Origin of the sequence: Pseudomonas sp. SID14000 (assembly GCF_002165135.1) — a bacterium.
Lineage (GTDB): Bacteria > Pseudomonadota > Gammaproteobacteria > Pseudomonadales > Pseudomonadaceae > Aquipseudomonas.
This window is the reverse complement of the sequence record NZ_NFZQ01000013.1, coordinates 1-57,420: the sequence shown is the minus strand read 5'-3', so window position 1 is coordinate 57,420 and position 57,420 is coordinate 1. Positions and strand designations below refer to the sequence as shown.

The 57,420-nt window shown below is 62.5% G+C and carries 51 protein-coding genes and 5 tRNA genes (1 of these 56 only partly in view); 44 read left to right on the top strand and 12 right to left on the bottom strand.

Annotation, left to right across the window (positions count from 1 at the left end; all coding sequences use genetic code 11):
• The 5 genes in view from astA to astE are tightly spaced (at most 23 nt apart) and all read left to right on the top strand, a layout consistent with a single transcriptional unit that may run on beyond the window.
• On the top strand, positions 1–149 hold the final stretch of the coding sequence (astA, locus tag CAY82_RS19780; RefSeq protein WP_087502714.1) for an arginine N-succinyltransferase. The gene continues 880 nt to the left of window position 1, outside the view; the window shows 149 of its 1,029 coding nt (coding positions 881–1,029); the start codon falls outside the window, past its left edge; its stop codon occupies positions 147–149.
• Positions 150–1,613 carry a succinylglutamate-semialdehyde dehydrogenase gene (gene astD, locus CAY82_RS19775; RefSeq protein ID WP_087502713.1) on the top strand — a complete coding sequence of 488 codons (1,464 nt, stop codon included), beginning with the start codon at positions 150–152 and terminating at the stop codon, positions 1,611–1,613.
• A 23-nt stretch (positions 1,614–1,636) separates the two neighbouring features.
• Complete coding sequence (gene astB / locus CAY82_RS19770; RefSeq protein WP_087502712.1) at positions 1,637–2,986, top strand: N-succinylarginine dihydrolase; 1,350 nt, start codon at positions 1,637–1,639, stop codon at positions 2,984–2,986.
• 14 nt (positions 2,987–3,000) lie between these two features.
• On the top strand, positions 3,001–3,291 hold the full coding sequence (locus CAY82_RS19765; protein ID WP_003256592.1) for a topoisomerase II: 291 nt from the start codon (positions 3,001–3,003) through the stop codon (positions 3,289–3,291).
• A gap of 10 nt (positions 3,292–3,301) precedes the next feature.
• Complete coding sequence (gene astE / locus CAY82_RS19760) at positions 3,302–4,309, top strand: succinylglutamate desuccinylase (RefSeq protein ID WP_087502711.1); 1,008 nt, start codon at positions 3,302–3,304, stop codon at positions 4,307–4,309.
• A 47-nt stretch (positions 4,310–4,356) separates the two neighbouring features.
• Here the strand turns inward: astE and CAY82_RS19755 are convergent, their stop codons facing one another.
• Positions 4,357–5,529, bottom strand: a complete 1,173-nt coding sequence (locus CAY82_RS19755; RefSeq protein WP_087502710.1) for a M91 family zinc metallopeptidase — start codon at positions 5,527–5,529, stop codon at positions 4,357–4,359.
• Between the two features lie 322 nt (positions 5,530–5,851).
• Between CAY82_RS19755 and alaS the strand changes: the two genes are divergently transcribed.
• The 8 genes from alaS (at position 5,852) to mgtE (ending at position 12,748) form a co-directional block, all read left to right on the top strand.
• Entirely contained in the window at positions 5,852–8,476 is a 2,625-nt protein-coding gene (gene alaS / locus CAY82_RS19750) for an alanine--tRNA ligase (protein ID WP_087502709.1), read from the top strand.
• 84 nt (positions 8,477–8,560) lie between these two features.
• The gene (locus CAY82_RS19745) at positions 8,561–9,796 is read left to right on the top strand and encodes an aspartate kinase (protein WP_087502708.1); all 1,236 of its coding nucleotides are present in this window, start codon (positions 8,561–8,563) and stop codon (positions 9,794–9,796) included.
• A gap of 162 nt (positions 9,797–9,958) precedes the next feature.
• On the top strand, positions 9,959–10,147 hold the full coding sequence (gene csrA, locus CAY82_RS19740; RefSeq protein ID WP_003254503.1) for a carbon storage regulator CsrA: 189 nt from the start codon (positions 9,959–9,961) through the stop codon (positions 10,145–10,147).
• Positions 10,148–10,219: 72 nt separating this feature from the next.
• Positions 10,220–10,310: transfer RNA gene (locus tag CAY82_RS19735), tRNA-Ser, on the top strand.
• Between the two features lie 106 nt (positions 10,311–10,416).
• Positions 10,417–10,493: transfer RNA gene (locus CAY82_RS19730), tRNA-Arg, on the top strand.
• A 71-nt stretch (positions 10,494–10,564) separates the two neighbouring features.
• A tRNA-Arg gene (locus CAY82_RS19725) sits at positions 10,565–10,641 on the top strand.
• Between the two features lie 72 nt (positions 10,642–10,713).
• Positions 10,714–10,790: transfer RNA gene (locus CAY82_RS19720), tRNA-Arg, on the top strand.
• 515 nt (positions 10,791–11,305) lie between these two features.
• Positions 11,306–12,748 carry a magnesium transporter gene (gene mgtE / locus CAY82_RS19715; protein ID WP_039612614.1) on the top strand — a complete coding sequence of 481 codons (1,443 nt, stop codon included), beginning with the start codon at positions 11,306–11,308 and terminating at the stop codon, positions 12,746–12,748.
• Positions 12,749–12,972: 224 nt separating this feature from the next.
• On the opposite strand, the gene CAY82_RS19710 is transcribed toward mgtE, so the two are convergent.
• Positions 12,973–13,299, bottom strand: coding sequence for an Arc family DNA-binding protein (locus CAY82_RS19710; RefSeq protein ID WP_003254499.1), 327 nt, complete (start codon positions 13,297–13,299; stop codon positions 12,973–12,975).
• 345 nt (positions 13,300–13,644) lie between these two features.
• Between CAY82_RS19710 and phnN the strand changes: the two genes are divergently transcribed.
• From phnN to CAY82_RS19675, 6 genes are all read left to right on the top strand, one after another.
• Positions 13,645–14,238, top strand: coding sequence for a phosphonate metabolism protein/1,5-bisphosphokinase (PRPP-forming) PhnN (gene phnN, locus CAY82_RS19700; RefSeq protein ID WP_087502706.1), 594 nt, complete (start codon positions 13,645–13,647; stop codon positions 14,236–14,238).
• A 111-nt stretch (positions 14,239–14,349) separates the two neighbouring features.
• Positions 14,350–14,426 (top strand) — tRNA-Arg (locus tag CAY82_RS19695).
• Between the two features lie 204 nt (positions 14,427–14,630).
• Entirely contained in the window at positions 14,631–15,629 is a 999-nt protein-coding gene (locus CAY82_RS19690) for a diguanylate cyclase (protein ID WP_087502705.1), read from the top strand.
• Positions 15,630–15,822: 193 nt separating this feature from the next.
• Complete coding sequence (locus tag CAY82_RS19685) at positions 15,823–16,404, top strand: TetR/AcrR family transcriptional regulator (RefSeq protein ID WP_087502704.1); 582 nt, start codon at positions 15,823–15,825, stop codon at positions 16,402–16,404.
• 108 nt (positions 16,405–16,512) lie between these two features.
• On the top strand, positions 16,513–17,406 hold the full coding sequence (locus tag CAY82_RS19680) for an NAD(P)-dependent oxidoreductase (RefSeq protein WP_087502703.1): 894 nt from the start codon (positions 16,513–16,515) through the stop codon (positions 17,404–17,406).
• Positions 17,403–18,614, top strand: a complete 1,212-nt coding sequence (locus tag CAY82_RS19675; RefSeq protein WP_087502702.1) for an MFS transporter — start codon at positions 17,403–17,405, stop codon at positions 18,612–18,614. The genes CAY82_RS19680 and CAY82_RS19675 overlap by 4 nt, the downstream gene beginning before the upstream one ends.
• A 223-nt stretch (positions 18,615–18,837) precedes the next feature.
• On the opposite strand, the gene lpdA is transcribed toward CAY82_RS19675, so the two are convergent.
• The 4 genes from lpdA to CAY82_RS19655 are packed head-to-tail and all read right to left on the bottom strand — an operon-like array spanning position 18,838 to position 23,784.
• A complete protein-coding gene (lpdA, locus tag CAY82_RS19670; RefSeq protein WP_087502701.1) occupies positions 18,838–20,217 on the bottom strand; it encodes a dihydrolipoyl dehydrogenase in 1,380 nt (459 codons plus the stop codon).
• Between the two features lie 2 nt (positions 20,218–20,219).
• Positions 20,220–21,491 carry a dihydrolipoamide acetyltransferase family protein gene (locus CAY82_RS19665; protein WP_087502700.1) on the bottom strand — a complete coding sequence of 424 codons (1,272 nt, stop codon included), beginning with the start codon at positions 21,489–21,491 and terminating at the stop codon, positions 20,220–20,222.
• Positions 21,492–22,550: an alpha-ketoacid dehydrogenase subunit beta gene (locus CAY82_RS19660; protein WP_013973637.1), complete on the bottom strand. Its 1,059-nt coding sequence runs from the start codon at positions 22,548–22,550 to the stop codon at positions 21,492–21,494.
• 1 nt (position 22,551) lies between these two features.
• Positions 22,552–23,784, bottom strand: a complete 1,233-nt coding sequence (locus CAY82_RS19655) for a 3-methyl-2-oxobutanoate dehydrogenase (2-methylpropanoyl-transferring) subunit alpha (protein ID WP_087502699.1) — start codon at positions 23,782–23,784, stop codon at positions 22,552–22,554.
• Positions 23,785–23,982: 198 nt separating this feature from the next.
• On the opposite strand from CAY82_RS19655, the gene bkdR reads away from it, so the two are divergent.
• Positions 23,983–24,468 (top strand): Bkd operon transcriptional regulator BkdR, encoded by a 486-nt coding sequence (bkdR, locus tag CAY82_RS19650; RefSeq protein ID WP_012273540.1) that lies wholly within the window; start codon positions 23,983–23,985, stop codon positions 24,466–24,468.
• Positions 24,469–24,564: 96 nt separating this feature from the next.
• Here the strand turns inward: bkdR and CAY82_RS19645 are convergent, their stop codons facing one another.
• The gene (locus CAY82_RS19645; RefSeq protein ID WP_087502698.1) at positions 24,565–25,146 is read right to left on the bottom strand and encodes a hypothetical protein; all 582 of its coding nucleotides are present in this window, start codon (positions 25,144–25,146) and stop codon (positions 24,565–24,567) included.
• Positions 25,147–25,394: 248 nt separating this feature from the next.
• Here CAY82_RS19645 and CAY82_RS19635 point away from each other — a divergent pair, with 248 nt between their 5' ends.
• A complete protein-coding gene (locus CAY82_RS19635; RefSeq protein WP_087502696.1) occupies positions 25,395–26,735 on the top strand; it encodes an MFS transporter in 1,341 nt (446 codons plus the stop codon).
• A gap of 50 nt (positions 26,736–26,785) precedes the next feature.
• On the opposite strand, the gene CAY82_RS19630 is transcribed toward CAY82_RS19635, so the two are convergent.
• From CAY82_RS19630 to flgA, 5 genes are all read right to left on the bottom strand, one after another.
• On the bottom strand, positions 26,786–27,364 hold the full coding sequence (locus tag CAY82_RS19630; protein WP_087502695.1) for a hypothetical protein: 579 nt from the start codon (positions 27,362–27,364) through the stop codon (positions 26,786–26,788).
• A gap of 124 nt (positions 27,365–27,488) precedes the next feature.
• Entirely contained in the window at positions 27,489–28,232 is a 744-nt protein-coding gene (locus CAY82_RS19625; protein WP_087502694.1) for a flagellar brake protein, read from the bottom strand.
• An 80-nt stretch (positions 28,233–28,312) separates the two neighbouring features.
• Positions 28,313–28,780: a flagella synthesis protein FlgN gene (locus CAY82_RS19620; RefSeq protein ID WP_087502693.1), complete on the bottom strand. Its 468-nt coding sequence runs from the start codon at positions 28,778–28,780 to the stop codon at positions 28,313–28,315.
• Between the two features lie 49 nt (positions 28,781–28,829).
• On the bottom strand, positions 28,830–29,144 hold the full coding sequence (gene flgM, locus CAY82_RS19615) for a flagellar biosynthesis anti-sigma factor FlgM (RefSeq protein WP_063912863.1): 315 nt from the start codon (positions 29,142–29,144) through the stop codon (positions 28,830–28,832).
• A 164-nt stretch (positions 29,145–29,308) separates the two neighbouring features.
• Positions 29,309–30,061: a flagellar basal body P-ring formation chaperone FlgA gene (gene flgA, locus CAY82_RS19610; protein WP_087502692.1), complete on the bottom strand. Its 753-nt coding sequence runs from the start codon at positions 30,059–30,061 to the stop codon at positions 29,309–29,311.
• A 77-nt stretch (positions 30,062–30,138) separates the two neighbouring features.
• On the opposite strand from flgA, the gene CAY82_RS19605 reads away from it, so the two are divergent.
• The 23 genes from CAY82_RS19605 to CAY82_RS19495 all read left to right on the top strand — a co-directional run bounded on the left by CAY82_RS19605 (position 30,139) and on the right by CAY82_RS19495 (position 57,227).
• Positions 30,139–31,068, top strand: coding sequence for a chemotaxis protein CheV (locus CAY82_RS19605; protein WP_087502691.1), 930 nt, complete (start codon positions 30,139–30,141; stop codon positions 31,066–31,068).
• 51 nt (positions 31,069–31,119) lie between these two features.
• Positions 31,120–31,947 carry a protein-glutamate O-methyltransferase CheR gene (gene cheR, locus CAY82_RS19600; RefSeq protein WP_087502690.1) on the top strand — a complete coding sequence of 276 codons (828 nt, stop codon included), beginning with the start codon at positions 31,120–31,122 and terminating at the stop codon, positions 31,945–31,947.
• A 583-nt stretch (positions 31,948–32,530) separates the two neighbouring features.
• Positions 32,531–32,941, top strand: coding sequence for a flagellar basal body rod protein FlgB (gene flgB / locus CAY82_RS19595; protein WP_063912859.1), 411 nt, complete (start codon positions 32,531–32,533; stop codon positions 32,939–32,941).
• 2 nt (positions 32,942–32,943) lie between these two features.
• Positions 32,944–33,387, top strand: a complete 444-nt coding sequence (flgC, locus tag CAY82_RS19590; protein ID WP_087502689.1) for a flagellar basal body rod protein FlgC — start codon at positions 32,944–32,946, stop codon at positions 33,385–33,387.
• A gap of 15 nt (positions 33,388–33,402) precedes the next feature.
• Complete coding sequence (flgD, locus tag CAY82_RS19585) at positions 33,403–34,107, top strand: flagellar hook assembly protein FlgD (protein WP_087502688.1); 705 nt, start codon at positions 33,403–33,405, stop codon at positions 34,105–34,107.
• Positions 34,108–34,138: 31 nt separating this feature from the next.
• Complete coding sequence (gene flgE / locus CAY82_RS19580; RefSeq protein WP_087502687.1) at positions 34,139–35,494, top strand: flagellar hook protein FlgE; 1,356 nt, start codon at positions 34,139–34,141, stop codon at positions 35,492–35,494.
• A gap of 72 nt (positions 35,495–35,566) precedes the next feature.
• On the top strand, positions 35,567–35,752 hold the full coding sequence (locus tag CAY82_RS19575) for a hypothetical protein (protein ID WP_087502686.1): 186 nt from the start codon (positions 35,567–35,569) through the stop codon (positions 35,750–35,752).
• A 210-nt stretch (positions 35,753–35,962) separates the two neighbouring features.
• Positions 35,963–36,703 (top strand): flagellar basal-body rod protein FlgF, encoded by a 741-nt coding sequence (gene flgF, locus CAY82_RS19570; RefSeq protein WP_087502685.1) that lies wholly within the window; start codon positions 35,963–35,965, stop codon positions 36,701–36,703.
• A 47-nt stretch (positions 36,704–36,750) separates the two neighbouring features.
• On the top strand, positions 36,751–37,536 hold the full coding sequence (gene flgG / locus CAY82_RS19565) for a flagellar basal-body rod protein FlgG (protein WP_015271239.1): 786 nt from the start codon (positions 36,751–36,753) through the stop codon (positions 37,534–37,536).
• 51 nt (positions 37,537–37,587) lie between these two features.
• Positions 37,588–38,283, top strand: a complete 696-nt coding sequence (flgH, locus tag CAY82_RS19560; protein ID WP_013973620.1) for a flagellar basal body L-ring protein FlgH — start codon at positions 37,588–37,590, stop codon at positions 38,281–38,283.
• A 12-nt stretch (positions 38,284–38,295) separates the two neighbouring features.
• Positions 38,296–39,405 (top strand): flagellar basal body P-ring protein FlgI, encoded by a 1,110-nt coding sequence (locus CAY82_RS19555; protein ID WP_063913082.1) that lies wholly within the window; start codon positions 38,296–38,298, stop codon positions 39,403–39,405.
• Positions 39,406–39,416: 11 nt separating this feature from the next.
• Positions 39,417–40,571 (top strand): flagellar assembly peptidoglycan hydrolase FlgJ, encoded by a 1,155-nt coding sequence (flgJ, locus tag CAY82_RS19550; protein WP_087502684.1) that lies wholly within the window; start codon positions 39,417–39,419, stop codon positions 40,569–40,571.
• 12 nt (positions 40,572–40,583) lie between these two features.
• The gene (flgK, locus tag CAY82_RS19545; RefSeq protein WP_087502683.1) at positions 40,584–42,614 is read left to right on the top strand and encodes a flagellar hook-associated protein FlgK; all 2,031 of its coding nucleotides are present in this window, start codon (positions 40,584–40,586) and stop codon (positions 42,612–42,614) included.
• A gap of 13 nt (positions 42,615–42,627) precedes the next feature.
• Positions 42,628–44,199 carry a flagellar hook-associated protein 3 gene (locus tag CAY82_RS19540; protein ID WP_087502682.1) on the top strand — a complete coding sequence of 524 codons (1,572 nt, stop codon included), beginning with the start codon at positions 42,628–42,630 and terminating at the stop codon, positions 44,197–44,199.
• Between the two features lie 74 nt (positions 44,200–44,273).
• The gene (locus CAY82_RS19535; protein WP_087502778.1) at positions 44,274–47,846 is read left to right on the top strand and encodes a glycosyltransferase; all 3,573 of its coding nucleotides are present in this window, start codon (positions 44,274–44,276) and stop codon (positions 47,844–47,846) included.
• A 139-nt stretch (positions 47,847–47,985) separates the two neighbouring features.
• On the top strand, positions 47,986–48,759 hold the full coding sequence (rfbF, locus tag CAY82_RS19530) for a glucose-1-phosphate cytidylyltransferase (RefSeq protein ID WP_087502681.1): 774 nt from the start codon (positions 47,986–47,988) through the stop codon (positions 48,757–48,759).
• Entirely contained in the window at positions 48,741–49,823 is a 1,083-nt protein-coding gene (gene rfbG, locus CAY82_RS19525; protein WP_087502680.1) for a CDP-glucose 4,6-dehydratase, read from the top strand. Before rfbF ends, rfbG begins: the two co-directional genes overlap by 19 nt.
• Positions 49,820–50,380 carry a dTDP-4-dehydrorhamnose 3,5-epimerase family protein gene (locus tag CAY82_RS19520; RefSeq protein WP_087502679.1) on the top strand — a complete coding sequence of 187 codons (561 nt, stop codon included), beginning with the start codon at positions 49,820–49,822 and terminating at the stop codon, positions 50,378–50,380. The genes rfbG and CAY82_RS19520 overlap by 4 nt, the downstream gene beginning before the upstream one ends.
• Positions 50,377–51,603: a class I SAM-dependent methyltransferase gene (locus tag CAY82_RS19515; protein ID WP_087502678.1), complete on the top strand. Its 1,227-nt coding sequence runs from the start codon at positions 50,377–50,379 to the stop codon at positions 51,601–51,603. The genes CAY82_RS19520 and CAY82_RS19515 overlap by 4 nt, the downstream gene beginning before the upstream one ends.
• Positions 51,600–52,478, top strand: a complete 879-nt coding sequence (locus CAY82_RS19510) for an NAD(P)-dependent oxidoreductase (RefSeq protein WP_087502677.1) — start codon at positions 51,600–51,602, stop codon at positions 52,476–52,478. The genes CAY82_RS19515 and CAY82_RS19510 overlap by 4 nt, the downstream gene beginning before the upstream one ends.
• On the top strand, positions 52,468–53,535 hold the full coding sequence (locus tag CAY82_RS19505) for a class I SAM-dependent methyltransferase (protein WP_087502676.1): 1,068 nt from the start codon (positions 52,468–52,470) through the stop codon (positions 53,533–53,535). The genes CAY82_RS19510 and CAY82_RS19505 overlap by 11 nt, the downstream gene beginning before the upstream one ends.
• Positions 53,536–53,555: 20 nt before the next feature.
• Complete coding sequence (locus tag CAY82_RS19500; RefSeq protein ID WP_087502777.1) at positions 53,556–54,296, top strand: cephalosporin hydroxylase family protein; 741 nt, start codon at positions 53,556–53,558, stop codon at positions 54,294–54,296.
• Positions 54,297–54,329: 33 nt separating this feature from the next.
• Positions 54,330–57,227, top strand: coding sequence for a TIGR00180 family glycosyltransferase (locus tag CAY82_RS19495; protein WP_087502675.1), 2,898 nt, complete (start codon positions 54,330–54,332; stop codon positions 57,225–57,227).
• The last annotated feature ends 193 nt before the right edge of the window (positions 57,228–57,420 follow it).

The following is a 57,420-nucleotide window of genomic DNA, read 5'->3' as shown; positions in this document are numbered from 1 at the left end:
AGCGTGACGACTGCCGCATCACCGCCGCTCCTGCGCGGTTGGCGGCCGGTACCCTGGTGGTCGACCCCTTGACCGCCAAGCGCCTGCGCATGGGCGCTGGCGACAATGTGCGCGCCGTGCCGCTGTCGGCAAGCCGGGAGGCCCAATAAATGACCACGCATTACATCGCAGGCAATTGGCAGGTCGGCCAGGGCGAACCCCTGCAGTCGCTCAACCCGGTATCGCAAGCTGTCGTCTGGGAGGGGCAGGGCGCTGACGCCAGCCAGGTGGCGGCCGCGGTGCAGGCAGCTCGGCAAGCCTTCCCGGCCTGGGCGCAGCTGAGCCTGGAAGCGCGTATCGACGTGCTGGAGAAGTTCGCCGAACAACTGAAAACCCATGCCGAAGCGCTGGCCCAGTGCATCGGCGAGGAAACCGGCAAGCCCCTGTGGGAGTCGGCGACCGAAGTCACCAGCATGATCAACAAGGTAGCGATCTCGGTACAGAGCTACCGCGAGCGCACCGGTGAAAAGAGCGGCCCGCTGGCCGATGCCACGGCCGTGTTGCGACACAAGCCTCACGGCGTGGTGGCGGTGTTCGGTCCGTACAACTTCCCTGGCCACCTGCCCAACGGCCATATCGTGCCGGCGCTGCTGGCGGGCAACTGCGTAGTGTTCAAGCCCAGTGAGCTAACGCCCAAGGTCGCCGAACTGACCGTCAATTGCTGGATTGCCGCCGGGCTGCCGGCGGGTGTGCTCAACCTGGTGCAGGGCGCGCGCGAAACCGGTGTGGCGCTGGCCGCCAACCCGGGTATCGATGGCCTGTTCTTCACCGGCTCCAGCCGCACTGGCAACCTGCTGCACCAGCAGTTCGCCGGCCGCCCGGACAAGATCCTGGCCCTGGAAATGGGCGGTAACAACCCGCTGGTGGTGGATGAGGTCAAGGACCTGGATGCGGCGGTGTATACCATTATCCAGTCGGCATTCATTTCCGCCGGCCAGCGCTGCACCTGCGCCCGTCGTCTGCTGGTGCCGCAAGGCGCCTGGGGCGATGCGCTGATCGCGCGGCTGGTCGAGGTGAGCCGATCCATCACGGTCGGCGCGTTCGACCAGCAGCCGGCGCCGTTCATGGGTTCGGTGATTTCGCTGCAGGCGGCGCGGGCGCTGATTGCGGCCCAGGCCGAACTGGTCGCCAAGGGTGCCGTGAAACTGCTGGAAATGACCCAGCCGCAGGCCGATGCCGCATTGCTGACCCCGGGTATTGTCGATGTCACCGCTGTGGCCGAGCGCCCGGACGAAGAGTTCTTCGGCCCGCTGCTGCAGGTGATTCGCTACGCCGACTTCGATGCCGCCATCGATGAGGCCAACAACACGCAGTACGGCCTTGCCGCCGGCTTGCTGTCCGACTCCCGCGCCCGTTACCAGTATTTCTGGCTGCGCAGCCGTGCCGGCATAGTCAACTGGAACAAGCAACTGACCGGTGCCGCCAGCAGTGCGCCGTTCGGCGGCGTGGGCGCCAGTGGCAACCATCGCGCCAGCGCCTATTACGCGGCGGACTACTGCGCTTACCCCGTGGCTTCGCTGGAGACCGCCAGCCTTGCCTTGCCGGCGACCCTGACGCCGGGCGTCACCCTATAACAACAGGTCACGGAGCCTAGCCGATGAAATCCTACGAAGTGAATTTTGATGGCCTGGTGGGGCCTACCCACAACTATGGCGGCCTGTCCTACGGCAACGTGGCTTCGCAGAGCAACAGCCAGCAAGCTTCCAACCCGCGCGAAGCCGCGCGCCAGGGCCTGGCGAAGATGAAAGCGCTGGCTGACATGGGCTTCAAGCAGGGCGTGCTGGCACCGCAGGAGCGCCCGGATGTGGCCGCACTGCGTCGCCTGGGCTTCAGCGGCAGCGATGCCGAAGTGATCCAGCGTGCCGCCAAGGAGGCCATGCCATTGCTGGTGGCCAGCTGCTCGGCCTCGAGCATGTGGGTGGCCAACGCCGCCACGGTCAGCCCCAGTGCCGACACCGCCGATGGCCGCGTGCACTTCACTGCTGCCAACCTCAACTGCAAGTACCACCGTAGCATCGAACACCCGACTACCAGCCGTGTGCTGGGTGCCATGTTCAGCAACGACAAACACTTTGCCCACCACGCGGCGCTGCCTGCCGTGGCACAGTTCGGTGACGAGGGTGCGGCCAACCACACGCGCTTCTGCCGTGCGTATGGCGAGGCTGGTGTGGAGTTCTTCGTCTACGGTCGCAGCGCCTTCGACAGCCGCTATCCGGCGCCGCAGAAGTACCCGGCCCGGCAAACCCTGGAAGCCTCCCAGGCCGTGGCCCGGCTGCATGGCCTGAGCGATGAGGGCGTGGTCTACGCTCAACAGAACCCGGCCGTGATCGACCAAGGCGTGTTCCACAACGATGTGATTTCGGTGGGCAACGGTGAGGTGCTGTTCTACCACGAGGACGCTTTCCTCGAGACCAACGCGGTACTTGGCCAACTGCGAGCTAAACTGGCCAGCAAGGGTGGCAACTTCAAGGCCATCTGCGTGCCGCGGGCAGCGGTGACGGTAGAGGACGCGGTGCGTTCCTACCTGTTCAACAGCCAGCTGCTCAGCCGCGACGACGGCTCCATGCTGCTGGTGGTGCCGGAAGAGTGCCGCAACAACGAGCGGGTCTGGGCCTACCTGGGCCAGTTGACCAGCCAGGGCGGCCCGGTACAGGAGGTCAAGGTATTCGACCTCAAGCAGAGCATGCAGAACGGTGGTGGGCCGGCTTGCCTGCGTTTGCGCGTGGCGTTGAATGAAACGGAACTGGCGGCGGTCAACCAAGGCGTTATCATGACCGCCTCGCTGTACGACACCCTGCTGCAGTGGGTTGACAGGCATTACCGCGATCGCCTCGGTGAGGCGGACCTGGCCGACCCGCAGCTGCTGGTGGAATGCCGTACGGCACTGGACGAATTGACCCAGATCCTGAAGTTGGGCTCGGTGTATCCGTTCCAACGCCAACCTTGAAGAGAGACTTTGCAATGACCGACGCCCTGCGCCTGATCCTTGAAGATGAAGACGGCACCCAGCTGGAAACCTCCTGCACCCGCTTTGCCGTGGTCTGGCAAGGCAAGGAAGTGTGGATTCAGCAGGATGGCCGTGGCCAGCTGCTGATCGGCGTGGATGTCGAAGAAGACGACACCGAGTATGCCAACCTGCTGCTGCGCCCGATGGCCACCAATCTGGTCAGTCTGCAGCTGGAAATGGAACCGGCGGAGGTCGGCGAAGACGACGATCACGTCCATGGCCCAGACTGCGGCCACCATCACTAAGGAAGTACCTATGCTCGCCCTTGGCAAATTGCTTGAGCTGACCCTCACCGATCACGAACCGGCCGAGAAGACCCAAGTGACACCCAAGGGCGCGCGTTTGCGCTGGCTAGGGGAGGGCGCGCTCGAGGTGCGCCCGGCCGAAAGCGAGGATTGCGGGCTGGACTTGCTGTTGTCCGCCGGCATCCACGGCAACGAAACGGCGCCGATCGAGTTGCTCGAGCGGCTGCTGCATGGCGTGGCCAACGGCAAGATCAAACCCAAGGCACGGGTACTGTTCCTGTTCGGCAACCCTGCAGCGATCCGTAAGGGCGAGCGCTTCATCGAGCAGGACATCAACCGCCTGTTCAATGGCCGCCACGAGCTGTCCAGTGGCTTGGAGGCATTGCGTGCCGCTGAGCTGGAACAGTTCGCCCGGGTGTTCTTCAGCAAGCCAGGGCGCAGCCGCCTGCATTACGACCTGCATACTGCCATCCGCGGCTCGAAGATCGAGCAGTTCGCCTTGTACCCCTATAAAGAGGGGCGCAGGCATTCCCGTCGCGAGCTGGCACGCCTGGCGGCGGCGGGCATGGAGGCGGTGTTGTTGCAAAGCAAGTCGTCCATCACCTTCAGTGCCTTCACCTATGAGCAGCTGGAGGCCGAAGCCTTTACCCTGGAGCTGGGCAAGGCCCGACCGTTCGGCCAGAACGAGGAGGTCAACCTCGACAAGCTGGAAGAGCGGCTGATCCGCATCGTCGAAAATACCGAGCCCGAAGACGAAGGCTCGCTGGATGGCCTGCAGCTGTTCAGCGTTTCCCGCGAGATCATCAAGCACAGCGACAGCTTCCACCTGCACTTGCCGGCGGACATCGAGAATTTCTCCGAGCTGAGCAAGGGTTACCTGCTGGCCGAAGACCTGGCCGAGACGCGCTGGGTGGTCGAGGAGGAGGGCGCACGCATCATCTTCCCCAACCCCAAGGTCAAGAACGGCTTGCGCGCCGGAATCCTGATCGTGCCGGATTCCGGGCAGCGTCTGGGTTGAATGGCGGCTTGGGCATCTAGCGCGGGCAGGCCTGCCAGGTGCGTCGTTCAATAATGCGTGCGCGCTGGAAGCCCTAGCTCCAGTCGTAGTGCGTTCTCGTTGAAGGGCGATGGGTTGGTGTCGGTAGGCGGTGTTTCCGGGTCGTCGTCAAAATCGTATGCGAGACCGCTTGGCAGGCCAATGGCTTGCAGGTGCGCCTTTTTTACCTGGATCTGCCGGCGATCAATGCTTCTGATCGAGGTACTGCCAGGTATTGTCGTGCCATTGAATGCGTTATATGCCTCGCACAGGCAACGGTAAAGGTCGAACAGTGGCAGATTGTCGCTGTCCGAGCGCGCCAGGTTGAATGCCAGAACACCGCCCTCTGCAGGCCAGCCTGCTACCCATTCCAGTCGGCTGTTTTGCCGAAGGTGATGATCACTTTCGGTGGGGTCTGCAATGTACACCTCAAAATCAGTGGCCCCTTGTGTTTCGGTAATCCTTATCCACGCGTTCCTTGCCAGCTCGGCCAGGAGTCGCTGGCCGCAGAGCGTGTGGCGGAGGAAGGCCAGGTGATTGCCCACTGACCGTTTGAAGGTATCGCTGCCCTGTATGTCAAAGGTGTTGCTGGCGAGTTGGTCGAGCGGCGCGGCGAGTGGCGACTCGAAACGGGCGTCGCCCGGTTGGTTGCGGGCATAGATGACCGAATCATGTGGGTCTGCGACCAGGGTGTAGCCGCTGATGCGGCTGCTTGCCGCAGCGCTTTTGATGAACGTCAGTCCCTCGCCCACGTTGATTTGCGCATCCCCGGTGCCCGTGAACACTTCGGTGATGCCGCCACCGGTAGTAATGCGCGCGTTGCCATTTGCCGCCTGGATGATGATGGGTGTCCTCACATCGCTCGCCACGCGAATGTTGGCGTCGCCGTCTGCCGTCTTGATGATCAGGGTATGCCTGCGCGTCGGTGCGAGGATGAATCTCTTGTCGCCGACCTCGGCCATCAGGTGGCAATCGTAAGTGGAGATGTCGATATTCACCTCGGCAGCGTGGCTCTGGATCACCATGTGATGCTTGCCGGGTATCTGGCCTTGCTCGAACCACACTTGTTCCAGAAGGACATCCAGCGTGTCGTCTCGGTATTCGAATAATCGATGAACGGCTATGCCATCCGTGGATGTGTCGATCCATTGCTGAAAACCGCTGGTTCTTCCAGAAATGAAGTAGATCGGGTTGGGGTGCATGAGGGCCTCGCTTGCAGTGGATTGGCTTTTGCGACAGGCGTCGCAGTGGCCAAGGCTAAAAGGCCGGGCGGGCGGGGGTGTGGTACATATCTGGCGCAAGGCGCGCATGAAGGATGGGGTGCAGGCAGGGCGTTGTGACGAGGCGGTGAACCGTATAGCCTCCACTTTGATGTTCGAAATGACGATTTCATGCCGATTGGCCATTTCGGGCGTATAAACACACTGCATCCGCCGTTCAGGCTGGATATAATGGCGCCCTTTGCCGTCGTTTCGTCGATTCGACGTATTAGCCCAAACGGCCGCCGTTTCCGTGGAAGAACCTATGAAAAGCGCAGAAATCCGTGAAGCCTTCCTTCGCTTCTTCGAAGAGCAGGGACATACCCGAGTCGCCTCCAGTTCGCTGATCCCGAACAACGACCCGACCCTGTTGTTCACCAATGCCGGCATGAACCAGTTCAAGGACTGCTTCCTCGGTGCGGAGAAGCGTGCCTACACCCGTGCCGTCAGCAGCCAGAAGTGCGTGCGCGCCGGTGGCAAGCACAACGACCTGGAAAACGTCGGTTACACCGCGCGTCACCACACCTTCTTCGAAATGCTGGGCAACTTCAGTTTCGGCGACTATTTCAAGCGCGACGCCATTACCTTCGCCTGGACCTTCCTGACTTCGGAAAAATGGCTGAACCTGCCCAAGGAAAAGCTCTGGGTCACCGTCTACGCCACTGACGACGAAGCCTACGATATCTGGACCAAGGAAGTCGGCGTGCCGGTCGAGCGCATGGTGCGCATCGGCGACAACAAGGGCGCCCCGTACGCCTCCGACAACTTCTGGACCATGGGCGACACCGGCCCGTGCGGCCCATGCACCGAGATCTTCTACGACCACGGCCCGGACATCTGGGGCGGCCCACCCGGCTCGCCGGAAGAAGACGGCGATCGCTATATCGAGATCTGGAACAACGTCTTCATGCAGTTCAACCGCACCGCCGACGGCGTGCTGCACCCGCTGCCAGCGCCGTCGGTGGACACCGGCATGGGCCTGGAGCGCGTCAGCGCCGTGCTGCAGCACGTGCACTCGAACTACGAGATCGACCTGTTCCAGAACCTGCTGTCGGCTGCTGCCAAGGCCATCGGTTGCAGCAATGACGGCCAGGCTTCGCTGAAAGTGGTCGCCGACCACATCCGTTCGTGCGGCTTCCTGATCGCCGACGGCGTACTGCCGTCCAACGAAGGCCGTGGCTACGTGCTGCGCCGCATCATTCGCCGCGCTTGCCGCCACGGTAACAAGCTGGGCGCCAAAGGCAGCTTCTTCTACCAGATCGTTGCCGCGCTGGTCGCCGAAATGGGCGAGGCCTTCCCGGAGCTGAACAGCCAGCAGGCGCATATCGAGCGCGTGCTCAAGGCTGAAGAAGAACAGTTCGCCAAGACCCTGGAGCAGGGCCTGCGCATCCTCGAGCAGGACCTGGCCCAGCTCAAGGGCGAGGTAGTGCCGGGCGACGTGGTGTTCAAACTGTACGACACCTATGGCTTCCCGATGGACCTGACCGCCGATATCGCCCGCGAGCGCGAGCTGACCATCGACGAAGCCGGCTTCGAGCGCGAGATGGACGCCCAGCGTGAGCGTGCCCGTTCCGCCAGCGCCTTCGGCATGGACTACAACAGCCTGGTCAAGGTCGACAGCGCCACCGAGTTTCTCGGCTACGATGCCACCGAAGGCCAGGGCAAGATCATCGCCCTTTACAAGGACGGCCAGGCCGTCGATCAGCTGGGTGAAGGCGAGCAGGGCGTGGTCGTACTCGACCGCACGCCGTTCTACGCCGAATCCGGTGGCCAGGTCGGTGACACCGGCTACCTGCAGGCTGGCGCTGCACGCTTCGACGTGCGTGACACTACCAAGACCGGCGGTGCCTTCCTGCACCACGGCGTGGTTGCCAGCGGTGCGCTGGTGATCGGTTCGCCTGTCGAGGCCAAGGTCGATGCCGAGGTGCAACACGCCACCTCGCTGAACCACTCGGCCACCCACCTGCTGCACGAAGCGCTGCGTCAGGTGCTGGGCGAGCACGTACAGCAGAAAGGCTCGCTGGTCGACAGCCAGCGCCTGCGTTTCGACTTCAGCCACTTCGAGGCGTTGAAACCGGAGCAGATCAAGGCCCTGGAAGACATCGTCAACCGCGAAGTGCGCAAGAACACTGCGGTGGAAACCGAACTGACCGACATCGAAACTGCCAAGGCCAAGGGTGCCATGGCGCTGTTCGGCGAGAAGTACGGCGACACCGTGCGTGTGCTGAGCATGGGCGGCGATTTCTCGGTGGAGCTGTGCGGCGGTATCCACGCCAAGCGCACCGGTGACATCAGCCTGTTCAAGATCATCAGCGAAGGCGGCGTTGCTTCTGGCGTGCGCCGTATCGAAGCGGTCACCGGCGCGGCTGCGCTGGCCTACTTGAACGCTGCCGAAGAGCAGGTCAAGGAAGCCGCGCAACTGGTTAAGGGTAACCGCGACAACCTGATCGACAAGCTGTCGGCTGTGCTCGAGCGCAACCGCCAGCTGGAGAAGCAGCTGGAACAGCTGCAGGCCAAGGCCGCCAGCGCCGCCGGGGACGATCTCTCCAACGCGGCCGTTGAGGTCAAGGGCGCCAAGGTACTCGCCGCCCGCCTGGATGGGCAGGACGGCAAGGCCCTGCTGGCGCTGGTCGATCAGCTGAAGAACAAGCTCGGCCACGCAGTGATCCTGCTGGGCAGCGAGCATGAGGGCAAGGTCGTGCTGGTGGCCGGTGTGACCAAGGACCTCTCCAGCCAACTCAAGGCTGGCGATCTGATGAAACAAGCCGCTGCGGCGGTGGGTGGCAAGGGCGGTGGCCGTCAGGACATGGCCCAGGGTGGCGGCGTCGACGTCGCTGCACTGGATCAGGCCCTGGCGCTGGCCGTGCCATTCGCAGAGCAGGGACTTTGAGATGAAGGGGCGGGTGGTCTAGTCACCCGCCTCTTCATGTTGGATTGTTTTTTGGGGCCCTGTATGGGCTGAGGCACCATTGAAATGGCGTTGATCGTACAGAAATTTGGCGGCACCTCTGTCGGTTCCATCGAGCGGATCGAGCAGGTAGCCGATAAGGTCAAGAAGCACCGTGAGGCAGGCGACGACCTGGTGGTTGTGTTGTCGGCCATGAGCGGTGAAACCAATCGCCTGATCGACCTGGCCAAGCAGATCAACGATCAGCCGGTTCCGCGTGAACTGGACGTGATCGTGTCGACCGGTGAGCAGGTCACCATTGCCTTGCTGGCCATGGCCTTGATCAAGCGTGGAGTGCCAGCGGTGTCCTACACCGGCAACCAGGTGCGCATTCTCACCGACAGCGCGCACAACAAGGCGCGCATCCTGCAGATCGACGACCAGAAGATTCGTGCCGACCTCAAGGAAGGCCGCGTGGTCGTGGTGGCGGGCTTCCAGGGCGTCGACGAGCACGGCAGCATCACCACCCTGGGCCGTGGGGGCTCCGATACCACTGGCGTGGCCCTGGCGGCTGCGCTGAAGGCTGACGAGTGCCAGATCTATACCGACGTCGATGGCGTCTACACCACCGATCCACGCGTTGTGCCACAGGCTCGGCGCCTGGAGAAGATCACCTTCGAAGAGATGCTGGAAATGGCCAGCCTCGGTTCCAAGGTGCTGCAGATCCGTTCGGTGGAATTCGCCGGCAAGTACAACGTTCCGCTGCGCGTGCTGCACAGCTTCAAGGAGGGTCCGGGTACCCTCATTACCATTGATGAAGAGGAATCCATGGAACAGCCGATCATTTCCGGTATCGCCTTCAACCGTGATGAAGCCAAGCTGACCATTCGCGGCGTGCCGGATACCCCGGGCGTGGCCTTCAAGATCCTCGGCCCGATCAGCGCCTCGAACATCGAGGTCGACATGATCGTGCAGAACGTTGCTCACGATAACACCACAGACTTCACCTTCACCGTACACCGCAACGAGTACGAGAAGGCACAGAGCGTGCTGGAAAACACAGCCCGTGAAATCGGTGCCCGTGAAGTGATCGGCGACACCAAGATCGCCAAGGTCTCGATCGTTGGCGTCGGCATGCGTTCGCACGCCGGTGTTGCCAGCCGCATGTTCGAAGCCCTGGCCAAGGAGAGCATCAACATCCAGATGATCTCCACCTCCGAGATCAAAGTTTCGGTCGTGATCGAAGAGAAGTACCTGGAGCTGGCCGTGCGCGCGCTGCACACCGCGTTCGAGCTCGACGCTCCTGCACGACAGAGCGAGTAATACCCTGCCTGGAAGGGCGCGGCTTGCCGCGCCCTTCGCGTTTCTGCTCGCCACGCAGGCTTTGCCCTTTGTGGTGAGCAACCGAGGCCCGAGTCGTCGTCCACGACCAGGCCGCGACATCCAAGACTGTTACCCCTGAATGTTTTGCGTAAGGAGAAAGCTATGTTGATTCTGACTCGTCGGTGCGCCGAGAGCCTGATCATTGGAGACGGCGAGATCACCGTGACGGTGCTCGGCGTCAAAGGCAACCAGGTGCGTATTGGCGTCAGCGCCCCGAAAGAAGTGGCTGTGCACCGCGAGGAAATCTACCTGCGGATCAAGAAAGAGAAGGACGAGGAGCCAAGCCTTTAATTTTTTTGAAGTTTTTTTCAAAAAAAGGGTTGCAAACGAGGAAGAGCCTGTTTAATATTCGCCTCGTGTTGCGGTGAGGTGGCCGAGTGGCCGAAGGCGCTCCCCTGCTAAGGGAGTATACCTCATAAGGGTATCGGGGGTTCGAATCCCCCCTTCACCGCCATTATTCGCTTAGGGCGCTGTAAACGGTAAGAACGCTAAGTAGTTGATTTTAAACGAAAAAGTTCTTGCAAAAATGTTTCAGCGACCTATAATGCGCGGCAAGACACGGACTCATAGCTCAGCTGGATAGAGTACTCGGCTACGAACCGAGCGGTCGGAGGTTCGAATCCTCCTGAGTCCGCCACTTTTGAAGTGGCTTTGCTTGCAAGGCTGCTTCAAACAACCAGTGGTAATCTGGTCTAAAACTACCATCGCGGACTCATAGCTCAGCTGGATAGAGTACTCGGCTACGAACCGAGCGGTCGCAGGTTCGAATCCTGCTGAGTCCGCCACTTTTTGAAGTGGCTCTGCTTGCAAAGGCGCTTCAACCAACCAGTGGTAACCTGGTCTAAAACTACCACCACGGACTCATAGCTCAGCTGGATAGAGTACTCGGCTACGAACCGAGCGGTCGGAGGTTCGAATCCTCCTGAGTCCGCCACACCCAATCAAGAAGCCCGCTCAATTGAGCGGGCTTTTTGTTTTTCTGCGCCAATGAATTGTTGCTGATGTCGATCTACGCTCTTCTGTAGATTGAGCGTGTGCCTTTGGGGGCCGCTGCGCGACCCTTTCGCGACACGAGGCCGCTCCTACAGAAGTACGCGATCCCTGTAGGAGCGGCCTTGTGTCGCGATGGGCTGCAAAGCAGCCCCAAGATCGATCAGGCACCGCATACACATCCAGGCACACAACAAATGTAACTTGACCGCCAGACCCACCGTCGCACTGATAGCTTCGAGCGTTGTCCCAGCTTTATCGCGCAAACGATTGTTCTGGCCAAAATTTTAAGCGATCTGACAGCTTTAGCAGTGTATGATTGCGCCCGTCAGCCCCGCCGGGGCTTGTGGAAAACCACCATGGACTTACCCAGTAGTTACTCGCTAACAAGATTCATACAGAAAGATCTGACCGATTGATTCTCCCGGCGTGCTCCGCTGCTGGGAGTGGAGTTCGCCTATGACTGAAGTAGAAGTAAAAAAAGCGCAAGAAAGCCTGCAGGATCGCCTGGCCCAGGTGGTCGAGCTGCTGCAACGCCAGCGTGTGGTCGAAGACCTGACCCACCGTCAGGAAGGCGCCCACCACGACCTGGTGGAAAACCTGGTCCACCGTCAGAACCTCGTCGAGTTGCAGCGCAAGCTCGATGACCTGCACCCTGCAGACATCGCCTACATCCTCGAAGCCTTGCCTCTGGAAGACCGCCTGACGGTCTGGCAGCTGGTACGCTCGGATCGCGATGGCGATATCCTGCTGGAAGTTTCCGACGCCGTGCGGCAATCGCTGATCGCCGACATGGACGATCACGAGCTGCTCGCCGCCGCCAAGGAAATGGACGCCGACGAGCTGGCCGACCTAGCCCCTGAGCTGCCGCGTGATGTTGTTCACGAGCTGATGGAAACCCTCGATGCCCAGCAACGCGAGCGCGTGCGTTCGGCACTGAGTTACGACGAGGAACAGGTCGGTGCGCTGATGGACTTCGAGATGGTCACCATCCGCGAAGACGTCAGCCTGGAAGTGGTGTTGCGCTACCTGCGCCGCCTGAAAGAGCTGCCGAACCACACCGACAAATTGTTCGTGGTCGACTATGACGGCATTCTCAAGGGTGTATTGCCGATCAAGCGCCTGCTGGTCAACGACCCGGAGAAGAAGGTGGCGGAGGTCATGGCGACCGACCCGGTCTCCTTCCATCCCGAGGAAGATGCCTATGATGCGGCACAGGCCTTCGAGCGTTATGACCTGGTGTCTGCGCCGGTCGTGGACAAGAACGAACGCCTGATCGGCCGCTTGACCATCGACGAAATGGTCGACCTGATTCGTGAGGAAAGCGAAAGCGAAGTGCTTAACATGGCCGGTTTGCGCGAGGAAGAAGACATCTTCGCCTCGGTCTGGCGTTCGCTACGCAACCGCTGGGCCTGGCTGGCCATCAACCTGATTACCGCGTTCGTTGCGTCACGGGTGATCGGCCTGTTCGAAGGTTCGATCGAGAAGCTGGTGGCCCTGGCTGCGCTGATGCCGATCGTGGCTGGTATTGGTGGCAACTCCGGTAACCAGACCATCACCATGATCGTGCGTGCCATGGCGCTGGACCAGGTGTCGCCGGGCAATACCAGCCGCCTGATGCGCAAGGAGCTGGCGGTATCGTTGCTCAACGGCCTGATCTGGGGCGGGGTGATTGGTGCGGTGGCGTTCTGGCTGTATGGCAGTTGGTCGTTGGGCCTGGTGATGACCGCGGCGATGACCTTGAACCTGCTGTTGGCGGCCTTGATGGGGGTGTTGATTCCGATGACCCTGACTCGCCTGGGGCGCGACCCGGCAATGGGCTCCAGCGTGATGATTACCGCAGTGACCGACAGCGGCGGGTTCTTCATCTTCCTTGGGCTGGCCACACTGTTCCTGCTGTAACCGATTAACTTCTAAATGCTGATGAGGTCCCTGTGGGAGCGGCCTTGTGTCGCGAAAGGGCTGCGAAGCAGCCCCAGAAATTTGTGCAGCGCCGCTGAAATTGTGGGGCCGCTCTGCGGCCCTTTCGCGACACAAGGCCGCTCCCACAGAAATAGTGATTCCACAGCGGCGGTGAGCCCACAAAAAAGCCAGCTTACGCTGGCTTTTTTGTGTTCGCTGCAGCCTCAGGAGGCGTCGGCGGCCATTTCCACATCGTGAGCGATGAGGGCGACCAGCGCGTTCTGCTGGCGGTGGGACAGTTGGCGGAAGCGTTGTAGCAGCTCGCGTTCATGCAAGGACAGTTCGGGGCTGTCCAGGCGCATGCTCAGCTCGTCACCCAGCGCACCTTCCTGGATAAGGCTCTGTTCCAGGCGCGCGATGATCTCGGAGTTCATGCTGCGGTGATGGTTGCGCGCTACCTCGGCAATGCGCTCACGCATTCCGTCTGGCAGGCGGACGACGAACTTGTCAGCGGTGCGGCTCGAATAAATAGCCTGTTTCATTGGGCGCATATAAATTGACCGGATTTTGGTTCAGGGGAAGCGGTTCTCAAATTGGCCGCACGGGGTGGTAGTACGACCGTGGCGACGACAGAATGTTCAACCGTCAGTGAAAAATGAATGCTCACCTTGCCTCTTGGTCGCCGTTTCCTTGGCGTCAATTCTGTGACAAATAGTGAGCCGAATAAAGGCTTTGTGCCAGTACCAATTATCAGAAATGAGTACTGGTTTGAAAAGTTTTACATGCTCCGGTTTGCTCTACTGTCAGAATTTTGCCGTCAAAAACTGGTAAAACACAGCAAAAGGTCTGGAAAACCCCTAGAATCTGCCAGTTTCCTTCCATAGAGCATAGTGGCTATGCAGCATGACGCAAGCGACCGCCAATCAGGGACAGGCCGGTTGATATTTCTGATAGGACCGTCGGGGTCCGGGAAAGATTCCCTGATCGACGCTGCACGGGAGCGGTTGGCAGCTGCCGGGGTAAAAATCGCCCGTCGCGTCATTACCCGTTCGGCCGAAGCCAAGGGTGAAGCCGCCCATGGGGTTACGGCCGAGCAGTTCGAAACGCTGCGCGCACAGGGCGCGTTCGCCATGCATTGGCGAGCCAATGGCCTGGATTACGGCATCCCGCAACAGGTAGACCATTGGCTGGCGGCGGGTAGGGCGGTACTGGTGAATGGTTCGCGGGCTTATCTGGCCGAGGCGCGCCAGCGCTACCCGAACCTGTTGGCGGTGCTGGTCGAGGTCAGGCCTGAGGTATTGCGTGAGCGCTTGCTGGCCCGCGGTCGGGAAAACGCAGAGGAGGTCGAGCAGCGCCTGGCACGCAATGTCCGTTTGCAGGCGTTGGCCGATCCGTCGGTGCATGTGCTGGACAACTCCACCACCCTGGAAGCAGCGGTCGCGGCATTGTTCGCGCTGCTGCGTGATGAAGGTTTGCTGCCGCAGGTGTAGCATTGGCAGAAAAGGATTACGCGAAAAAGCCTGGTTGAGGCATGACAAACGCCAGCATGCTGGTTAACATGCTGGCCGTCCCGCTGTGCAGCGCTCGCTGCCGGCACTTGCGTCTCAGTAGCTCAATTGGATAGAGCATCCCCCTCCTAAGGGGAAGGTTGCAGGTTCAATTCCTGCCTGGGACGCCATTTCTCTTTCCCTGTCCCCCTGCGTCGCTGCGTCGGTCACTGGTCGTCAATATCGCAGAATTCAGCTTGGGCGCTATTCCGATGGCGGCATGCTGGGCATATGCTTGCCCGTCAGCGCCATGGGCTTGCCGCCTGCGGCAACTACCAACACTATCGGCAGCCCCTTGATTGGAGCGCAGTTGCTGGGCATCAGGAAGAGCGTTCATGAGTCAGGAAACCCGGCCGGTACCTGCCGGCTTCAGCGAGCAGCAGTTGCATACGTTGTTCGATTTGATCAGCGATGGGATCTGGGACTGGAATGCCAACACCGGCTACGTCTATCGCAACCCGGGCTGGTACGCCATGCTCGGCTACCCCAGCCATTCCATGGCCAACTCGGTACTCACCTGGGAAAGCGTGATCCACCCGGAGGACTACCCGCGGGTGATGGCGCATTTCGAGGCGTACATCAACCAGCGCAACGAGCGCTACCTGGTCGAATACCGCTGCCGCTGCCACGATGGCAGCTACCTGTGGATCGAAGACAGCGGCTACATCATCGCCCGTAACGAGGACGGCTCGGTGGCGCGCATGCTCGGTGCCCACCGCAACATCGACGCCAGCAAGCGCCTGGTAGCGCAGCTGGAGCAGAAGAACCACTCGCTGGAAAGCCAGGTGGCTGAACGCACCCGCGAGCTGTCCTGGGTGAACCAGCAGTTGCAGCGGCAACTGGACGAAAACCGCGAGCTGGCCGAGCGCGATGCGTTGACCCGTATTGCCAATCGCTATCGGCTGGAGAAGGCGCTGCAGATGGAGTGTGGGCGCGCCCAGCGCTTCCGTCAGCCGTTGTCGCTGATTGCCATGGATGTGGACGACTTCAAACCGATCAATGATCGCTATGGCCATGCCCGTGGCGATGCGGCGCTGGTGCGGGTGGTCGACAACCTGCGTACCTGCCTGCGCGAACTGGATCTGCTGGCGCGTTGGGGCGGGGACGAGTTCGTCATCGTGCTGCCGCAGACCTCGCTGGGCGAAGCGTTGGAGGTGGCAGCGCGTTTGCGCCAGGTGATGGCACAGGTGGAGCCGGTGGGCGACTGCCGGCTGACCATGAGCTATGGGGTGGTGCAATGGCAGGAAGGGGAGGACCAGCATGCGCTGCTGGCGCGTGCGGACCAGGCACTGTACCGGGCCAAGGATGCTGGCAAGAACGGCATTGCCCAGTAGATGGTGATCATTGCAATTTAATGGACCCGCCCCTGCCGAGGCGTCACAGTGCCACGGTGGCGTTCAAAGAAGCCAATGTGTGCGTTGGCGTGATGTGGGGCTTCGCTCTACGGGGAATGTCCCGGTTGTTCTTGACGCTCTACAGCTCGCGCCTTACATTGTCGGGAATGATCGTTCCAGATGAGTAAGTGCCATGCGTACCAAGGCGTTCGAGCCTGACGAAATCGCTGATGCCGCGATGCGTGTGTTCTGGCAGCGCGGGTATGCCGCGACCTCTATTCAGGATTTGGTGGAAGGCACCGGGCTGTCGCGCAGTAGCCTCTACAGCACCTTCGAGAACAAACAGGGGCTGTATCAACAGGCCCTGCGCCGCTACGAGGCCGTGACCATGGCCAACGTGAAATTGCTGTCCGGTTCTGGTTCGGCCAAAGAACTGATTCGGCAGTTCCTGACGCGTGTTGCCGAAGATGAGCTGGGCGACCCACAGAAACGCGGTTGCCTCGTCGCTAATGCCACGCTGGAACTGGCCGGCCATGACGAAGCCGTGGCCGAGCTGGTGGCGCACAATTTCCAGCGTCTGCAAAAGGCGCTGGAGAAACTGATTCAGCGCGGGCAGCAATCCGGCGATGTTGCTGCCGCCAAGAACCCTCGCGCCTTGGCGCGTTTCCTCGTCAATACCGTACAAGGGATGCGGGTGCTTGGCAAAGGCAGTCCGGCGCCGCAGCGCCGGCAATGCCTGATGGACGTGATCGACGTGGCGCTCGATACCGTGTAGTCGCAACCCGATGCCGCCGTGCATTGATACGGCGCTTCGGGTTTTTCTTTGGTCATAACTGGAATGATTGTTCCCGTTTGATTTTATCGTTCATAGCAAGGAGTTTCCATGAGCACCGACACATCACCCACCATCGCTGTGCTTGGCACCGGCCTGATCGGTGCCCCGGTTGCACGCAATCTGCGCAAACGCGGATTCACGGTACGCGCCTGGAATCGCACGGCGGCCAAAGCGCACGCACTGACCGCCGACGGCGTCGAAGCCTTCGATAGCCCTGCCGAAGCGGTACAGGGAGCCAGCATCATCGTGACTGTCCTCAAGGACGGCCCCAGCGTGCAGGAGGCAATGCAAGCTGCCGCGCCCGCTTTGCGTCAGGGGGGGATCTGGCTGCAACTGAGCACGGTCGGGATCGAGGGAGCCAATACCCTGACCGCACTGGCCGAGCAGTTTGGCCTGGTGTTCTACGATGCTCCGGTGCAAGGCACTCGGCAGCCGGCGGAAATGGCCCAACTGGTCATCCTTGCATCCGGCCCTGTCGCGCAGCGTGACGCTGTGCAACCCGTCTTCGATGCCATTGGCAAGCGTACCCTATGGGTATCGGAGCAGACGGGCATGAGCAGCCGCTTGAAGCTCGCACTCAACAATTGGGCGTTCGCGCTGACGCACGGGCTGGCCGAAAGCTTGGCACTGGCCAAGGGGCTAGGCGTCGATCCCGCGCTGGTGGTGGATGTGGTCACGGGCGGCCCGATGGACAGCGGCTACTTCCAGGCCAAGGCGGCCGCCATTCTCGCGGACAACTACGCCACCAGCTTTTCCATTGCGAATGCAACCAAGGATGCTCGCCTGGTCGTGGATGCCGCAGGAGTGGCCGGCGTGGAGCTAGATGTGGCGCAGGCCGGGCTATGGCGCTTTGAGCGTGCCTTGGCCGCAGGACACGGCGAGAAGGATATGGCCGCGTCTTATCTCGCTGGCGTGACCCCTGCCGGAACAATAGCCGAATGAGTACTTCTGACAAATATACCGCCGCGTCTGCGTCGCATACCGATGGTTTGCCTGTCGGGAAGCTGCTGGCCTTCACGATGGCGGGTTTTCTCGCCATCATGACCGAAACCATGCCTGCCGGTCTGCTGCCGCAGATCGGGCATGGCCTGGGTGTCTCCGAAGCCTTGGCCGGGCAACTGGTGACGCTGTATGCGCTGGGTTCGGTGCTGGCGGCCATCCCGGTCATCGCCGTGACACGCGGATGGAATCGCCGCCCGCTTTTCCTGCTGGCGATTGGCGGCTTGCTGGTGTTCAACACCATCACTGCCCTGTCCACCCATTACGGGCTGACACTGGCCGCGCGCTTCGTCGCGGGCATGGCCGCTGGCGTGGTGTGGGGACTGCTGGCCGGTTATGCCCGGCGGCTGGTGCCGTCCCGCTTGCAGGGGCGGGCGCTAGCGGTTGCGGGCGTCGGGCAACCCGTCGCGCTGGCGATTGGTGTTCCGCTTGGAACGTGGCTTGGCGCGCTGTTCGACTGGCGCGGCGTGTTCTGGATCATGTCGGCCCTGTCATTGCTGCTGTTCGTATGGGTGCGGTTGTTGGTGCCTGATTTCGCGGGTCAGTCTGCCGGGCAACGGTTGCCCATCCGGCGTGTTTTCACGATGCCGGGCATTCGCCCGGTGCTGTTGGCGCTGTTTGCCTGGATACTGGCGCACAACACCCTCTACACCTACATCGCGCCTTATCTGGCTTCCGTGGGGCTGGGGTCGCGTGTCGATGCGGTGCTGCTGTTGTTCGGTGTGGCGTCCATTGCGGGTATCTGGTTCACCGGCCTGCTGGTGGATCGCTGCCTGCGTATGCTCACCCTGTTGAGCCTTGCCGTGTTCACCGTCGCTGCTTTGGCGCTTGGTTTTGCGGGTGGTTCCATTGTCGCTGTTCTCATCGGTGTAGCCGCCTGGGGCTTGACCTTTGGCGGTGCGCCGACGCTGCTGCAAACCGCACTGGCGGATGTGGCGGGTGACGCGGCGGACGTGGCGCAGTCCATGCTGGTGACGGTCTTCAATCTGGCTGTCGCCGGTGGCGGCGTGGTCGGCGGCGTATTGCTGGAGCGCCAAGGGGCGGCCTCGTTACCGTGGGCTTTGGTAGTGCTGGCGTTGCTGGCGCTAGCCGTAGCGTGGTCGGCCAGGACGCATGGGTTCCGGCCCGGCCATCGGGTCGCGGTGGCCTGACGGGATGCATCCATGAGTAAGGCGGCGATGCACTCGCCCGGTGTGTCACGCAGCAAGCCGTCGGCCGGCAACGATGACGCCTCGGCGCGGCCCGATTCCGGGAAGCCTCATGGGAGCCTTCGGCGGGGACGACGCGTCAGGTTCCGAGGCGTCATCGTGAAATGAAAAAAGACCCGCGGCGCCTGGGGCGCAGCGGGCCAAATCGGCCTCGGCCGCTTCAGTGTCAGATATGCAGGGCGTGCCCCAGGGCGCGCAGTGCCGCTTCCTGTACCGCCTCACCCAGTGTCGGGTGGGCATGGATGGTACCGGCCACATCCTCCAGGCACGCGCCCATCTCCAGCGACTGGGCAAACGCCGTCGACAACTCGGAAACCGCTACGCCAACCGCCTGCCAACCCAGGATCAGATGGTTGTCACGGCGCGCCACCACGCGCACGAAACCGCTTTTCGATTCCAGGCTCATGGCTCGCCCGTTGGCGGCGAACGGGAACTGCGCGACGATGCAGTCCAGCCCTTGCTGGCTGGCCTGCTCCGGGGTCTTGCCGACCACCACCACTTCCGGGTCGGTGAAACACACCGCGGCAATCGCACTGGGTTCGAAACGGCGTGCTTTGCCGGCGATGATCTCGGCGACCATCTCGCCCTGGGCCATGGCCCGGTGCGCCAGCATCGGTTCGCCGGCCACGTCGCCGATGGCCCAGACGTTGCGCATGCTGGTCTGGCAGCGCTCGTCGATGGCGACGGCAGCGCCGTTCATCTTCAGGTCCAGGCACTCCAGGTTGAAACCTTGCGTGCGCGGCCGACGGCCCACGGCCACCAGCACCTGGTCGGCTTCCAGGCGCAGTTGCACGCCTTGACCATCACGTGCCAGCAGGCAGCCGTCTTCGTAACCTTCGACGCTATGGCCCAGGTGCAGGGCAATGCCCAGCTTTTTCAGCGATTCGGCCACCGGGGCAGTCAGCTCGCTGTCGTAGGTTGGCAGGATGCGCTCGCGCGCTTCCACCACGCTGACCCGTGCGCCCAGCTTGCGATAGGCAATGCCCAGCTCCAGGCCGATATAGCCGCCGCCCACCACCACCAGGTGCTGCGGCAGGGTTTTCGGCGCCAGGGCTTCGGTCGAGGAAATGATCGGCCCGCCCAGCGGCAGCATCGGCAGTTCGACACTGCTGGAGCCAGTGGCCAGCAACAGGTGCTCGCACTGGATACGCTGGCCATCGACCTCGACCTGCTTGCCGTCGAGGACCTTCGCCCAACCATGGATCACCTTGACCCCGTGCTTCTTAAGCAGGGCGGCAACGCCGCTGGTCAGGCGGTCGACGATGCCATCCTTCCAGGCCACGCTCTGGCCGATGTCCAGGCGCGGCGAGGCGACGCTGATGCCCAGCTCCGACGGCCCGGCAAAGCGCGAGGTCTGGTGGAATTGCTCGGCCACGTGGATCAGTGCCTTGGACGGGATGCAGCCGATGTTCAGGCAGGTACCGCCCAGTGCCTGGCCTTCCACCAGCACTGTGGGGATGCCCAGTTGCCCGGCGCGGATGGCTGCCACGTAGCCGCCAGGGCCGCCGCCGATGATCAACAGGGTAGTCTGTATGGTCTGTTGCATGCTTACTCCACGAACAGGCAGGCGGGTTGTTCGAGCAGGCCGCGCACGGCCTGGATGAACAGCGCGGCGTCCATGCCATCGACCACGCGGTGGTCGAACGAGCTGGACAGGTTCATCATCTTGCGTACGACGATCTGGCCGTCGATCACCACCGGCCGCTCGACCATGCGGTTGACGCCGACGATCGCCACTTCCGGGGTGTTGACCACCGGCGTGCTGACGATGCCGCCCAGGGCGCCCAGGCTGGTCAAGGTGATGGTCGAACCGGACAGCTCATCGCGGCTGGCTTTGTTGTTGCGGGCAGCGTTGGCCAGGCGGGCGATTTCGCCGGCATTGCTCCACAAGCTGCCTGCCTCGGCATGGCGCAGCACTGGCACCATCAGACCGTTGTCACCCTGGGTGGCGATGCCCACATGCACCGCGCCATGGCGGGTGATGACCTGGGCTTCGTCGTCATAGGTGGCGTTGATCTGCGGGAAGTCGCGCAGTGCCACGACCAGGGCGCGCACCAGGAACGGCAGCAGGGTCAGCTTACCGCGGCTGTCGCCGTGCTTGCTGTTGAGTTGCTGACGCAGGGCTTCCAGGGCGGTGACGTCGATTTCTTCCACATAGCTGAAGTGCGCGACCCGGCGCTTGGCGTCCTGCATGCGTTGGGCGATCTTGCGGCGCAGGCCGATCACCGGCACCTGTTCGCTGTCGGTGCGCTTGGCATAGCCGTTCGGCGCTTGCCCGGCAGCGCTCTGCGGCTTGCTCATGAAGGCGTCTAGGTCTTCGTGCAGGATGCGCCCAGCCGGGCCGCTACCATGCACGTAACGCAGTTCGATACCGGCATCCAGGGCGCGCTTGCGCACTGCCGGCGAGGCCAGCGGCTTGTCGCCTGGCTGGCGCGGCACGATGGGCGCTGCCTGGTGGTTGGCAGGGGCCTGGCATGCAGCCGGTTTTACTTCTGTCTGCACCGGCGGCTTGTCGGCCACGGGGGCAGCCGGGGCTTCGGCCGGCTTGGGCTGCGGCACATCCACGTGGTTGCCGCTGCCTTCCACTTCGATGCGGATCAGCTCGCTGCCGACCGCCATCACTTCACCGGGCTGGCCGCCCAGGGCCAGCACCTTGCCGCTCACCGGCGAAGGGATTTCCACGGTGGCCTTGTCGGTCATGACATCGGCTACCACCTGGTCTTCGGCGATCATGTCGCCGACTTTGACGAACCACTCGACCAACTCGACCTGCGCGATGCCTTCGCCAATGTCCGGCATCTTGATGACGTGCGTGCCCATTCAGACCTCCATGACCTTTTTCAATGCCGCACCTACCCGCGAAGGCCCTGGGAAGTAAGCCCATTCCTGTGCGTGAGGGTAGGGGGTATCCCAGCCGGTGACGCGCTCGATCGGCGCCTCCAGGTGGTGGAAGCAGTGTTCCTGCACCAACGACACCAGTTCGGCGCCGAAGCCGCAGGTACGGGTGGCCTCGTGTACCACCACGCAGCGGCCGGTCTTTTTCACCGACTCGACGATAGTGTCCAGGTCCAGCGGCCACAGGCTGCGCAGGTCGATCACCTCGGCGTCGACGCCGGTTTCTTCGGCGGCCACCTGGGCCACGTACACCGTGGTGCCGTAGGTCAGCACGGTCACGTCATTGCCGGGGCGGGTAATGGCCGCCTTGTCCAGCGGCACGCTGTAGTAACCATCGGGCACGGCGCTTTGCGGGTGCTTCGACCACGGGGTGACAGGGCGGTCGTGGTGGCCGTCGAACGGGCCGTTGTACAGGCGCTTGGGTTCGAGGAAGATCACCGGGTCGTCGCATTCGATCGAGGCGATCAGCAGGCCCTTGGCGTCATACGGGTTGGACGGCATGACAGTGCGCAGGCCGCACACCTGGGTGAACATCGCCTCCGGACTCTGGCTGTGGGTCTGGCCGCCATAGATCCCGCCACCGCAGGGCATGCGCAGGGTCAGGGGGGCGATGAACTCGCCGGCCGAACGGTAACGCAGGCGCGCCATCTCGGAAACGATCTGGTCGGAGGCCGGGTAGAAGTAGTCGGCGAACTGGATTTCCACCACCGGGCGCAGGCCGTAGGCACCCATGCCCACGGCGGTGCCGACGATGCCGCTCTCGGAGATCGGCGCGTCGAACACGCGAGACTTGCCGTACTTGTTCTGCAGGCCTTCGGTGCAGCGGAACACGCCGCCAAAGTAACCGACGTCCTGGCCGTAGATCACCACATTGTCGTCGCGCTCGAGCATGACATCCATGGCCGAGCGCAGGGCCTGGATCATGGTCATGGTAGTGGTGGCCATGGCGGTTTCCGGGTTGATGCTGTTGTTGTGGTCGTTCATCTCAAACCCCCAGTTCCTGGCGTTGACGGCGCAGGTGGTCGGGCATTTCCTTGTACACGTCCTCGAACATCGAGGCGGCACTCGGGATGTGACCATTGGCCAGGGTGCCGTACTGCTCGGCTTCTTTCTGTGCGGCGATTACCGCGGCTTCGAACTCGGCAGTGGTGGCCTGGTGCTCTTCCTCGGACCAGTGGCCGATCTTGATCAGGTGCTGCTTCAGGCGGGCGATCGGGTCGCCGAGCGGGAAGTGGCTCCAGTCATCGGCCGGGCGGTACTTGGACGGGTCGTCCGAGGTCGAGTGCGGGCCGGCACGGTAGGTGACCCACTCGATCAGGCAGGGGCCCAGGCCACGACGGGCTCGTTCGGCGGCCCAGCGCGAGGCAGCGTACACAGCGACGAAGTCGTTGCCGTCTACCCGCAGCGAGGCGATGCCGCAACCCACGCCACGGCCGGCGAAGGTGGTCGACTCACCACCAGCGATGGCCTGGAAGGTGGAGATCGCCCACTGGTTGTTGACCACGTTGAGGATCACCGGGGCGCGGTAGACGTGGGCGAAGGTGAGGGCGGTGTGGAAGTCCGATTCGGCGGTGGCGCCGTCGCCGATCCACGCCGAGGCGATCTTGGTATCGCCCTTGATCGCCGAGGCCATGGCCCAGCCGACCGCCTGTACGAACTGGGTCGCCAGGTTGCCGCTGATGGTGAAGAAACCGGCCTCGCGTACCGAATACATGATTGGCAGTTGGCGGCCCTTGAGCGGGTCACGCTCGTTGGATAGCAACTGGCATATCATATCGACCAGCGACACGTCGCGGGCCATCAGGATGCTTTGCTGGCGGTAGGTGGGGAAGCACATGTCGGTGCGGTTCAGCGCCAGGGCCTGGCCGCTGCCGATGGCTTCTTCACCCAGGCTCTGCATGTAGAAGGACATCTTCTTCTGGCGCTGGGCGACCACCATGCGGCTGTCGAAAATCCGCGTCTTGAGCATGGCTCGCATGCCCTGGCGGAGGATTTGCGGATCGATGTCCTCGGCCCATGGGCCTTGCGCGTTGCCTTGCTCGTCGAGCACGCGGACCAGGCTGTAGGCCAGGTCGGCGGTGTCGGCAGCATCGACATCGACAGGAGGTTTACGGACTTGTCCTGCATCGTTCAGGCGCAGGTAGGAGAAATCTGTCTGGCAGCCTGGCCGGCCGGTGGGCTCGGGCACATGCAAACGCAGGGGGGCGTACTCGTTCATGCTTTTTACGCTCGCTCGGGTATTTGTTTTTGTGAGCTTTGAAGCGGCCGCCGCTGAGTACCGGCTTGTGACTGGTAAGTCAGCGTCCTCTACATCTTAGTGGTCCGGCAGGAGAATTTTTCTCTCAAGTTGATTGCCTTTGGCGAGCGGGGCAGATAAACATTCCGCATAAACACAAAAAACCGGTGATTTTGTCTCATGCGCAAACTCGATCGTACCGATATCGGCATTCTCAACAGCCTGCAGGAAAATGCCCGCATCACCAACGCCGAGCTGGCACGCTCGGTGAACCTGTCGCCCACGCCCTGTTTCAACCGGGTGCGGGCCATGGAGGAGCTGGGGGTGATCCGCCAGCAAGTGACCTTGTTGTCACCTGAAGCGCTGGGGCTGGATGTGAACGTGTTCATCCACGTGAGCCTGGAGAAGCAGGTGGAGCAGTCGCTGCACCGCTTCGAGGAAGAGATCGCCGAGCGGCCCGAGGTGATGGAGTGCTACCTGATGACCGGTGATCCGGACTACCTGTTGCGGGTGCTGCTGCCCAGCATCCAGGCGCTGGAACGGTTTCTCGATTACCTGACGCGGCTGCCAGGGGTGGCCAACATTCGGTCGAGCTTTGCCTTGAAGCAGGTGCGCTACAAGACGGCTTTGCCGTTGCCGGCCAATGGCATGACCTTGCGGGAATAGGTGTAGCCTGGCTGATGATTGGCGGTAGCAATGCCTCTTTGGTTCTGAGAGGCAGGGCACCTTCTGGCAGGGCCTTCGCAGGTGTGATGCTGGGTGTCAGGCTAGCCGGATGTTCTTCAGGTAGAACGTGAGTATTTGTCCCGGCGTTGCGCTTGCATTCAAAAAACTGTCAAAGGTAAGGGACAGGTCTGTGGATGCATCTTCAGGCCTTGTCGATGCAACACGATGGCCGTGTTTGTCACGCAGGTAGAACGGAATTTCTTCAGCGCTCCGCAGGTCGCCGTCCCAGTCATCGAATGCATCGATCTTCCAGTAGTCGCCAAGGCCTGCCAGTTGCGGCTTGAAGTTCGCCACGGCATCCGTGACTCTGCCTATGACGCCTGTCCCATACAGGCCGAGCCAGCCTCTCGGATTTTGCTCAAGCCTCGCGCCCGCGAATTTCCAGTGGTTGTTGCATGAGATGTAGTAGAGGTCTCGTCCCTTCTCCGATTTGATGTAGGTGAAATCAAACGCGATACGTACGATCTCGTCCCGCGCATGCTTATTTCGGTGATTATCGACGCACAACCAGCCATCCTCATCCAGCCATGTGAATGGGTGTTGCCCGATGGATGATTCTGCGACTACCACTCGGCCTGCATGGGTATGCAGTTCGGCGGTGAAATCAGCTTTGATCATGTAAACCTCCTGTCTCAATTGATCCCGGGATGGGTAGAGGCAAGCTAACCCTTCGGTTGTTGAACAATGAGATGGAAACGCTTGGAGCGCAGCTTGGGCCCATGAGGCAAGTGCATGATCACGACATGACCGACACTGGACGCGCCCTTGATTCACGATTTGTCAGGCAGGGGACTGCGCCGCAGCAATTTTGCTTTTATGCTTGGCTGCAACCCATCGCCACCTGACCCGGGAGCCGCAAGGGACCTATGCGAAATATATGGAAGCCGTTTCAGTCGTTGTATTTCGCCGCGCTGATGATGTTGATCGGCTCGGGCCTTCTCAGTACTTACCTGGCCCTGCGCCTGGCAGCTGATCATGTCGACAGCCTGTGGGTGGGTGCCTTGATGGCAGCCAACTACTTTGGCCTGGCGGTAGGCGGCAAGGTGGGCCACCGGCTGATTGGCCGGGTAGGCCACATTCGTGCCTATGCCACTTGCGCCGGCATCGTCGGCGCGGCTGTGCTCGGCCATGGCCTGACCAGCTGGTTGCCGGCCTGGGTCGGGCTGCGGATGATCGTCGGCCTGGGGATGATGTGCCAGTACATGGTCATCGAGAGCTGGCTGAACGAGCAGGCCGACGTGAAGCACCGCGGCGCGGTGTTCAGCGGCTACATGATCGCCTCGTACCTTGGGCTGGTGCTCGGTCAACTGATCCTGGTGGTGCACCCACAGCTTGGCCTGGAGCTGCTGATGCTGGTGGCCATGTGTTTCACCTTGTGCCTGGTACCGGTCGCCATGACCCGGCGCATTCACCCGGCGCCGTTGCGCCCGGCCCCGATGGAGCCGAAGTTCTTCATCAGGCGAGTGCCGCAGTCGCTCAGCACGGTGCTGGGTTCGGGGCTGATCGTCGGCTCGTTCTATGGCCTGGCGCCTTTGTATGCCTCCAGTCAGGGCATGACTACCGAGCAGGTCGGTCTGTTCATGGGTAGCTGCATTTTTGCCGGCCTGCTGGTGCAATGGCCACTGGGCTGGTTGTCTGACCGCTACGATCGCGCAGTGCTGATCCGCAGCGTGGCCGTGGGGTTGGCGCTGGCCTCGGCGCCGCTGGCGATGCTGCCCAGCGTGCCGCTGGAGTTGCTGTTCGGCATAGGCTTCGTGATTTCGTTGCTGCAGTTCTGCCTGTACCCGCTGGCGGTGGCGTTTTCCAACGACCATGTTGAAAGCGAACGGCGGGTTTCGCTGACCGCGATGCTGCTGGTGACCTACGGCGTGGGCGCGTGTATCGGGCCGCTAGCCGCAGGCGTGCTGATGAAGGTGCTGGGCCCGCAGATGCTGTATGCCTTCTTCGTGTTCTTTGCCCTGGTGCTGGTGTGGCGCATTCGTCCGAAGGCGGTCACCGGGCTGCACCAGGTGCAGGATGCACCTTTGGGGCACGTAGCCATGCCGGCTGCCGGCTCACCACTGTCGGCAGCGCTGGATCCACGGGTGGATGAGCAGACGGTACAGGACGTGATGCAAGCCCCGGTGGCGGCGGAGGATACCGAGGACGAGCCAGCGCAGAAGGATGAGCAGGCCAGGCCCCATGCCGAGGCCAACCCTTCGGTCTGAACGCAGGTTGCCCGCGCGCGAGGGCGGTTCTCGCGGCGGGCGCGCGTCGGTCAGGCTGGCTGGATGTTCTTCAGTTTGAACACCAGGATTTCACCCTCTTTGCTACTGGCATTCAGAAACCAATAGTGGCGCTTGACCTTGTCGCGGGTATAGACGGATTTGGCCAGCGCCACCCGGTAGCCGTCGATGTCCCGCAGGTAGAATGGTACGTCTTCGGCAGTCTCCAGTTGGCCGTCCCAGGGTTCCAGGGTTTCGATCTTCCATTGCCCTTTGCCCTGGTAGGCCTCCTCTATGACATCCGATGGCAGGGCGCTGGCGAAGACCCTGCCAAGGATATGCGTTGCATAGAGGCCTATCCAGCCGTTCCTGTTGCGCTGCAAGCTCGAGCCAAAGTACTCCCAGGTTTGGGCTCCATTGATTGCATAGTGAATGCGATCACCTTTGTGTTTCAGAAAGCGGAACATGAAGGTGATCGGCTTGAAGCTTGGGGTGTCACCCCGTTGGTGCTCGGTGCACAACCAGCCGTCCTGGTCGAGGGAGAACAGGGGGTGGACATAGAGAGGTGTTTCTACTACTCCTACCCGGCCATGCTGGCAGTGGAGTTCGGCAGTGAAATTGGCGTGAATCATGATGGGCTCCTGTGGGCGGTTGCGTCAGGTGCAAGACACTAAGCAGCCAAGGAGCCATCGGTAAGCCGGAAACCCGCCACGCTCAGGCAGCGGTTCGCTTCGCGAGCGCGGGTTGGGCCTGCGCTCAATAGTCGTCTTTGTCGAACCGGCGCGCCTCGCGCTGCAGCTGGTAGACAAAACTCTCGACCTTGCGCTGCGCCTGCCCGCTGAGGTTGTGGAAGCGCACCCCGGCAAAGGTGGTGTTGATTCGCTCTTCATAGTGCAGGTGGCGTAGCTCGACCATGGTATCGACCAGGCCTAGCGGGTTGCCCGCCTTGAAGCGTTCGTACACTTGGCCCAGTTGCAGGCGATCCTCGACATTGCCTTCGAAGCGCAGTTTGCAGCCGGTGGCGGAGATGTCCAGCAGCTTGCCACGCAGGGCGCCGTTGCCCTTGAGGTGGGTACCATCGAGGATGATATCGACCAGTTGCGACAGCTTCAGCGCGGCGCGAAAGGCGTTGCGGCGCTGGTGGTAGGTCATCTCCTGGGGCATGGCGCCGCGGTAGCAGCGGTGGCCGTCGACTTCGCTGATCTTCAACTCGTGGTTGCAGTCCCAGGCGATGCGCACGCCATCGTGGAAGCCTTCGACGCGGAAGTGTTCGCCATTCTCGATGAATTTCTCACCGTCGCGGGGGATCATCTCGTCCAGTGCCAGCGTGTTGCTTTCTCGGTCTACGTGCACCACGTAGCTCTGGAAGCGCTGGCTGCGGTCATGGAAGGTGATGATCAGGGGGTCGTGGCTTTCCTGCAGCTGCCGCAAGTTGGCCGCAATCTCCAAAGGGGTGTTCAGCACCTTTGGTGGCTGCGGGGCATCGGATTCATTGAACACGGCTTATCGTTCTCCAGGCAAAAGCGACACACACAAGTAACGGCATTTTGCCAGTATGTTCCGTGCCTTGATAGAAAAAATCACACTTGGCTGAGGGCCCGTGGCTTGGCCAGCGGCGAGGTGCTGCCGCGGCTGTCGTAGAGCGACGGAGAATCACCGCCCATGAGGATCCGGATCTGGTTGTTGGTGACGTGTTGCTGTACCTGGATGATCCGGCCATTGGTCTCGTTGAGTTGCTGGCAGGCCTGCATCAACTGGCTGATCACATCGAGTTGCTGCAGCAGCAGCTCACCGTTCGGCGATTGTGCCGCCACGGCCTCTACTCCGGCGCGATCAGGGCTCAGGCCAAGGCTGGTAAGCAGGTTGTTGCGTCGCAGACCTTGCTGCTCCAGCAGCACGATCAAAGATTGCTTGCGGGCCAGGATCTGCTCCAGCAGCGGCATGTCGCGGCCATGCAGGGCGATCGCTTCCTTTTGCAGAAGGTCCAGCAGTTCCTGCATCGGGGCAATGTCATCTTCGATCAGTTGCAGCAAGGTGGTGTCGTGCATGGCTAACTCTTGGCTTTTTTGGCGTCCGTGAAGTCAGCGCGCCGAACGGTCAGCGCTGGGCTTCGAAATCAAGCAGTTTGCTGGCGACCCGGCCGGCATCGACCTGGTAGCTGCCGTCGGCGATCGCCTGTTTCAACTGGGCCACACGGGCACTGTTGACCACCGGCTCGTCGCGCAGCTTGTCGCTGATCTTCTGCAACTGCTGGGCCTCTTGGCTGAGGTGTACCGCTTCTCCGCTGGCGCTGGTGGCGGTTGCCGCTTCCTGGCTGGCTGCCGGTTTTTCGGCGCTGCCGGGCGCGGTATTGCCGCGTACGCCGCCCGTGACGGACGGAGAGTTATTCAAACGACTGAAGTCGATGACCATGATCAGAAACCTCTGGGTATTTGGACGCTTGCCTTGTTTTCGGCCAACCCGAAAGAAACTTTAGGCACAAATGCATAGCCGCCTGTCAGCAAGCTCGCGAACCCGTTTTCTGACACAGTTTAGGAAAAGCGGTTCCTTACCGCCAGCGCAAATCCATGGGCTGGCTACATACTTACCTCGACTTGGCCGGGGCCGGTAACCCTGGCCTTGACCACCCGTTTGGAATTGAGGTTGCGGACCCGGATCTGCTCGCTCAGGCCGCCCTTGCTCAGGGCTTCGCCGGGCATGCGCACGCTCAGGCTGCCACTGCGGGCGATGATCACCACGTGGTCGCCCTTGCGTACCACCTCGGCCTGTTCCAGGTGTTGCGGGGTGAGGACCTGGTCGATCACCGTGGGGCGCAGCATCTTCATGCCCACCGCTTGTTCCAGTTCGGTCAGGAAACCTTGGCCCAGGGTGCCGACATCGCGCTCGCGCAGGGCCACGTCGCCTTCGCCCACCACGTTGTCGCGCTTGAGCGGGCGAGTCACCACCACCACGTCGCGGAACAGCCGCACGGTGGCCGGCACGAACACGGTCCACGGTGCCGTGCCTTCGCAGCGCACCTTTACCGTGACGCGCCCCAGCGGCTGGGCCGGGCTTTCCAGTGAGGCGTCCAGTTGCTGGCTGCACAACGGCATGCGCAGGCGTGGGTCGAGCGGGTTGACCTGGATTTCGTAGCGGCCGGCTGTCTGGGTGGTGGCCAGGTAATCTTCAACGCTGAATTCAAGAAACCCTTGGGTGACACCGATAAGCTGTTCAGGCAAGGTAAACGCGTCCGCTGCCGTGCGAACGCCGGGCACCAGCAGGCACAGCATGGCCAGTGAGCCAGTCAGCAGGCGCGTCAATCGTCGGAAAAATGTCGTTTTCGTGTACATGGCGCTCAAAAAAGCAAAGCCCGTGCCGACTCTCTACCTGAGTTGCAACGAAAGGCTGAAACATAAAGGAGTCTGGCATGGCAGGTGTGATGGATTCGGTCAACCAGCGCACGCAACTGGTGGGGCAGAATCGCCTGGAATTGCTGCTGTTCCGCCTCAATGGTGAACAGCTCTACGGCATCAACGTATTCAAGGTCAGGGAAGTGCTGCAATGCCCTGCGCTGACCCTGCTGCCCAAGGCGCACCCGGTGGTGCGCGGTGTTGCCAATATTCGCGGGGCGACCATCCCGATCCTCGACTTGTCGATGGCCACCGGGTTGCGGCCACTGCAGGAAGATACGCGCAACAGCTTCGTGATCATCACCGAGTACAACACCAAGACCCAGGGCTTCCTGGTGCACTCGGTGGAGCGCATCGTCAACATGAACTGGGAAGAGATCCATCCGCCACCCAAGGGCACCGGCCGCGACCACTACCTGACCGCGGTTACCCGGGTGGACAACCGCATGGTCGAGATCATCGATGTGGAGAAGGTGCTGGCCGAAGTGGCGCCGTCGTCCGAGTCGGTGTCGGACGGGGTGATCGATGCCGAGGTGCAGGACAAGGCCGTGCTGCTGCGGGTGCTCACTGTTGACGATTCGTCGGTGGCGCGCAAGCAGGTCAGCCGCTGCCTGCAGACCGTGGGGGTCGAGGTGGTGGCGCTCAATGACGGTCGTCAGGCCCTGAACTACCTGCGCCAGCTGGTGGACGAGGGCAAGAAGCCGGAAGAAGAGTTCCTGATGATGATCTCGGACATTGAAATGCCGGAAATGGATGGCTATACGCTAACGGCTGAGATCCGCAGCGATCCTCGTATGCAAAAATTGCACATCTGCCTGCATACTTCGCTTTCCGGGGTGTTCAACCAGGCGATGGTCAAGAAGGTCGGTGCCGATGACTTCCTGGCCAAGTTCAAGCCGGACGACCTGGCCCAGCGGGTGGTCGACCGGATCAAGGCAACGCATTGAAGCCGCCGGGGGCAGGTCCCCGGCACCAGTGATTGAAAAGAGGCGGCAGTAGTGTCTACGGGTAATTTGGATTTCGAACAGTTCCGGGTATTCCTGGAGAAAGCCTGTGGCATCCTGCTGGGCGAGAATAAGCAGTACCTGGTTTCCAGCCGTCTCAACAAGCTGATGGAGCAACAGGGCATCAAGAGCCTGGGCGAGTTGGTGCAGCGCATCCAGGTCCAGCCGCGTGGCGGCTTGCGCGAGCAGGTGGTCGATGCCATGACCACCAACGAGACCCTGTGGTTTCGCGATACCTACCCGTTCGAGGTGCTGAAGAACAAGGTCATCCCCGAGTTCATTCGCAACAATCCCGGCCAGCGCCTGCGCATGTGGTCGGCGGCCTGTTCGTCGGGGCAGGAGCCGTATTCCATCTCGATGGCTGTCGACGAGTTCGAGCGCAGCAACCTCGGCCAGTTGAAGATGGGGGCGCAGATCGTTGCCACCGACCTGTCCGGCACCATGCTGACCAACTGCAAGACCGGCGAATACGACAGCCTGGCGATTGCCCGTGGCCTATCCCAGGAGCGCCTGCAGCGCTACTTCGACACCAAGGGGCCGGGGCGCTGGGCGGTAAAACCGGCGATTCGCAGCCGCGTCGAGTTCCGCGCCTTCAACCTGCTCGACAGCTACGCCAGCCTGGGCAAGTTCGATGTGGTGTTCTGCCGCAACGTGCTGATCTACTTCTCGGCGCAGGTGAAGAAGGACATCCTGTTGCGTATCCACAGCACCTTGAAGCCGGGTGGGTATCTGTTCCTCGGGGCTTCCGAGGCGCTGAATGGGCTGCCGGACCATTACCAGATGGTGCAGTGCAGCCCGGGGATCATCTACCAGGCGAAGTAGGGGCGGGGTCAAGGTTTGTTGCGTCTGTGAGATCGAGCGCCGCCCGCGCGGCGCTTCGCGAGTGTTCGCCTTGACGCTTTCTGCGCCTGTGAAATCGAGCGCCGCCCGCGCGGCGCTTCGCGGGACAAGCCCGCTCCCACATCTGTTGCAACGTGCCGAACCTGTCAGGCCATGGTTGCCAGCCTTGGTGGGTTGACTAGATTTCTGAGTTGGCATTGCTGCTGCATCATCTGTCTCAAGCCATGCATTCAGGCTGACAACGCCTATCTCACAGGCATGGCCACGTTGCAACAAATGTGGGAGCGGGCTTGTCCCGCGAAGCGCCGCGCGGGCGGCGCTCGATCTCATAGGCGCAACACCTCTATCGCAAAACACTGACGTCAATTTTTTGTTTTGCCGCTTTTGCCGCCCGGCAATTGCCGCTTTCGCCACCCAAGGCGGAAGGCCTTTGCCGCTTTTCTGGCATCACTCTGACAGCATCTCGCCCTGCAAGCCCGTATTTCCGGGCTTTTCGTTGGTTGGCACAGCCCTTGCTATACCTTGCTCAACGATATTCCGGTCAACCTCCGAAGGTTTCCCCGACATGAGCATCAGCTTCGACAAGGCGCTTGGTATTCACGAAAAGGCCCTGGGCTTCCGCGCCCAGCGCGCCGAAGTGCTGGCCAACAACATCGCCAACGCCGACACGCCCAACTACAAGGCGCGCGACATGGACTTCGCCTCGGTGCTCGCTGCCGAAAGCGACAAGCAGCAGAGCGGTGGCCGCTTCAGTCTCGAGCGTACCAATAGCCGCCATATCGAGGCCGAGGGCCTGGCCATGGCTGACGATACCCTCAAGTACCGCACGCCAACGCAGCCGTCGATCGACCAGAACACCGTGGATGCGCAGATCGAGCAGTCGAACTATACCGAAAACGCCGTCGGCTTCCAGGCCAGCTTCACCTTGCTCAACAGTAAATTCAAAGGGCTGGTTTCGGCCCTGCGGGGAGAATGACCATGTCCCTTTCCAGTGTCTTCAACATTGCCGGTAGCGGCATGAGTGCGCAGAACACGCGCCTGAACACCGTTGCTTCCAACATTGCCAACGCCGAGACCGTGTCCTCGAGCATCGACCAGACCTATCGCGCTCGCCACCCGGTGTTCGCCACTACCTTTCAGGACGCGCAGGCCGGCAGCAGCCAGTCGCTGTTCGAAGACCAGGGCGAAGCAGGGCAGGGCGTGCAGGTAAAAGGCATCGTCGAGGACCAGAGCAACCTGGAGGCCCGTTACGAGCCCAATCACCCGGCGGCGAACAAGGACGGCTACGTCTACTACCCGAACGTTAACGTGGTCGAGGAGATGGCTGACATGATCTCTGCCAGTCGCGCGTTTCAGACTAACGCCGAGCTGATGAATACGGCCAAGGCCATGATGCAGAAAGTCCTGACCCTCGGTCAGTGATAAGGAAACCAGACCATGGCAATCGATACCAACGGTGTGAACCTCAACGACGTGCTCGCGGCGTCGGGTGTAGGTACCAGTACGAAGAAGACCACGGACACCGCATCCAAGACCGGTAGCGACTCGCTCGGCAAGGACGCTTTCCTGCAGTTGCTGGTCACCCAGATGCAGCACCAGAACCCGCTGGACCCGCAGGACAATGGTGAGTTCGTTGCCCAGTTGGCGCAGTTCAGTAGCCTGGAAGGCATTACCTCGCTGAACGAATCGGTCAACTCCATCACCAGCGCCATGGCCTCGTCCCAGGCTCTGCAGGCGTCGTCGCTGGTCGGGCGTTCAGTGGTGGTGCAGAACGACAAGGCAGTGGTCGATACCGCCGAAAGCTTCAATGCGCAGTTCGTCGTGCCGCAAGCCATCGGCGAAGCGAAGATCACCATCAAGGACAAGGACGGCAATACCGTCAAGACCATCGAGCTGGGCGAACAGAAAGCCGGCTACGCCGATTTCATCTGGGACGGTACCAACAATAGTGGCGAGAAAGTCGACCCTGGTACCTATACCTTCACTGCCAGCACCACGGTGGATGGCAAGTCGGTGCAGATGAACACGCTGTTGCCAGCCAAGGTGACCAGCGTCAGTTTCAGTGCTGCCGGCGAAATGGTGCTCAACCTCGCCGGCGTTGGCAAAGTGTCCCTCTCCGACGTGCAAACCATTGGTATCTAAGGCCCGCTAGAGCGGCAAAAGGAGCGAGTTCATGTCTTTCAATATCGGCCTTAGCGGTCTGTACGCAGCAAACAAGCAACTGGATGTCACCGGCAATAACATCGCCAACGTCAACACCAACGGCTTCAAGTCGTCGCGTGCCGAGTTCGCCGATGTCTATGCAGGCTCCAACCGCCTGGGCGTGGGCAAGAACCAGGTGGGTAACGGTGTGCGCCTGGCGGCCATTTCCCAGCAGTTCACCCAGGGTGACGTCAACACCACCGGCAACGTGCTGGACATGGGGATTCAGGGGCAGGGCTTCTTCGTGCTGTCCGATAACGGCTCGCGTGTCTACACCCGTGCGGGTGCTTTCCAGGCCAGCAAGGACAACTTCGTGGTTACCGCGGACGGGCTGCGCCTGCAGGGCTATGCCGCTGACTCGACTGGCAAGATCCAGAGGGGTGTGCTGACCGATCTGCAGATCGATACGTCGGCCCTGCAGCCAAAGGCAACTTCCCTGATCGACCAGGGCATCAACCTGAACTCTTCGGCTGCCGACATCCCGCTGGAAGTGGACGATGGTACGGGTACGTTGGTGCCGAACCTGCCGTTCGATCCTTCCGATCAGACGACTTACACCAAGTCTTTCCCGACCAAGGTGTATGACAGCCAGGGTAACGAGCACACCATGGAGCAGTTCTATCGCAAGACTGGCACCAATGAGTGGACCATGTACACCCTGGTGGACGGGCGCAACCCGTTCGACCCGGCCTCCACTGTGCCGCTGACCGGCACCATCAGCTTCAACAGCGATGGTTCGGTCAGCAGCATGACTGCCGATAACACCGGGCACCCGGCAGGCGCTTCGTTCACGGTGAACAACAACACCTTCACCATGACCGGCTGGGTTCCGGCGGTGGAGGACTCTGCAGGTAACTGGGCGTCGAATGGTGCGGCGGGCAATGCCGATGGCATGCGCCTGGCGATGAACAGCACCACCTCCTACAACACCGAGACCGCGCGCATGTCGCAGTCCCAGGACGGCTACGCGACCGGTATTCTGTCGAGCCTGAGCATCGACTCGACGGGTGTGCTGTTCGCCAGCTTCAGCAACCAGCAATCCCGCGCCATTGGCCAGGTGGCCCTGGCCAGCTTTGCCAATGAGCAGGGCCTGCAGCAGATCGGTGGTACCCGCTGGACTGAAACCTACACGTCCGGCATTCCGGGCATCGATTCGCCGAAGACCGGGACCTTGGGGGCCATCGAGTCCAATGCACTGGAGGGTTCGAACGTGAACCTGACGCAGGAGCTGGTAGAGCTGATCAAGGCGCAGAGCAACTACCAGGCGAATGCCAAGACCATTTCGACCGAAAGTACCATCATGCAGACCATCATTCAGATGACCTGATGGTCGCTGGCTGAGCGTATGCAGGCGAACCCCTTTGTCGTGAAGGGGTTCGTCGTCGTTGCCGGAGGGATCATGAAAAGGCTGTTTGTTGCATCGATTGCTGCTTTCTGCCTGTACCAGGCCCAGGCCGGTACCGCGCCCTGGTGGCGCTGGGAAAGCCAGGTGGATGGGCGCCTGGTCTGCTCGCAATGGCCGCCGGGAGATGGCTGGAAGAAGTTTGCCGGCCCCTACAGCAATGGTGGTTGCCGCGAGCCTTGATGAAGGCTGTACCGGCCCTTTCGCGGGTACAAGTTTGCCGCCATCGGCAACCCGGCGCCGGATAACCGGCGTTCGCGACTTGAGCAAAGCCTCTGAAAGCCCGTATCCACGGGCTTTTTCATGATTTTGGAAAGTTGGTTCGGAACTTGCTTTGTAGCTCGCATAGCAACGGCGAGCGGCAAGCGACCGCCAGTGCAATGGAGGATGACTGTGGACAAGATGCTTTACGTGGCCATGACCGGCGCCAGCCAGAATGCGCTGGCGCAGAAGGCGCACGCCAACAACCTGGCGAACATTTCCACTAACGGTTTTCAGCGAGACCTGGAGCAGGCCCGCTCGATGCCGGTGTTCGGCGACAGCTTTCCGTCGCGCGCCTTTGCCATGACTGAACGCCCGGCCACTGACTACAGTGAAGGCCCGATGGTCGAGACCGGCCGCGACCTGGATGTGGCGGTGACCGGCAAGGGCTTCATTGCCGTGCAGGCGCCAGATGGCAGCGAAGCCTACGTACGCACCGGTAGCCTGAACATCGATGCCCTCGGTGTACTGCGTGCTGGCAACGGTATGCCGGTGATCGGTAACGGCGGCCCCATTGCGATTCCGCCTGAGCAAAAAGTCGAAGTTGGCGCCGATGGCACCATCAGCATCCGCTCCATGGGGGAAGATCCGCGAGTGATGGCTGAAGTTGACCGCATCAAGCTGGTCAACCCCGATACCAAGGGCCTGACCAAGGGCCTGGATGGCCTGATCCATACCCGCGACGGCCAGCCGGCAGCTGCCGACGTCAATGTGCGGGTGGTGTCGGGCTTCCTGGAAGGCAGCAATGTCAACGCCGTGGAAGAAATGACCTCGGTGCTGGCGCTGTCCCGTCAATTCGAACTGCACGTCAAGATGATGAACGCGGCCAAGGAAGGCGACGAAGCCATGGCGCGTGTTTTGCAAATCGGCTAATCACTTTTGAACGGGTGCCGTAAAACAGGCGCACGAGGAGAACTTACATGCTTCCGGCTCTTTGGGTCGCTAAAACCGGTCTGTCCGCCCAGGACACCAACCTGACGGTCATCTCCAACAACCTGGCCAACGTCTCGACCACCGGCTTCAAGCGTGATCGCGCCGAGTTCCAGGACCTGCTGTACCAGATCAAACGCCAGCCAGGCGCGCAGTCCACCCAGGACAGCGAGCTGCCTTCGGGCCTGCAGGTCGGTACTGGTGTGCGCATTGTCGGCACCCAGAAGAACTTCCAGACTGGCAGCCTGCAAACCACGGAAAACCCGCTGGACATGGCGGTGAACGGTCGTGGTTTTTTCCAGGTGCTGCAGCCGGATGGCACCGTTTCTTACACCCGTGACGGTACCTTCCACCTGAACTCCGACGGCCAGATCGTCACCGCCAACGGCTTCGCCCTGGAGCCTGCCATCGTCGTGCCGAACGACGCGCAGACTTTCACTGTCGGTCAGGACGGCACCGTGTCGATTACCACCGCCGGCAACCCGGCAGCGCAGGTGATCGGCAACATCCAGACCGCCGACTTCATCAACCCGGCCGGCCTGCAGGCGATTGGCGACAACCTGTTCCTCGAAACCGCCGCCAGTGGCGCGCCACAAGTCGGCACCCCGGGCCTGAACGGTTTCGGCACCACCCTGCAACAGACCCTGGAAAACTCCAACGTCAGCACCGTGGAAGAGCTGGTGAACATGATCACCACCCAGCGAGCCTACGAGATGAACTCCAAGGTCATTTCCACCGCCGACCAGATGCTGTCGTTCGTTACTCAACAGCTCTAAAGCAGGCAGCTCCAAGCCCAGTCACTCTGGTGTATCCGTGAGGTAAGCGTCATGAATCGTCTGTTGTCCGTTTTCGCCCTGGGGGGGGCGGTGTTGCTGGCAGGTTGCGTCGCGCCGACGCCCAAGCCCAACGACCCGTACTACGCGCCGGTACTGCCGCGCACCCCGTTGCCGGCAGCGGCCAACAACGGTTCGATCTACCAGGCCGGTTTCGAGCAGAACCTGTACAGCGACCGTAAGGCGTTCCGGGTGGGTGACATCATCACCATCACCCTCAACGAGCGTACGTCGGCCAGCAAGAACGCCGGCTCGCAGATCCAGAAAAACAGCAACGCGAACATCGGCCTGACCTCGTTGTTCGGCAGCACGCCGAGCACCAACAATCCGTTCGGCAGCGGTGACCTGTCGCTGGAAGCCGGCTACAGCGGCGAGCGCGCGACCAAGGGCGACAGCAAGGCTACCCAGGGCAACACCCTGACCGGTTCCATCACCGTGACCGTGGCCGAAGTGCTGCCCAACGGCATCATCGCCGTGCGCGGCGAGAAGTGGCTGACCCTGAACACCGGTGAAGAACTGGTACGCATTGCCGGCATGATCCGCGCCGACGACATCGCCACGGACAACACCGTGCCGTCCACCCGTGTGGCCGACGCACGTATCACCTATTCCGGTACCGGCTCGTTCGCCGATGCCAGCCAGCCCGGGTGGCTGGACCGCTTCTTCATCAGCCCGCTTTGGCCTTTCTGAGTACGGATGACCATGTTCAACCTGAGGCAGCTGATTGCCGCAACCCTGCTCCTGTCCTGTGCCTTCGGCGCCCAGGCCGAGCGCCTGAAGGACATTGCCAGCATTTCTGGCGTGCGCTCCAACCAGCTGATCGGTTACGGCCTGGTGGTGGGGCTCAATGGTACGGGTGACCAGACCACCCAGACGCCGTTTACCCTGCAGACCTTCAACAACATGCTGTCGCAGTTCGGCATCAAGGTGCCGGCCGGCTCCGGCAACGTGCAGTTGAAGAACGTCGCGGCAGTGTCGGTGCATGCCGACCTGCCGGCGTTCGCCAAGCCAGGCCAGGTGGTCGACATTACGGTGTCCTCGATCGGTAACTCCAAGAGCCTGCGCGGTGGCAGCCTGCTGATGACCCCGCTCAAAGGTATCGACGGCAACGTCTATGCCGTGGCCCAGGGTAACCTGGTGGTGGGCGGCTTCGATGCCGAGGGCCGTGATGGTTCGAAGATCACTGTCAACGTTCCGTCGGCCGGTCGTATCCCTGGCGGTGCTACCGTCGAACGTGCAGTACCGAGCGGTTTCAACCAGGGCAACAGCCTGACCCTGAACCTCAACCGCCCCGACTTCACCACCGCCAAGCGCATCGTCGACAAGGTCAATGACCTGCTCGGCCCAGGCGTGGCCCAGGCCGTGGACGGCGGTTCGGTGCGAGTCACTGCGCCGATGGACCCGAGCCAGCGCGTGGATTACCTGTCGATCCTCGAGAACCTCGAAATCGACCCGGGCCAGGCGGTGGCGAAGGTCATCATCAACTCGCGTACCGGCACCATTGTCATCGGCCAGAACGTCAAGGTGTCGCCGGCCGCGGTGACCCACGGCAGCCTGACCGTGACCATTACCGAAGACCCGATCGTCAGCCAGCCGGGGCCGTTCTCCAATGGTCAGACCGCCGTGGTGCCGCGCTCGCGGGTCAATGCCGAGCAGGAAGCCAAGCCGATGTTCAAGTTCGGCCCGGGCACCACGCTGGATGAAATCGTCCGCGCGGTGAACCAGGTGGGCGCAGCGCCCAGCGACCTGATGGCCATCCTCGAAGCCCTGAAACAGGCCGGCGCCTTGCAGGCCGACCTGATCGTGATCTGAGGACGGCGCGGATGAGCAGCAAAAGCCTGGTTTCCGGCAGTGCCGACAGCGGTGCCTATACCGACCTCAATCGCCTGAGCGCGCTCAAGCATGGCGACCGTGACAGCGATGCCAACGTGCGCAAGGTGGCCCAGGAGTTCGAGTCGCTTTTCATCAGCGAAATGCTCAAGGCCTCGCGCAAGGCCAGCGACGTGCTGGCCGACGACAACCCGATGAACACCGAGACGGTGAAGCAGTACCGTGACATGTATGACCAGCAGTTGGCCGTAAGCATGTCCCGCGAGGGCGGCGGTATCGGGCTGCAGGACGTGCTGGTGCGCCAGCTGTCGAAGAACAAGAGCGCGCCGGTCAACACCAGCCCGTTCCCCCGTATCGAGGGCAATGCGCCGACACTGTGGGGCAACAAGGTGGCCGAGCCCGTGCACGCCGTCCAGGCGGTCGCCACCCGCAACGATGTCGCCGCACTGAATTCGCGGCGTTTGGCGCTGCCGAGCAAGCTCACCGACCGCCTGCTGGCTGGCATCGTGCCGTCGGCGGCCAGCGCCAATACCGCAGCCGTGCCTGCCCGGGACGGCCAGCAAGTGGCCAAGGCCTTCGCCGTGCCGGACAACGGCCTGCGCATCCTCGGGCGCGCCGTGGCCCAGCCACCGCTGGCACCGAAAAAGGCATTTGCCGACAGCGACGAATTCGTCGCCACCATGCTGCCGATGGCCGAGCAGGCCGCCAAGCGCATCGGAATCGACCCACGCTACCTGGTGGCGCAGGCCGCCCTGGAAACTGGCTGGGGCAAGTCGGTCATGCGTAACACCGATGGCAGCAGCAGCCACAACCTGTTCGGTATCAAGGCAACCGGCAACTGGGAGGGCGGTGAGGCGCGGGCAATCACCAGCGAATTCCGCGATGGTCAGTTCGTCAAGGAGACGGCGGCGTTCCGCTCCTACGACTCTTATCAGGACAGCTTCCACGACCTGGTCAGCCTGTTACAGAACAATTCGCGCTATCAAGATGCGGTGAAGGCCGCCGATAAACCAGAGCAGTTCGTGCAAGAGTTGCAAAAGGCCGGGTACGCCACCGACCCGAATTACGCCAGCAAGATCTCGCAGATCGCAAGACAGATGAAGTCGTACGAGCACTACGCAATGCTCGGTACCGCAACGAAACTTTAAGGGCATGGAACCATGGCGAGTCTGATCAACATTGGTATGTCGGGGCTTGGCGCCGCGCAATCGGGGATGTACACCCTCGGTAACAACATCGCCAACGCCGACGTCGAAAGCTACTCGCGCCAGCAGAACGTGCAGAAGACCAAGGGCGGGCAGCAGGTCGGCCAGGTCTTCATCGGCAGCGGTACCACACTGGCCGATGTGCGCCGGGTGTACAACGCGTTCCTCGAGAACCAGCTGCGCAGCACCACCTCGCTGAGCAGCGATGCCAGCTCGTACCTGAATCAGATCACGCCACTGGACACCGCCCTGTCGAGCAGCGACACCGGTATCACTGCAGCCCTGAAAAGCTTCTTCAGCGCCATGCAGGATGCTGCGGCCAAGCCGACCGAGGACGCCTCGCGCCAACTGCTGCTGACCAGCGCGCAGTCCCTGGCCAAGCGCTTCAACACCCTGTCGTCGCAGCTCAATCAGCAGAACAGCAACATCAACGCCAACATGGTGTCGATCGCCGATCAGGTGAACAGCCTGACCAAGACCATCGCTGATCTCAACGACCAGATTTCCCGCGTCAGTTCCATCTCCGGCCAGCCCAACGACCTGCTCGACCAGCGCGATGGCGCTGTGCGTGAGCTGAGCAAGCTGATCGGCACCGATGTGGTGGAGCGTGAAGGCAACTACGACATCTACCTGAAAAATGGCCAGGCCCTGGTGTTGGGCAAGACCACCCAGACCCTGGGTGTGGAGCCAAGTGCTACCGACCCGACCCGCATGAGCCTGATCCTCAACCGTGGCTCGACCAAGATGGATATCACCAGCAGCGCCAGCGGTGGCGAGCTCGGTGGCCTGATCCGCTACCGCAAGGAAACCCTCGACCCCGCGCTCAACGAGTTGGGGCGCGTCTCCCTGGTGGTAGCCGATGCGATCAACAGCCAATTGGCCCAAGGCATCGACAAGAACGGTGACTTCGGTGCCACCCTGTTCGGTGACATCAACAGCGCCGCGGCCATCAGCCAGCGCAGTATTGCCAAGACCGGCAACAGCGCCGGTTCCGGCAACCTCGATGTGACCATCAAGGACACCGGCAAGCTGAGCACCAGCGACTACCAGGTGACGTTCACCAGCGCCACTGGCTACAGCGTGCGCAAGTTGCCTGAAGGCACCGACATGGGCAGTTTCGACCTCACCGATACGCCGCCTCCGGTGATCGATGGTTTCACCCTGTCGCTCAATGGTGGTGGCCTGAGTGCTGGCGACAGCTTCAAGATCACCCCGACCCGCAATGCGGCCGCAGGCATCGAGACTGTCCTTACCGACCCCAAGCGCCTGGCCCTGGCTTCGCCGCTGACCGCTACCAGTGGTTCGGGCAACAAAGGTACCGGCGTGATCACCCAGCCGACGCTGACCTCGGAGATGGACATCTACGATGCCGCCCAGCGTTCGCAACTGCAGACCGGCCTGAAATATTCAACCCCGGTCAAGCTGGTGTTCGGCGACGACACCAGCTCGCCCCAGGCCTACAAGATGTACGACGCCAAGGGCACCGAGATCGGCAGCGGCACCATCGTGCCGGGCCAGGAGAACAAGCTGCAGCTGTCGGTGCCGATGGTCGATGGCAGCGGTAACCCGCTGGGCGGCAATTTCACCTTCGAGATGAGCGTTTCCGGCGCACCGAAGAATGGCGACAGCTATACCGTGGCGTTGTCCGGCGCAGGCTCGGCGGACAACCGCAACGCCCTGTCGGTGATCGACCTGCAGACCAAATCCACGGTCGAGGTTGGCGCCAACGGCAAGGGCATCAGCTTCACCGATGCCTACGCCAAGCTGGTCTCCAACGTCGGCGGCAAAGCTGGTCAGGCGCAGATGGACAGCGACGCGACCAGTGCACTGCACACGTCTGCACTGGACAGCCGCAACGGCCTGTCGGGTGTGTCGGTCGATGAAGAAACCGGCAACCTGATCAAGTTCCAGCAGTACTACACCGCGTCGTCGCAGATCATCAAGGCGGCCCAGGAAACCTTCGCCACCCTGATCAACAGTCTTTAAGGAGCCGTAGATCGTGAGCGTACGTATCTCCACTTCGCAGTTCTACAACACCAACCAGGCCAACTATCAGCGCAACTTCGCCAACGCGGTGAAGACCCAGCAGGAGGCCACCGACAACATTCGCGTGCGCTCCGCCAAGGACGATCCGGTGGGTGCCGCGCGTCTGCTGCAACTCGAGCAGCAACAAAGCATGCTCGAACAGTACGGCGACAACATCGTCAATGTGCGCAATGCCCTGGGTACTGCCGAAAGCACACTGAAGTCCATCGGGACCATCCTGCAGCGGGTCAACGAACTGGCTGTGAGCTCCGGAAACGCCGGCTTCACCGACGACGACCGCAAGGCCAATGCCGCCGAACTGGACTCGTTGGAGCAACAACTGTTCACTCTGATGAACAGCAGGGATGAGGACGGCAAGTACCTCTTTTCCGGCTCCAAGGGTGATACCCAGCCATACGTGCGCAATTCCGATGGCACCTACTCCTACCAGGGGGACCAGGCGCAGCTCAAGTTGCAGGTCGGCGACATGCTCAGCCTGGCCTCTAACGAAACCGGCTACGATGCGTTCGAGCAGGCCCTGAACACCAGTCGCAGCGAGACCAGGCTGACTGCGCCGGCCGCCGATGATGGCCGCGTCAGCCTGTCCAACGGCCAGGTCTCCGGCAGTTCCACCTACAACGACCGCTTCCGCAGTGGCGAGCCTTACAGCATCGAGTTCGTCAGCAGTACACAGTTCAAGATCACCGATGCCGGCGGCAATGACGTCACCCTCGAGGCGACCCAGGGCGGCAAGTTCGACCCGAACGGCAACAACACCGAAATCAGCTTCCGTGGCGTCGACCTGCGCCTGGACATCAGCTTCAAGGCCGGTGATGAAGCCGATCCGGATGCTGCCATCGCCGGCCACACCTTCAGCCTGGCCTCCAAGGCGGACCAGATCGGCAGCACCCGCAGCCCGGGTAATGCCTCGTCGGTCCAGGTCACCGGTGCCTCGGTGGTCGACCAGGCTGCCTACAAGACTGCCTTCCCCGAAGGCGCGGTGCTCAAGTTCACCAGCGCCACGGATTTCGAGCTGTATACCGCGCCGGTCAGCGACGGCAGCCGGCCGATCTCCACGGGTACCCTGAGCGGCACCACCGCCACGGTGCTGGGCGTGCAGTTCGACCTGTCGGGAGCGCCAAGTGCCGGTGACTCGTTTGCCATCAAGGTCAATACCCACCAGACCCAGAATGTGCTCGACACCATCAGCCAGCTACGCGCTGCGCTGAGCACCCCGATCGACGGTGACCCGGCGGCCGCGCAGGCTTTCAAGGCCGCGCTGGATTCGGCCATCGGCAATATCGGCAGCGCCACCAACCAGGTGACCTCGTCGATCGCCTCGATCGGCGGCCGTGGTCAGGCGCTGGATGTTCAGGCCGAGACCAACTCGGCGCTGGGCGCCGAGAACACCAAGACCCAGAGCTCGATCCGCGAAAGCGATCCGGCCGAAGTGATGATCCGCCTGACCATGCAGACCAACATGCTGCAGGCCTCGTTGCAGGCCTATGCCAAGGTCGCCGGTCTTTCGCTGGTCAACTACATCTGATAGCGCTGCATGCGTAGCCAATCGTGCGCCGCCACCGTCAGGTGCGGCGCACTTTTTTTTGCAAGGTCGCCAACGTGAACGAAAAGCCTCTCGTCAGTATTGTCATCCCCGCCTACAGCCCACGGTTCTTTAGCATGGCCTTGCACAGCGCCCTTGGCCAGACCTATGAGGCGCTGGAGGTGCTGGTCTGCGACGACAGCGAAGGCGAGGAGATCGAGGCCATCGTCAACGCTGTCGAGGGCGAATTGCGCGCTTGCGTGCGCTACGTGCGCAACAGCCGGCGCCTGGGTTTTGTCGCCAACCTGGTGCAGGCGGTGGGCTTGGCCCGGGGCGCACTGGTCAAGGTGCTGTGCGACGACGATCGCCTGTTCCCGCAGTGCGTGACGCACCAGGCCAAGGCCTTGCTGGAGCACGACGAGGTCGGCCTGGTGTTGTCCCAGCGTGTGCTATGCGACGAGAACAACTTCATCCTGCCGATGCGCATCGCCAATGCGCGCTTCGCCAATGTCGACAGCCTGTTCAAGGGCGAAGACATGCTGGCCATGCTCGACGGGCGGCCAGTGAACTTCCTGGGCAATTTCTCGGCGGCGCTGATGCGCCGCGAGCAGGCACTGGAGTGGTTGCAGGCGCTCACCAGCGATAGCCTGAGCTTCGTCGCGCTGCTGGACCTGGCGCTGTTCGCCTGCCTGATGCGTCGCGGCAACATGGTCATGCTCAGTGAGCCGGGCCTGATCGAACGGCTGCACCCGCAGCGCCTGAGCAAGCAGGAGGCGCTGGTCCAGGCCGCACCGCAGGAGTGGCGCTGGATGATGCAGATGCTCGCGGCGCGCAGCGGTGAAGCCGCGCCCGCCAGTGGTTGGGTGCGCTACGTGCCACTGACCGAGGCACAGCAGCAGCCGCGACAATGGCAGGAGTTGTGTGTGGCACGGATCATCAGCAACTGGCAGACCCGCCTGGGTGGTCGGGTGGGCAGCGAGTGCGAAAGCTATGCCGAGCTTTATCAGCAGTGGTTGGCGGCGCGCCGCTTCAGCGACGTGCAACGGGGGTTGCTGCCCCAGGCGGTAGCGGCTTGGCCACGTCAGCCGCGCATCGTACCGGTGGTGCTGGATACCCAAGGTGACGCCCAGGCCCTGGGGCGCACCCTCGACAGCCTGGCCGGGCAGTTGTATCCGGTGCATGCGTGCGTGGTGTTGGCCGATGCCGTGCCAGCCAGCCCGATCCCGCTGGTGCACCAGCCGCTGCAAAGCGACTGGCCAGAGCAGTTGAACCAGTTGCTGGCCTCGTTGCACGACGCCGACTGGATCTACCTGCTGCGTGCCGGTGACCGGCTCGCCGAGTCGGCCATTCTGCTGCTGGCCGAACGTGCCGCGGTGTTCCCCAACCTGGCATGCGCCTACAGCGATGAAGGGGCCTGGCTCGATGACCAGCCGGGCGAACCGGTGTTCAAGCCGGACTTCAACCTCGATCTGTTGCGTAGTTACCCCTATGTCGGCCGCACCCTGGCCTTCGCCCGCGAGGCGATTCTCGATCTCGGTGGTTTCGATGCCGGCTTTGCCGAGCTGGCACCGCATGACCTGCTCTGGCGCCTGGTCGAAACCCGTGGCCTGCAGGTGATCGAACACATTGCCGAAATCCAGGTGCAATCGGAGTTCAGCTTCGCCAGCTGGCTGTCGCTGCCGGAAGTGATCGCCCAGAGCGAACCGGTGCTGGCTGCACATCTGCAGCGGCTGGGCGTGGCGCATCGGATCCGGCATGACGACCTGTCTTTGCTCAATCGGGTCGACTACTTGCATGCCGGCACCCCGCAGGTATCGATCCTCGTTCCTGTCGGCAGTGACCTGGCAGGCCTGCAGGCTTGTGTCGAAGGGTTGATCGAGCGCACAGCCTATGGCCGCTACGAGGTACTACTGGTGGCCGGGCCGGCCGTGGCGGCCGACGTGGACGGCTGGCTGCAGGCCATGAGCGAGCTCGGTGCAGGCATGCTGCGCGTAGTCCGGGAGCTCGGCGGTTCGCGCAGTCAGCTGCTTGATGCCGCTGCAGCCCAGGCGTGCGGTGACTATCTGTTGTTGCTCGATGCCAGCGTGCAGGTGTTCGACGGCCAGTGGCTGGACGAAATGCTCCAGCATGCCCAGCGCCCGGAGGTGGCGGTGGTCGGCGCCAAGCTGGTCGATGCCCAGGGGCGGGTGGTCGAAGCGGGCCGGGTGCTGGGGGTTTCCAGCGTGGCCGGCCCGGCGTTCGCCGGGGAAGATGCGCAGTCGCGCGGTTACCTGCAACGCTTGCAGGTGGTACAGGACTGGAGCGCTGTCGGCGGCGATTGCCTGATGGTGCGCAAGGCGGTGTTCGCAGAGCTGGGGGGGCTGGGGGCCCAACCGCTGAGCCAAGGCATGGCCGAGCTCGACCTGTGCCTGCGCGCGGGGGCGCGCGGTTACCTGGTGGTCGGCACGCCCTATGCCGTGCTGCTCAAGCGGGAAGCGACGACCACAAGCGATGGGTTTGGCCAGGACGCGCTGCTGGAACAGCAGCAGGTGTTCTGCGAGCGCTGGCTGAGCAAGGTGGTCCGCGACCCGGCATATAACCCCAACCTGGGGCTGGCCAGCGGCGACTTCAGCCTCGAGCCGAGCCTGCGTGGCAGCTGGAGCCCGCTGTGCGCCCGGGCCTTGCCGTCGGTGCTGGGGTTGCCGATCAACGACAGTGCGGTGGGCCATTACCGGGTCGAACAGCCGTTCAAACAGCTGGAAGCCGCCGGGCGCGTGGTCGGGCGTGTGGTCTACGAGTCGCCGACCGTGGTGCAACTGGCGCGCATGGACCCGGACGTAATCATCCTGCAGTTGCGGCATAACGATGATTCGGTGCGCGACATTGAACGCATCGCCCGCTTCTCCAATGCCCGGCGCATCTTCGAAATTGACGATTACGTGCTCAGCGCGCCGAAAAAGAACACCCATGCGCGCAACAAGCCAGCCGACATCGAGCAGCACCTGCGCCGTGGCATCAGCCTGTGCGACCGGGTGGTGGTGACTACCCAGGCGTTGGCCAATGCGCTGTCGGACATGCATGACGATATCCGGGTGGTGCCGAACATGCTGGCACCACACCTGTGGACGAACCTGCCGGCCAGCCGCCGTGGCGCTTCCAGCAAGCCGCGGGTGGGTTGGGGCGGCGGTACCAGCCACAGCGGCGACCTGGAGATCATCGCCGAGGTGGTGCGTGAGCTGGCCGGTGAGGTGGAATGGGTGTTCTTCGGCATGTGCCCCGAGGCGCTCAAGCCCTACATCCACGAGTACCACCCGGGTGTGCCGCTGGCGCGTTACCCGGCCAAGCTGGCGAGCCTGAACCTCGACCTGGCCCTGGCGCCGCTGGAATTCCACATCTTCAACGACTGCAAGAGCAACCTGCGGCTGCTGGAGTACGGAGCCTGCGGTTACCCGACCATCTGCACCGACACCGAGGCCTACCGCGGCTACCTGCCCTGCACGCGCGTATACAGCAACAGCACCGAGGAGTGGCTGCAGGCGATCCGCTCGCACCTGGCCGACCCGGCGGCCAGCTACCGCATGGGTGACGAGTTGCGTGAGGCGGTGATGCGCGACTTCGTGCTGCGTGACGACAACCTGCGCCACTGGGAGTGGGGCTGGTTGGCGGACTGATTTTCGCCTGATAGCAACTGGGGTCGCAAAGCGGCCCCAGCTTTTTTGCAGGTTGGCGCATTTCCTGCAATACCCCATCGATATCGCCATAAATCCTTCACCCTGGTGGTCCGGGGGCGCGAAGTACATGAGGAAATCGATGAAGGCAGTCATTCTGGCGGGTGGTCTCGGCACGCGCATCAGCGAAGAGTCGCACCTGAAGCCAAAACCGATGATCGAGATCGGTGGCAAGCCAATTCTTTGGCACATCATGAAGCAGTATTCGGCGCACGGTATCCACGACTTCGTGATCTGCCTGGGCTACAAGGGCTACGCGATCAAGGACTTCTTCGCCAACTACTTCCTGCACACCTCCGACGTGACCTTCGACATGCGCGCCAACCGAATGGACGTGCACCAGAACTACAGCGAGCCATGGCGCGTGACACTGGTCGACACCGGTGAGGAGACCATGACCGGTGGCCGCCTGCGCCGCGCCGCGCGCTACCTGGAAGGGGAGCGGGCATTCTGCTTCACCTATGGTGATGGCGTGTCCGACATCGACATCGGCGCGCTGGTTGACTTCCACCATGCCCACGGCAAATTCGCCACGGTCACAGCCGTGCAGCCGCCAGGCCGCTATGGTGCCTTGCAACGTGATGGCGACCAGGTACTGGGCTTCACCGAAAAACCACGCGGTGATGGCGGCTGGATCAATGGCGGCTTCTTCGTGCTGTCGCCTGAAGTGTTGCCGTACATCGATGGCGATGCCACCTCATGGGAAGCCGAACCGTTATCGCGCCTGGCCTGCGAGGGGCAACTGCATGCCTTCGCCCATGAAGGCTTCTGGCACCCAATGGACACCCTGCGTGACAAGAACCACCTGGAGCAGTTGTGGATCAGTGGGGAGGCGCCATGGAAGCAGTGGGCCTGAGCCCTGCGTTCTGGGCCGGCAAGCGCGTCCTGCTCACTGGCCACACCGGTTTCAAGGGCAGCTGGCTGGCGCTTTGGCTGCACAGCCTGGGTGCCCAGGTCACCGGCTTTGCCCTTGACCCGTCGACCGAGCCGAGCCTGTTCGAGCTAGCGCGGGTAGGCGAGGGCATCGATGACCGCCGTGGCGACGTGCGCGACCTGGGTGTGCTGCTGGAACTGGTCGCCGAAGTGCAGCCGGAAATCGTCCTGCACCTGGCAGCCCAGCCCTTGGTCCGCGAAGGCTACCGCGATCCGCTGGGCACCTATTCGACCAATGTCATGGGTACCCTCAACCTGCTCGAAGCGGTGCGCCAGGCCGGCGGCGTGCGTGCCTGCGTGGTGGTTACCACCGACAAGGTGTACGCCAACCAGGAATGGGCCTGGCCCTATCGCGAGAACGAAGCGTTGGGCGGGCACGACCCTTATAGCAGCAGCAAGGCCTGCTGCGAGATCCTTGCGCAGTCCTATGCCGCGTCGTTCTTCCCGGCCGAGCGCCATGCCGAGCATGGCCTGAGCCTGGCCACGGCGCGTGCCGGCAACGTGCTCGGCGGCGGCGACTTCTCACCCGAGCGGCTGATCCCCGACGTGCTCAAGGCGTGGTCCGCCGGTGAGCCGGTGACCTTGCGCTTCCCCCAGGCGGTGCGCCCCTGGCAGCACGCCCTGGAGCCGCTGGCCGGCTACATGCAACTGGCGGCCAGCCTGTACGAGCAGGGCCCGCGCTTTGCCGGCGCGTGGAACTTCGGCCCCGGTGACGATGACATGTGCAGCGTCGGTGAAGTGGTGCAGTTGCTGGCCGGCCAATGGCCGCAGGCACCCGGCGTCAACTTCGAGAAGAGCGACCTGCACGAAGCCGGGCTGCTGCGCCTGGACAGCTCGCGTGCCCGCCAGCAGCTGGCCTGGCGCCCGCGCTGGACGCTCAACGAATGCCTGGAGCGGACCCTGGGCTGGCACCTCGCCTGGCAGAAGGGCATGGACATGCGTGCGGTCAGCCTCACCCAGCTGAGCCTGTACCAGGAGTCGCTGTGAGCCAGTACAGCCTGCACCCCTTGCCGTTGCCGGGCCTGGCTCGCATCGAACATCGCCGTGTCGAAGACGCCCGTGGCGCCTTTTCGCGGCTGTATTGCGAAGACAGCCTGGAGCGCTTCGGCGCGCCGTTCCACATCCGCCAGATCAACCGATCGCTGACCCGCGAGCGCGGTAGCGTGCGTGGCCTGCATTACCAGGCCGGGCCGCAGCCGGAGAGCAAGTACATCACCTGTCTGCAGGGTGAGGTGTGGGATGTAGTGATCGATCTGCGTGCCGGTTCGCCGACTTTCCTGCACTGGCATGCCGAACACCTCAAGGCCGGGCAGGGCAGCAGCTTGCTGGTGCCGGCCGGCTTTGCCCACGGCTTCCAGGCCCTGAGTGACGACGCCGAGCTGCTCTACCTGCACAGCGCCGACTATGCCCCGGAACACGAAGGCGGGCTGTCGGTGCTCGACCCGCGCCTGGCAATCGCCTGGCCGTTGCCTGTGATCAACCTCTCGGCCCGGGATGAGATGCATCCTTGGCTGGACGACCGCTTTACCGGAGTGACCGTATGAATTGCCGTGGTTGTGGCAGCGCCCTGCACTTGCCGTTGATCGATCTGGGCACCTCGCCGCCCTCCAATGCCTACCTGCGCCCCGAGCAACTGGCCGAGGCCGAGCAGTGGGTGCCGTTGAAAGTGGCGGTGTGCGAGCAATGCTGGCTGGTGCAGACCGAGGACTACACCCGCGCCGAGCAGCTGTTCGACGCCGACTATGCCTACTTCAGCTCCTATTCCAGCTCCTGGCTGGCCCATGCCGAGGCCTACGTGGCGAGCATGACCGAGCGCTTCGTGTTGGGCGCCGACAGTCGCGTGGTGGAGATTGCCGCCAACGATGGCTACCTGCTGCAGTACGTGGCCCGGCGCGGCATTCCCTGCCTGGGCGTCGAGCCGACCCGCAGCACCGCTGACGCAGCACGGGCCAAGGGCCTGGAGATCCGCGAAGTGTTCTTCGGCCGCGAAGTGGCCGCGCAACTGCTGGCAGAGGGGTGGGGCGCCGACCTGATGGCGGCCAACAACGTGCTCGCCCACGTGCCGGACATCAATGACTTCCTCGGCGGTTTCGCCACCTTGCTCAAACCGTCCGGCGTGGCCACCTTCGAGTTTCCGCACCTGCTATCGCTGATTGCCGAACACCAGTTCGACACGCTGTACCACGAGCACTATTCCTATCTGTCGCTGACCGCGGTGCAAATCCTCTGCCAGCGCAACGGCCTGGAAGTCTTCGACGTGCAGGAGCTGCCGACCCACGGTGGTTCGCTGCGGGTGTTCGTGCAGCGCGCCGATGGCCAGCGCCGTGCCGTGGAACAAGCCGTCACCCGCCTGCTGGCGCTGGAGGAGGAGCAAGGTGTGCGCCGTGCCAGCTTCTACGCAACCCTTGCGCCTGCAGCCGAGCGCATCAAGCTGCAGTTGCTGCGCTTCTTGCTGGATGCCAAGGCCACCGGCAAGCGGGTGGTCGGCTACGGCGCCGCAGCCAAGGGCAATACCTTGCTCAACTATGCCGGGGTCAAGGCCGACCTGCTGGCCTGGGTGGCCGACGCCAACCCGCACAAGCAGGGCAAGTTCCTGCCCGGCAGCAGAATTCCGGTGGTGGCACCCGAACGCCTGGCCGAAGAACAGCCGGACTATGTGCTGGTGCTGCCCTGGAATCTGCTGCGCGAAGTCAGCGAGCAGCAGGCCGGCATTCGGGAGTGGGGCGGCCGTTTCGTCATCGCCGTGCCCGAGTTGACCGTGCTATGACCGCGTTGCATGTGCTGGTGACTGGCGCCACCGGTTTCGTTGGTCGCCATCTGGTGGCTGAGTTGCTGGCCCGCGGTTGTCGGATACGCGCCCTGGCGCGTGACCAGGAGCGTGCGCGCAGCATGCCGTGGTTCGACCAGGTGCAGTTCGTCGCCGGTGACCTGCAGCTGGCGGATGCCAGGCAGGTCGCCAGCTGGAGCGACGGTATCGATGCACTGGCCCATCTGGCCTGGCCGGGGTTGCCGAACTACCAGGCGCTTTTCCATTTGGAGCAGAACCTGATGGCCGACTACCGCTTCATCAAGCATGCGGTCGAGGCCGGCGTGTCGCAGGTGCTGGTCACCGGCACCTGCTACGAATACGGCATGCAGAGCGGCCCGCTGGACGAGCAGTGCCAGGCGCGCCCGGCCAACCCCTATGGCCTGGCCAAGCACAGCTTGCACCAGTTCCTCCTGGCACTGCAGATGCACCGGCCGTTCACCTTGCAATGGGCACGGCTGTTCTACCTGCATGGTGAAGGCCAGAACCCCAACAGCCTGCTGGCTGCGCTTGACCGCGCCATCGACAGCAAGGCTGCGGTGTTCGACATGTCCGGTGGCGAGCAGCTACGCGATTTCCAGCCAGCCACCGAGGCTGCACGCCAGTTGGCCGGCCTGCTGCACTGCGGCGGTTATTCCGGGGTGGTCAACTGCGCCAGCGGCCGGCCGGTGGCGGTGCGCAGCCTGGTCGAGCAGCGCCTGCGCGAGCGCGGGGCCGATCTTGTACTGAACCTTGGTCATTACCCCTATCCGAGCCACGAGCCAATGGCGTTCTGGGCCGTGACCGACCGACTCACCCAACTGCTGGCTGCCCAAGGAGCGCCCCATGGCCTATGAGTTGTACCGTGCCGCCGGCTTGCCCGTGCTGCAGAACCGTACCTTCGCCGACGCCGCCAGCGCACGGGCGTCGGCCAGTGGCGACATGTGTCTGGTCCAGGATGAACGCACCGGCCTGGTGTACAACCAGGCCTTCGACGGATCCTTGTTGAGCTACGACAGCGACTACCAGAACGAGCAGGCCCTGTCACCGGCGTTCCAGCGTCACCTGGATGAAGTTGAACAGCTGATCGCCCGCTACTTTGCCGGCAAGCGCCTGATCGAGGTGGGCTGCGGCAAGGGTTACTTCCTTGAGTTGCTGCGCCAGCGCGGGCACAGGGTGACCGGCATCGACCCGGCCTACGAAGGCGACAACCCGGATGTGATCAAGGCGCCGTTCACCCGTGAGCTGGGGCTGTCGGCCGATGCCGTGGTGCTTCGCCATGTGTTGGAGCATATCGCCGACCCGCTGGCGTTTCTCAAGGCCATTGCCGATGCCAACCAGGGTGGCCTGATCTACATCGAAGTGCCGTGCCTGGACTGGATCCTCGAGCACCGCGCCTGGTTCGACCTGTTCTACGAGCACGTCAACTACTTCCGCCTGAATGACCTGCGCCGCTGCTTTGGCAAGGTGCTGGAAGCCGGCCACCTGTTCAATGGTCAGTACCTGTACATCGTCGCCGACCTGGCCAGCCTGCATATGCCGGCCTTCGACGGCCAGCGCCTGCAGTTGCCGACAGGCTTCAGCGCCAGCCTTGAGCGTGGCCAAGCGTTGCTGCGCGAGCATGCCGGGCGTGGTGCGGCGATCTGGGGGGCATCGTCCAAGGGCGTGATCTATTCGCTGTACCTGCAGCGTGCCGGGGTGCAGGTCGACCACGTGATCGACATCAACCCGGCCAAGCAGGGCCGCTACCTGCCACTCAGCGGCTTGCGCGTGTCGTCACCCGAAGAGGCTTTGTCGAGCCTGCCTGACGGTGCGCAGGTCTTCGTGATGAACTCCAACTACCTGAATGAGATCCGCCGCGACACCGGCAACCGTTTCGTCTATCACGCGGTCGATGACGCCGCGTTCCAATGACCTTTGCAGAGACCGTTTCCATGACTGACAACAACAACGTCCACCAGGCCTTCCTCGCCGAGTGCAACGAGCAGATCGCCGCCCAGGGCCAGGACCAGAAGCTCCAGGGTCTGGCGCGTGACCTGTTCAATGAATCGGCCAGGCACAAGTACAGCTACCATTTCTCGTGGATGGGCCGGCCGATCATCCAGCTGCCCCAGGACATGATCGCCATGCAGGAACTGGTGTGGCGCATCAAGCCTGACCTGATCATCGAGTGCGGCATCGCCCATGGTGGGTCGATCATCTACTATGCTTCGCTGTTGCAACTGCTGGGCCATGGCGAGGTGGTGGGCATCGACGTCGACATCCGCCCGCACAACCGCAAGGCCATCGAAGAGCACCCGATGGCGCACCGCATCACCATGTTCGAAGGCTCGAGCATCGCCCCGGAGATGGTCGCCAAGGTGCGCCAGCTGGCCGAAGGCAAGAAGGTCATCGTCGTGCTCGATTCCAACCACACCCACGACCACGTGCTCGAAGAGCTGCGTGCCTATGCGCCGCTGGTGTCGGTGGACAGCTATTGCGTGGTGATGGACACCGTGGTCGAGGATATGCCGGCCGACTTCTTCCCGGACCGCCCATGGGGCCATGGGGACAACCCGAAGACCGCCGTGTGGCAGTACCTGAAAGAGAACCGCGACTTCGAGATCGACCGTCAGGTGCAGGACAAGCTGCTGCTTACCGTGGCGCCGGACGGCTATCTGCGCCGCGTGCGTTGATTCTCACCCCAGGTCACCAGCAGGAACGTCTTCATGCCGCTTCAGGATACCCCGCTCATCGACCGCTCGCTGCGCGAGCGTTTCACCGTGGTGTTGATCACCCATAATCGTCCGGCGTTCCTGCGCCGGGCCTTGCACTACTATCGCGATTTCCCGGCAAGCATCCTCGTGCTGGATTCATCCAGCCAGGCCGATGCCACCCTGCAGGCGGACTACCCGCAGGTGGATTACCGCCACCTGCCGCAGTACACCTACAAGGGGCTGCAGGACAAGCTCGCCTATGGTGTGAACGAAGTCCGCACGCCGTTCATGACCTTTGCCGCAGATGACGACTTCCTGCTGTTCGATGGCATGGCCCGGTCGGTGCAGTTCCTTGAGGAGCATCCGGACTACGGCGTGTGCCATGGCTACGGCATGATGTACGTGGGGCACGGTACCGAGGTGCACTTCTACCGGCGTGACAAACGCGTGCAGGAAGACTATTGCAGCGACGACCCGGCCCAACGTCTGGTCGAGTTCATGGGCCAGTTCCTGCCGCCATTCTATGCGGTTACCCGCACCGACCTGCTGCAGCAGTGGTACGCACTGCTGCCGGCGGGCACCAGCTTCGAGTGGCAGGAGATTGGCCACACCTTCTACCTGTTGGCCAATGCCAAGGCGCGTATCCTGCCGATTCCGTACGCAGTGCGTGAAGCCAACCTGGGCGGCTCGGACCACAACACCAACGTGCTCACCGTGTTGGCCAACCGCGACGAGCGCAGTTGCCAGGAGCGTGAGCGCTTCGCTGCGTTCCTCGCGTCGATCCCGACGGCCCTCAGCTGCCTGGGAGCCGAGCAGGTGCAACAGGTGGCGCTGGAAGGCTTCCAGGCCATGGCCGAGGGTTTGCTCAGTGGTCGTGCCCTGCATGGCTGCATGATTGTCACCTCGCGCTGGAACGTGCCAACCCCCGAGCCATTGCGCATCTTCGGCAAGCAGCAGTTCGTCGAAATGCCGTTCTACAACCAGCCGATGTTCGACCTGCTGGCGCAACTGGAATTCCTTATCCATGCCATGCCTTGCGGGCGCCTCCAGCTGCGTGAGCTCGAAGCTATCCTGGTGCGTCAGCAGGCGCTGATGCAGGTCAATGCCAATGACAACGAGCGCACCATCCGCGCGCGGCTGTGGCAGGCACTGGCGCTGAGCCCTTTCAACCGGGTGGTGGTGGAGCGCCTGCTGGCCTCGCTGGAAGCGGCCGGCGACGAGGCCGAGGCCGCACCGCTGCGGCCTTGGCTGGCCCGGCTCGAGGCATTGCCGAGCTATGATAGCCAGGCGCTGCTCGCATCGTTGCCTTCCGGCCAGTTGTTGAACTGGCTGGAGGCGCGCAAGCCTGACGCCGAGCAGTCAAGCCTGGCCAGGCAGCGTCTGGCTGCAGCCGACGGTGGTCCAAGCTTCGGTATCGTGCTGCTCGACCTGGGCGCGCAGATGGACAAGCTGCAGGCCACCTTCGACAGCCTGATGGCCGGACCGTGCCGCCGCTTCAAGGTGGTGGTACTGACCGGTGGCGACCTGCCAATGGCGACCAATGCCGGGCAGACCGTGCACTTCGTCAAGGCCGACACGAAAGATTACGTTCGCCAGATCAACCAGGCGGTCGCCCAGCTGGATACCGACTGGGTGGTGCTGGCCGAAGCGGGCGATCGTTTCACCGCCAGCGGCTTGCTACGGGCCAGCCTCGAACTGCTGGGTGCCGAAGGCATTCGCGCGGTAGCCATGGATGAGGTGCAGGTGCAGGCTGACGGTCGTCTGCGTGAAGTACTGCGGCCTGGCACCAGTCTCGACCTGCTGCAGAGCGTGCCGGGGGTGATGGCGCGTCACTGGTTGCTGCGCCGTGATCTGCTGCTGGCGGCAGGTGGCTTTGACAGTCAGTACCCGCTGGCGCTGGAATTCGACCTGCTGCTACGCATGATCGGTGATGAAGGCCTGGCCGGCTTGGCCCACCTTGCCGAGCCTCTGTTGATCTGTGACGCGCCAGCGCTCGACAGCCAGGACCAGGAGCGGGCGGTGCTGACCCGTCGCTTGGCTCAGCGTGGCTATGCTGCCACGGTGGGTTCGGTGCACCCGGGCACTCATCAGATCGACTATCGGCATGCCGAGCGACCGTCGGTTTCGATTCTCCTGCACTGCCAGGACAATGCCGAAGAATTGCAGGCGTGTCTGGTCAGCGTGCTGCAGCGCACGCGTTACCAGAACCACGAGATCGTCATCGCCGACAACGCCAGCCAGTCGCCGCAGTTACGCGAATGGCTGGCCAGCCTGGTCGCTGCTGGCAGCCGTGTGCGGGTTATCCGCAGCGAGCAGGCCATGGCGCCGGTCGCCATGCTCAACCTGGCCAGCCGCGAGGCGCAGGGCGAGTATCTGGTGATGCTCGACAGTGCAGCTGAGGTGCTCAATGCCAACTGGCTGGAAGGCCTGCTCAACCAGGCCCAGCGCCCGGAGGTTGGGGTGGTTGGCGGCAAGCTGCTTGGCAGCGACGGCAAGGTGGCCGAGGCCGGACTGGTGCTGGCGGGCGAGGCGGGTATTCGCCCGGCTTTCCAAGGGGTGGCCAAGGATGCACCGGGCTACCTGCAGCGTTTGCAGGTGGAGCACAACGTATCGGCCGTGTCCGGTTGCCTGATGGTGCGGGCCGAAGTGCTGCGGGCCCTGGGCGGGCTGGATGAGCAGTCAGCGAGCATTCGCGCTGCCCAGGTGGCTGCCTGCCTGAGTGTATCCGGGCTCGGCTTGATGGTGGTCTGGACGCCCCAGGCCCAGGTGGTGCGCCATGGCCGGTTGGACGCACTGCCCTGTGCACCGCAGGTGCAGGACCCGTTCTACAACGCCGGGCACAGCCGTGGCGCGGCGCTGTTCACCCTGGACCCGCAAAGCCGGGTCGAGTGGCAGGCACTGATCGCTTGAAGGCAAGGCTGCGTCGCAGCACTCGCTCCCGCCGGGATCGCGCGTTTTCTGATCCCGGCAGCAAATCTGGACTGCCCCCAAGAAGTTGGACACCAATCCAACCCGTGGGGGATCTATGGGTAAATACACAGAGCAGTTCAAGCTCACGGCTATCACCGCTTACCTAGAGGGCAACCGGGGCTTTCGCAAGGTG

Bases quoted from the DNA above. Each gene is read 5' to 3' on its own strand.
- csrA (WP_003254503.1), top strand. From the start codon at position 9,959: ATGTTGATTCTGACTCGTCGGTGCGCCGAGAGCCTGATCATTGGAGAC.
- CAY82_RS19505 (WP_087502676.1), top strand. From the start codon at position 52,468: ATGGCCTATGAGTTGTACCGTGCCGCCGGCTTGCCCGTGCTGCAGAAC.
- flgB (WP_063912859.1), top strand. From the start codon at position 32,531: ATGAGCATCAGCTTCGACAAGGCGCTTGGTATTCACGAAAAGGCCCTG.
- flgC (WP_087502689.1), top strand. From the start codon at position 32,944: ATGTCCCTTTCCAGTGTCTTCAACATTGCCGGTAGCGGCATGAGTGCG.
- alaS (WP_087502709.1), top strand. From the start codon at position 5,852: ATGAAAAGCGCAGAAATCCGTGAAGCCTTCCTTCGCTTCTTCGAAGAG.
- CAY82_RS19655 (WP_087502699.1), bottom strand. From the start codon at position 23,784: ATGAACGAGTACGCCCCCCTGCGTTTGCATGTGCCCGAGCCCACCGGC.
- CAY82_RS19630 (WP_087502695.1), bottom strand. From the start codon at position 27,364: ATGATTCACGCCAATTTCACTGCCGAACTCCACTGCCAGCATGGCCGG.
- CAY82_RS19620 (WP_087502693.1), bottom strand. From the start codon at position 28,780: ATGCACGACACCACCTTGCTGCAACTGATCGAAGATGACATTGCCCCG.
- CAY82_RS19510 (WP_087502677.1), top strand. From the start codon at position 51,600: ATGACCGCGTTGCATGTGCTGGTGACTGGCGCCACCGGTTTCGTTGGT.
- rfbG (WP_087502680.1), top strand. From the start codon at position 48,741: ATGGAAGCAGTGGGCCTGAGCCCTGCGTTCTGGGCCGGCAAGCGCGTC.
- CAY82_RS19690 (WP_087502705.1), top strand. From the start codon at position 14,631: ATGAGTCAGGAAACCCGGCCGGTACCTGCCGGCTTCAGCGAGCAGCAG.
- flgG (WP_015271239.1), top strand. From the start codon at position 36,751: ATGCTTCCGGCTCTTTGGGTCGCTAAAACCGGTCTGTCCGCCCAGGAC.
- flgM (WP_063912863.1), bottom strand. From the start codon at position 29,144: ATGGTCATCGACTTCAGTCGTTTGAATAACTCTCCGTCCGTCACGGGC.
- flgJ (WP_087502684.1), top strand. From the start codon at position 39,417: ATGAGCAGCAAAAGCCTGGTTTCCGGCAGTGCCGACAGCGGTGCCTAT.
- flgD (WP_087502688.1), top strand. From the start codon at position 33,403: ATGGCAATCGATACCAACGGTGTGAACCTCAACGACGTGCTCGCGGCG.
- CAY82_RS19635 (WP_087502696.1), top strand. From the start codon at position 25,395: ATGCGAAATATATGGAAGCCGTTTCAGTCGTTGTATTTCGCCGCGCTG.
- CAY82_RS19710 (WP_003254499.1), bottom strand. From the start codon at position 13,299: ATGCGCCCAATGAAACAGGCTATTTATTCGAGCCGCACCGCTGACAAG.
- CAY82_RS19495 (WP_087502675.1), top strand. From the start codon at position 54,330: ATGCCGCTTCAGGATACCCCGCTCATCGACCGCTCGCTGCGCGAGCGT.
- astD (WP_087502713.1), top strand. From the start codon at position 150: ATGACCACGCATTACATCGCAGGCAATTGGCAGGTCGGCCAGGGCGAA.
- flgE (WP_087502687.1), top strand. From the start codon at position 34,139: ATGTCTTTCAATATCGGCCTTAGCGGTCTGTACGCAGCAAACAAGCAA.
- CAY82_RS19605 (WP_087502691.1), top strand. From the start codon at position 30,139: ATGGCAGGTGTGATGGATTCGGTCAACCAGCGCACGCAACTGGTGGGG.
- astE (WP_087502711.1), top strand. From the start codon at position 3,302: ATGCTCGCCCTTGGCAAATTGCTTGAGCTGACCCTCACCGATCACGAA.
- CAY82_RS19745 (WP_087502708.1), top strand. From the start codon at position 8,561: ATGGCGTTGATCGTACAGAAATTTGGCGGCACCTCTGTCGGTTCCATC.
- CAY82_RS19685 (WP_087502704.1), top strand. From the start codon at position 15,823: ATGCGTACCAAGGCGTTCGAGCCTGACGAAATCGCTGATGCCGCGATG.
- phnN (WP_087502706.1), top strand. From the start codon at position 13,645: ATGCAGCATGACGCAAGCGACCGCCAATCAGGGACAGGCCGGTTGATA.
- CAY82_RS19680 (WP_087502703.1), top strand. From the start codon at position 16,513: ATGAGCACCGACACATCACCCACCATCGCTGTGCTTGGCACCGGCCTG.
- astB (WP_087502712.1), top strand. From the start codon at position 1,637: ATGAAATCCTACGAAGTGAATTTTGATGGCCTGGTGGGGCCTACCCAC.
- rfbF (WP_087502681.1), top strand. From the start codon at position 47,986: ATGAAGGCAGTCATTCTGGCGGGTGGTCTCGGCACGCGCATCAGCGAA.
- CAY82_RS19660 (WP_013973637.1), bottom strand. From the start codon at position 22,550: ATGAACGACCACAACAACAGCATCAACCCGGAAACCGCCATGGCCACC.
- bkdR (WP_012273540.1), top strand. From the start codon at position 23,983: ATGCGCAAACTCGATCGTACCGATATCGGCATTCTCAACAGCCTGCAG.
- CAY82_RS19515 (WP_087502678.1), top strand. From the start codon at position 50,377: ATGAATTGCCGTGGTTGTGGCAGCGCCCTGCACTTGCCGTTGATCGAT.
- CAY82_RS19675 (WP_087502702.1), top strand. From the start codon at position 17,403: ATGAGTACTTCTGACAAATATACCGCCGCGTCTGCGTCGCATACCGAT.
- flgK (WP_087502683.1), top strand. From the start codon at position 40,584: ATGGCGAGTCTGATCAACATTGGTATGTCGGGGCTTGGCGCCGCGCAA.
- flgA (WP_087502692.1), bottom strand. From the start codon at position 30,061: ATGTACACGAAAACGACATTTTTCCGACGATTGACGCGCCTGCTGACT.
- CAY82_RS19500 (WP_087502777.1), top strand. From the start codon at position 53,556: ATGACTGACAACAACAACGTCCACCAGGCCTTCCTCGCCGAGTGCAAC.
- lpdA (WP_087502701.1), bottom strand. From the start codon at position 20,217: ATGCAACAGACCATACAGACTACCCTGTTGATCATCGGCGGCGGCCCT.
- CAY82_RS19755 (WP_087502710.1), bottom strand. From the start codon at position 5,529: ATGCACCCCAACCCGATCTACTTCATTTCTGGAAGAACCAGCGGTTTT.
- mgtE (WP_039612614.1), top strand. From the start codon at position 11,306: ATGACTGAAGTAGAAGTAAAAAAAGCGCAAGAAAGCCTGCAGGATCGC.
- CAY82_RS19665 (WP_087502700.1), bottom strand. From the start codon at position 21,491: ATGGGCACGCACGTCATCAAGATGCCGGACATTGGCGAAGGCATCGCG.
- flgH (WP_013973620.1), top strand. From the start codon at position 37,588: ATGAATCGTCTGTTGTCCGTTTTCGCCCTGGGGGGGGCGGTGTTGCTG.
- CAY82_RS19765 (WP_003256592.1), top strand. From the start codon at position 3,001: ATGACCGACGCCCTGCGCCTGATCCTTGAAGATGAAGACGGCACCCAG.
- CAY82_RS19575 (WP_087502686.1), top strand. From the start codon at position 35,567: ATGAAAAGGCTGTTTGTTGCATCGATTGCTGCTTTCTGCCTGTACCAG.
- CAY82_RS19645 (WP_087502698.1), bottom strand. From the start codon at position 25,146: ATGATCAAAGCTGATTTCACCGCCGAACTGCATACCCATGCAGGCCGA.
- CAY82_RS19555 (WP_063913082.1), top strand. From the start codon at position 38,296: ATGTTCAACCTGAGGCAGCTGATTGCCGCAACCCTGCTCCTGTCCTGT.